56 protein-coding genes, 1 tRNA gene and 2 pseudogenes (1 of these 59 cut by a window edge) are annotated in these 55,375 nt (G+C 62.9%); 27 read left to right on the top strand and 32 right to left on the bottom strand.

The genetic code is table 11. The annotated features are described in order from the left end of the window. Nucleotides 1–115, bottom strand: the 5' portion of a protein-coding gene (locus tag AC04SH_RS25200; protein WP_488577179.1) for a GlxA family transcriptional regulator. 782 nt of this gene lie to the left of the window's left edge; the window shows 115 of its 897 coding nt (coding positions 1–115); its start codon is at nucleotides 113–115; its stop codon lies off the left edge, out of view. Between the two features lie 181 nt (nucleotides 116–296). Here AC04SH_RS25200 and AC04SH_RS25195 point away from each other — a divergent pair, with 181 nt between their 5' ends. Continuing rightward, entirely contained in the window at nucleotides 297–794 is a 498-nt protein-coding gene (locus AC04SH_RS25195) for a GAF domain-containing protein (RefSeq protein ID WP_192253067.1), read from the top strand. 33 nt (nucleotides 795–827) lie between these two features. Here the strand turns inward: AC04SH_RS25195 and AC04SH_RS25190 are convergent, their stop codons facing one another. Beyond that, entirely contained in the window at nucleotides 828–1,964 is a 1,137-nt protein-coding gene (locus AC04SH_RS25190; RefSeq protein ID WP_488577087.1) for an FAD-dependent oxidoreductase, read from the bottom strand. Nucleotides 1,965–2,050: 86 nt separating this feature from the next. Between AC04SH_RS25190 and AC04SH_RS25185 the strand changes: the two genes are divergently transcribed. After that, on the top strand, nucleotides 2,051–2,725 hold the full coding sequence (locus AC04SH_RS25185; RefSeq protein ID WP_488577086.1) for a TetR/AcrR family transcriptional regulator: 675 nt from the start codon (nucleotides 2,051–2,053) through the stop codon (nucleotides 2,723–2,725). A gap of 3 nt (nucleotides 2,726–2,728) precedes the next feature. Here AC04SH_RS25185 and AC04SH_RS25180 read toward each other — a convergent pair whose 3' ends face one another. Next, complete coding sequence (locus tag AC04SH_RS25180) at nucleotides 2,729–3,805, bottom strand: YeiH family protein (protein WP_488577085.1); 1,077 nt, start codon at nucleotides 3,803–3,805, stop codon at nucleotides 2,729–2,731. Nucleotides 3,806–4,157: 352 nt separating this feature from the next. On the opposite strand from AC04SH_RS25180, the gene AC04SH_RS25175 reads away from it, so the two are divergent. From AC04SH_RS25175 to AC04SH_RS25165, 3 genes are all read left to right on the top strand, one after another. After that, on the top strand, nucleotides 4,158–4,625 hold the full coding sequence (locus tag AC04SH_RS25175; RefSeq protein ID WP_488577178.1) for a GNAT family N-acetyltransferase: 468 nt from the start codon (nucleotides 4,158–4,160) through the stop codon (nucleotides 4,623–4,625). 27 nt (nucleotides 4,626–4,652) lie between these two features. Continuing rightward, nucleotides 4,653–5,036, top strand: a complete 384-nt coding sequence (locus AC04SH_RS25170; RefSeq protein WP_142869675.1) for an ACT domain-containing protein — start codon at nucleotides 4,653–4,655, stop codon at nucleotides 5,034–5,036. Between the two features lie 125 nt (nucleotides 5,037–5,161). Further along, nucleotides 5,162–6,595 (top strand): aldehyde dehydrogenase family protein, encoded by a 1,434-nt coding sequence (locus AC04SH_RS25165; RefSeq protein WP_488577084.1) that lies wholly within the window; start codon nucleotides 5,162–5,164, stop codon nucleotides 6,593–6,595. Between the two features lie 76 nt (nucleotides 6,596–6,671). Here the strand turns inward: AC04SH_RS25165 and AC04SH_RS25160 are convergent, their stop codons facing one another. Then, complete coding sequence (locus tag AC04SH_RS25160; RefSeq protein ID WP_488577083.1) at nucleotides 6,672–7,037, bottom strand: hypothetical protein; 366 nt, start codon at nucleotides 7,035–7,037, stop codon at nucleotides 6,672–6,674. Nucleotides 7,038–7,086: 49 nt separating this feature from the next. On the opposite strand from AC04SH_RS25160, the gene AC04SH_RS25155 reads away from it, so the two are divergent. Next, nucleotides 7,087–7,281: an aldehyde dehydrogenase family protein gene (locus tag AC04SH_RS25155; RefSeq protein ID WP_477236591.1), complete on the top strand. Its 195-nt coding sequence runs from the start codon at nucleotides 7,087–7,089 to the stop codon at nucleotides 7,279–7,281. 111 nt (nucleotides 7,282–7,392) lie between these two features. Here AC04SH_RS25155 and AC04SH_RS25150 read toward each other — a convergent pair whose 3' ends face one another. From AC04SH_RS25150 to AC04SH_RS25115, 8 genes are all read right to left on the bottom strand, one after another. After that, entirely contained in the window at nucleotides 7,393–8,703 is a 1,311-nt protein-coding gene (locus AC04SH_RS25150) for an HlyD family type I secretion periplasmic adaptor subunit (RefSeq protein WP_477236593.1), read from the bottom strand. Next, nucleotides 8,700–10,436 (bottom strand): type I secretion system permease/ATPase, encoded by a 1,737-nt coding sequence (locus tag AC04SH_RS25145; RefSeq protein ID WP_477236595.1) that lies wholly within the window; start codon nucleotides 10,434–10,436, stop codon nucleotides 8,700–8,702. The genes AC04SH_RS25150 and AC04SH_RS25145 overlap by 4 nt, the downstream gene beginning before the upstream one ends. 34 nt (nucleotides 10,437–10,470) lie before the next feature. Further along, nucleotides 10,471–10,872, bottom strand: a complete 402-nt coding sequence (locus AC04SH_RS25140) for a hypothetical protein (RefSeq protein WP_477236597.1) — start codon at nucleotides 10,870–10,872, stop codon at nucleotides 10,471–10,473. Between the two features lie 73 nt (nucleotides 10,873–10,945). Then, nucleotides 10,946–14,287 carry a M10 family metallopeptidase C-terminal domain-containing protein gene (locus AC04SH_RS25135; RefSeq protein WP_488577082.1) on the bottom strand — a complete coding sequence of 1,114 codons (3,342 nt, stop codon included), beginning with the start codon at nucleotides 14,285–14,287 and terminating at the stop codon, nucleotides 10,946–10,948. 342 nt (nucleotides 14,288–14,629) lie between these two features. Further along, nucleotides 14,630–14,968 (bottom strand): hypothetical protein, encoded by a 339-nt coding sequence (locus AC04SH_RS25130; RefSeq protein WP_488577081.1) that lies wholly within the window; start codon nucleotides 14,966–14,968, stop codon nucleotides 14,630–14,632. Then, the gene (locus tag AC04SH_RS25125; RefSeq protein WP_477236603.1) at nucleotides 14,969–15,133 is read right to left on the bottom strand and encodes a hypothetical protein; all 165 of its coding nucleotides are present in this window, start codon (nucleotides 15,131–15,133) and stop codon (nucleotides 14,969–14,971) included. Nucleotides 15,134–15,413: 280 nt separating this feature from the next. Beyond that, nucleotides 15,414–15,590 carry a hypothetical protein gene (locus AC04SH_RS25120; RefSeq protein ID WP_477236605.1) on the bottom strand — a complete coding sequence of 59 codons (177 nt, stop codon included), beginning with the start codon at nucleotides 15,588–15,590 and terminating at the stop codon, nucleotides 15,414–15,416. 193 nt (nucleotides 15,591–15,783) lie between these two features. Further along, nucleotides 15,784–16,434 carry a hypothetical protein gene (locus AC04SH_RS25115; RefSeq protein WP_477236607.1) on the bottom strand — a complete coding sequence of 217 codons (651 nt, stop codon included), beginning with the start codon at nucleotides 16,432–16,434 and terminating at the stop codon, nucleotides 15,784–15,786. A gap of 192 nt (nucleotides 16,435–16,626) precedes the next feature. Here AC04SH_RS25115 and AC04SH_RS25110 point away from each other — a divergent pair, with 192 nt between their 5' ends. Then, complete coding sequence (locus tag AC04SH_RS25110) at nucleotides 16,627–17,775, top strand: hypothetical protein (protein WP_488577080.1); 1,149 nt, start codon at nucleotides 16,627–16,629, stop codon at nucleotides 17,773–17,775. Between the two features lie 175 nt (nucleotides 17,776–17,950). Here AC04SH_RS25110 and AC04SH_RS25105 read toward each other — a convergent pair whose 3' ends face one another. The 4 genes from AC04SH_RS25105 to AC04SH_RS25090 all read right to left on the bottom strand — a co-directional run bounded on the left by AC04SH_RS25105 (nucleotide 17,951) and on the right by AC04SH_RS25090 (nucleotide 20,059). After that, nucleotides 17,951–18,481, bottom strand: a complete 531-nt coding sequence (locus AC04SH_RS25105; RefSeq protein ID WP_192253100.1) for a J domain-containing protein — start codon at nucleotides 18,479–18,481, stop codon at nucleotides 17,951–17,953. A gap of 119 nt (nucleotides 18,482–18,600) precedes the next feature. Continuing rightward, a complete protein-coding gene (locus AC04SH_RS25100; protein WP_477236611.1) occupies nucleotides 18,601–18,753 on the bottom strand; it encodes a hypothetical protein in 153 nt (50 codons plus the stop codon). Nucleotides 18,754–18,916: 163 nt separating this feature from the next. After that, nucleotides 18,917–18,990 (bottom strand) — tRNA-Gln (locus AC04SH_RS25095). A 136-nt stretch (nucleotides 18,991–19,126) separates the two neighbouring features. Further along, nucleotides 19,127–20,059, bottom strand: a complete 933-nt coding sequence (locus tag AC04SH_RS25090; protein ID WP_477236613.1) for a lysylphosphatidylglycerol synthase domain-containing protein — start codon at nucleotides 20,057–20,059, stop codon at nucleotides 19,127–19,129. 285 nt (nucleotides 20,060–20,344) lie between these two features. Here AC04SH_RS25090 and AC04SH_RS25085 point away from each other — a divergent pair, with 285 nt between their 5' ends. Next, entirely contained in the window at nucleotides 20,345–21,685 is a 1,341-nt protein-coding gene (locus tag AC04SH_RS25085) for a Ppx/GppA phosphatase family protein (RefSeq protein ID WP_477236615.1), read from the top strand. A gap of 229 nt (nucleotides 21,686–21,914) precedes the next feature. Next, a complete protein-coding gene (locus AC04SH_RS25080; protein ID WP_477236617.1) occupies nucleotides 21,915–22,712 on the top strand; it encodes an RlmE family RNA methyltransferase in 798 nt (265 codons plus the stop codon). Nucleotides 22,713–22,723: 11 nt separating this feature from the next. On the opposite strand, the gene AC04SH_RS25075 is transcribed toward AC04SH_RS25080, so the two are convergent. Then, the gene (locus AC04SH_RS25075) at nucleotides 22,724–24,145 is read right to left on the bottom strand and encodes an MFS transporter (RefSeq protein ID WP_488577079.1); all 1,422 of its coding nucleotides are present in this window, start codon (nucleotides 24,143–24,145) and stop codon (nucleotides 22,724–22,726) included. A gap of 229 nt (nucleotides 24,146–24,374) precedes the next feature. Between AC04SH_RS25075 and AC04SH_RS25070 the strand changes: the two genes are divergently transcribed. From AC04SH_RS25070 to AC04SH_RS25050, 5 genes are all read left to right on the top strand, one after another. Beyond that, nucleotides 24,375–24,620 carry a type II toxin-antitoxin system Phd/YefM family antitoxin gene (locus AC04SH_RS25070; protein WP_112563531.1) on the top strand — a complete coding sequence of 82 codons (246 nt, stop codon included), beginning with the start codon at nucleotides 24,375–24,377 and terminating at the stop codon, nucleotides 24,618–24,620. Beyond that, nucleotides 24,617–25,072, top strand: coding sequence for a PIN domain-containing protein (locus tag AC04SH_RS25065; RefSeq protein ID WP_477236621.1), 456 nt, complete (start codon nucleotides 24,617–24,619; stop codon nucleotides 25,070–25,072). Before AC04SH_RS25070 ends, AC04SH_RS25065 begins: the two co-directional genes overlap by 4 nt. A gap of 144 nt (nucleotides 25,073–25,216) precedes the next feature. Beyond that, on the top strand, nucleotides 25,217–26,719 hold the full coding sequence (gene guaB, locus AC04SH_RS25060) for an IMP dehydrogenase (protein ID WP_112563527.1): 1,503 nt from the start codon (nucleotides 25,217–25,219) through the stop codon (nucleotides 26,717–26,719). A gap of 43 nt (nucleotides 26,720–26,762) precedes the next feature. Beyond that, complete coding sequence (locus AC04SH_RS25055; RefSeq protein ID WP_488577177.1) at nucleotides 26,763–27,308, top strand: hypothetical protein; 546 nt, start codon at nucleotides 26,763–26,765, stop codon at nucleotides 27,306–27,308. A gap of 22 nt (nucleotides 27,309–27,330) precedes the next feature. After that, nucleotides 27,331–27,750 (top strand): MAPEG family protein, encoded by a 420-nt coding sequence (locus AC04SH_RS25050; protein ID WP_488577078.1) that lies wholly within the window; start codon nucleotides 27,331–27,333, stop codon nucleotides 27,748–27,750. Nucleotides 27,751–27,766: 16 nt separating this feature from the next. On the opposite strand, the gene rnd is transcribed toward AC04SH_RS25050, so the two are convergent. From rnd to AC04SH_RS25035, 3 genes are all read right to left on the bottom strand, one after another. Continuing rightward, nucleotides 27,767–28,918, bottom strand: a complete 1,152-nt coding sequence (rnd, locus tag AC04SH_RS25045; protein WP_488577077.1) for a ribonuclease D — start codon at nucleotides 28,916–28,918, stop codon at nucleotides 27,767–27,769. A 75-nt stretch (nucleotides 28,919–28,993) separates the two neighbouring features. Continuing rightward, on the bottom strand, nucleotides 28,994–30,238 hold the full coding sequence (locus AC04SH_RS25040) for an MFS transporter (RefSeq protein ID WP_488577076.1): 1,245 nt from the start codon (nucleotides 30,236–30,238) through the stop codon (nucleotides 28,994–28,996). Nucleotides 30,239–30,338: 100 nt separating this feature from the next. Next, nucleotides 30,339–31,541, bottom strand: coding sequence for an MFS transporter (locus AC04SH_RS25035; protein ID WP_488577075.1), 1,203 nt, complete (start codon nucleotides 31,539–31,541; stop codon nucleotides 30,339–30,341). 131 nt (nucleotides 31,542–31,672) lie between these two features. Here AC04SH_RS25035 and AC04SH_RS25030 point away from each other — a divergent pair, with 131 nt between their 5' ends. Together AC04SH_RS25030 and aspS are read left to right on the top strand one after the other, a co-directional pair. Next, nucleotides 31,673–32,431 (top strand): DeoR/GlpR family DNA-binding transcription regulator, encoded by a 759-nt coding sequence (locus AC04SH_RS25030; RefSeq protein WP_488577074.1) that lies wholly within the window; start codon nucleotides 31,673–31,675, stop codon nucleotides 32,429–32,431. Nucleotides 32,432–32,561: 130 nt separating this feature from the next. Next, complete coding sequence (aspS, locus tag AC04SH_RS25025) at nucleotides 32,562–34,352, top strand: aspartate--tRNA ligase (RefSeq protein ID WP_488577176.1); 1,791 nt, start codon at nucleotides 32,562–32,564, stop codon at nucleotides 34,350–34,352. Nucleotides 34,353–34,469: 117 nt separating this feature from the next. On the opposite strand, the gene AC04SH_RS25020 is transcribed toward aspS, so the two are convergent. Further along, nucleotides 34,470–35,660, bottom strand: coding sequence for a hypothetical protein (locus tag AC04SH_RS25020; RefSeq protein WP_477232937.1), 1,191 nt, complete (start codon nucleotides 35,658–35,660; stop codon nucleotides 34,470–34,472). Between the two features lie 403 nt (nucleotides 35,661–36,063). Here AC04SH_RS25020 and parC point away from each other — a divergent pair, with 403 nt between their 5' ends. Both parC and AC04SH_RS25010 read left to right on the top strand, forming a co-directional pair. Continuing rightward, nucleotides 36,064–38,316, top strand: coding sequence for a DNA topoisomerase IV subunit A (gene parC / locus AC04SH_RS25015; protein WP_477232936.1), 2,253 nt, complete (start codon nucleotides 36,064–36,066; stop codon nucleotides 38,314–38,316). A 236-nt stretch (nucleotides 38,317–38,552) separates the two neighbouring features. After that, complete coding sequence (locus AC04SH_RS25010; protein ID WP_488577073.1) at nucleotides 38,553–39,767, top strand: AI-2E family transporter; 1,215 nt, start codon at nucleotides 38,553–38,555, stop codon at nucleotides 39,765–39,767. Here AC04SH_RS25010 and AC04SH_RS25005 read toward each other — a convergent pair. From AC04SH_RS25005 to AC04SH_RS24995, 3 genes and pseudogenes are all read right to left on the bottom strand, one after another. Further along, nucleotides 39,755–40,650, bottom strand: a pseudogene (locus tag AC04SH_RS25005) (DMT family transporter). The gene AC04SH_RS25010 and the pseudogene AC04SH_RS25005 overlap by 13 nt on opposite strands. Before the next feature lie 131 nt (nucleotides 40,651–40,781). Beyond that, nucleotides 40,782–41,546, bottom strand: a complete 765-nt coding sequence (locus AC04SH_RS25000; protein WP_192253163.1) for an arginyltransferase — start codon at nucleotides 41,544–41,546, stop codon at nucleotides 40,782–40,784. 139 nt (nucleotides 41,547–41,685) lie between these two features. Next, nucleotides 41,686–42,156 (bottom strand): RDD family protein, encoded by a 471-nt coding sequence (locus AC04SH_RS24995; RefSeq protein ID WP_477232933.1) that lies wholly within the window; start codon nucleotides 42,154–42,156, stop codon nucleotides 41,686–41,688. 347 nt (nucleotides 42,157–42,503) lie between these two features. Here AC04SH_RS24995 and sthA point away from each other — a divergent pair, with 347 nt between their 5' ends. Next, nucleotides 42,504–43,892: a Si-specific NAD(P)(+) transhydrogenase gene (sthA, locus tag AC04SH_RS24990; RefSeq protein WP_477232932.1), complete on the top strand. Its 1,389-nt coding sequence runs from the start codon at nucleotides 42,504–42,506 to the stop codon at nucleotides 43,890–43,892. A gap of 11 nt (nucleotides 43,893–43,903) precedes the next feature. Here the strand turns inward: sthA and AC04SH_RS24985 are convergent. After that, nucleotides 43,904–44,107 (bottom strand): annotated as a pseudogene (locus AC04SH_RS24985) (hypothetical protein); the annotation flags it as partial. Between the two features lie 106 nt (nucleotides 44,108–44,213). Between AC04SH_RS24985 and AC04SH_RS24980 the strand changes: the two are divergent. Both AC04SH_RS24980 and AC04SH_RS24975 read left to right on the top strand, forming a co-directional pair. Further along, nucleotides 44,214–44,855, top strand: coding sequence for a DUF47 family protein (locus AC04SH_RS24980; protein ID WP_112563489.1), 642 nt, complete (start codon nucleotides 44,214–44,216; stop codon nucleotides 44,853–44,855). A 3-nt stretch (nucleotides 44,856–44,858) separates the two neighbouring features. Next, on the top strand, nucleotides 44,859–45,863 hold the full coding sequence (locus AC04SH_RS24975; RefSeq protein ID WP_488577072.1) for an inorganic phosphate transporter: 1,005 nt from the start codon (nucleotides 44,859–44,861) through the stop codon (nucleotides 45,861–45,863). A gap of 121 nt (nucleotides 45,864–45,984) precedes the next feature. Here AC04SH_RS24975 and AC04SH_RS24970 read toward each other — a convergent pair whose 3' ends face one another. After that, entirely contained in the window at nucleotides 45,985–46,170 is a 186-nt protein-coding gene (locus AC04SH_RS24970; RefSeq protein ID WP_488577071.1) for a hypothetical protein, read from the bottom strand. 188 nt (nucleotides 46,171–46,358) lie between these two features. Further along, nucleotides 46,359–47,015, bottom strand: a complete 657-nt coding sequence (locus tag AC04SH_RS24965; protein WP_488577070.1) for an alpha/beta hydrolase — start codon at nucleotides 47,013–47,015, stop codon at nucleotides 46,359–46,361. Between the two features lie 218 nt (nucleotides 47,016–47,233). Between AC04SH_RS24965 and AC04SH_RS24960 the strand changes: the two genes are divergently transcribed. Continuing rightward, a complete protein-coding gene (locus AC04SH_RS24960) occupies nucleotides 47,234–48,421 on the top strand; it encodes an OpgC family protein (protein ID WP_488577069.1) in 1,188 nt (395 codons plus the stop codon). A 3-nt stretch (nucleotides 48,422–48,424) separates the two neighbouring features. On the opposite strand, the gene AC04SH_RS24955 is transcribed toward AC04SH_RS24960, so the two are convergent. Continuing rightward, nucleotides 48,425–49,504 carry a LacI family DNA-binding transcriptional regulator gene (locus AC04SH_RS24955; protein WP_488577068.1) on the bottom strand — a complete coding sequence of 360 codons (1,080 nt, stop codon included), beginning with the start codon at nucleotides 49,502–49,504 and terminating at the stop codon, nucleotides 48,425–48,427. 146 nt (nucleotides 49,505–49,650) lie between these two features. Between AC04SH_RS24955 and AC04SH_RS24950 the strand changes: the two genes are divergently transcribed. Continuing rightward, nucleotides 49,651–49,794 (top strand): hypothetical protein, encoded by a 144-nt coding sequence (locus tag AC04SH_RS24950; protein ID WP_203280054.1) that lies wholly within the window; start codon nucleotides 49,651–49,653, stop codon nucleotides 49,792–49,794. Between the two features lie 63 nt (nucleotides 49,795–49,857). Beyond that, on the top strand, nucleotides 49,858–50,001 hold the full coding sequence (locus AC04SH_RS24945) for a hypothetical protein (protein WP_488577067.1): 144 nt from the start codon (nucleotides 49,858–49,860) through the stop codon (nucleotides 49,999–50,001). A gap of 49 nt (nucleotides 50,002–50,050) precedes the next feature. On the opposite strand, the gene AC04SH_RS24940 is transcribed toward AC04SH_RS24945, so the two are convergent. Together AC04SH_RS24940 and AC04SH_RS24935 are read right to left on the bottom strand one after the other, a co-directional pair. Next, a complete protein-coding gene (locus AC04SH_RS24940; RefSeq protein WP_203280052.1) occupies nucleotides 50,051–50,425 on the bottom strand; it encodes a DUF423 domain-containing protein in 375 nt (124 codons plus the stop codon). Nucleotides 50,426–50,465: 40 nt separating this feature from the next. After that, on the bottom strand, nucleotides 50,466–51,731 hold the full coding sequence (locus AC04SH_RS24935; RefSeq protein WP_488577066.1) for an MFS transporter: 1,266 nt from the start codon (nucleotides 51,729–51,731) through the stop codon (nucleotides 50,466–50,468). Nucleotides 51,732–51,882: 151 nt separating this feature from the next. Between AC04SH_RS24935 and AC04SH_RS24930 the strand changes: the two genes are divergently transcribed. Together AC04SH_RS24930 and AC04SH_RS24925 are read left to right on the top strand one after the other, a co-directional pair. After that, entirely contained in the window at nucleotides 51,883–52,548 is a 666-nt protein-coding gene (locus AC04SH_RS24930) for a GntR family transcriptional regulator (RefSeq protein ID WP_488577065.1), read from the top strand. A gap of 82 nt (nucleotides 52,549–52,630) precedes the next feature. Beyond that, a complete protein-coding gene (locus tag AC04SH_RS24925; protein ID WP_112563470.1) occupies nucleotides 52,631–52,891 on the top strand; it encodes a DUF982 domain-containing protein in 261 nt (86 codons plus the stop codon). A gap of 65 nt (nucleotides 52,892–52,956) precedes the next feature. Here the strand turns inward: AC04SH_RS24925 and AC04SH_RS24920 are convergent, their stop codons facing one another. Further along, complete coding sequence (locus tag AC04SH_RS24920) at nucleotides 52,957–53,115, bottom strand: hypothetical protein (protein WP_192253203.1); 159 nt, start codon at nucleotides 53,113–53,115, stop codon at nucleotides 52,957–52,959. Between the two features lie 178 nt (nucleotides 53,116–53,293). On the opposite strand from AC04SH_RS24920, the gene AC04SH_RS24915 reads away from it, so the two are divergent. After that, on the top strand, nucleotides 53,294–54,265 hold the full coding sequence (locus tag AC04SH_RS24915) for a glycosyl transferase family 90 (protein ID WP_203280049.1): 972 nt from the start codon (nucleotides 53,294–53,296) through the stop codon (nucleotides 54,263–54,265). An 18-nt stretch (nucleotides 54,266–54,283) separates the two neighbouring features. Here AC04SH_RS24915 and AC04SH_RS24910 read toward each other — a convergent pair whose 3' ends face one another. After that, nucleotides 54,284–55,327 carry an aldo/keto reductase gene (locus AC04SH_RS24910; protein ID WP_488577175.1) on the bottom strand — a complete coding sequence of 348 codons (1,044 nt, stop codon included), beginning with the start codon at nucleotides 55,325–55,327 and terminating at the stop codon, nucleotides 54,284–54,286. Nucleotides 55,328–55,375: the final 48 nt, after the last annotated feature.

The following is a 55,375-nucleotide window of genomic DNA, read 5'->3' as shown; positions in this document are numbered from 1 at the left end:
TGGACGCCTCGACCGTGCCCTTGTCGGCGCCGACGATCACCCAGCGATAGCACTCGCGCTTGGCCAGCACATTGGCGGCGCGCAGCGGCTCGATCACCGAACTGAACGCCATCATCGGAAAGCCGGGAAACACCAGCACGGCAAAGGTGAGAGGGCCTTCGCTCGCTGCGGGCTGCACCCGGTCCTGTCTTCTGCTGGCATGGACGGTATTCACAATTGTGTATTTCCCAGGCGCGTCATTGGTGGCAGACAGGGATATAGCGGGCATCCTGGTCCGCCGGCAACGGAGACGAACCATGTTTGCGGCCCAGACCATCGACAGCACCGACAAGCCAGCCTTCTACCGCGAACTGGCCACCCAGTTGAAGGCGCTGCTGGAGGGCGAGAGCGATTCGGTCGCCAATGCCGCCAACACATCGGCGCTGATTTTTCAGATGGTGCCCGACCTCAACTGGGCCGGCTTCTATTTCCTCGCCTCCGACGAGGAACTGGTGCTCGGGCCGTTCCAGGGCAAGCCGGCCTGCGTGCGCATCGCCGTCGGCAAGGGCGTGTGCGGCACCGCCGTCGATCTCGAAATGTCGATGCTGGTCAAGGATGTGCATGAGTTTGCCGGCCACATCGCCTGCGACGCCGCCTCGCGTTCGGAACTGGTCGTGCTGCTCAGGGACAATGACGGCGTCTTCGGCCTGATCGACCTCGACAGCCCGACGCCCGGCCGCTTCGACAAGGACGACCAGGCCGGCATCGAGGCGCTTGCCGCGATCTATGTCGCGGCAAGCTCTTTCGAGGACTGAGCTAATCCACCTTCGCCAGGATCGGGACTGCGGTCATCCGTGCTTCCCCTCGAGCACGCCGGTGAAGAAGCCGACGAGCCCGTACGGTGCGTTCTCGTCGAGCAAGAGCTGCAGCATCTGCTGTGCGTCGGCCGCGGCCGCTTGGCTGCGCGGGAACAGCGCCTGTTCGTAGACGGCGAGCGCCGTTTCGATGTCGCCGGGCTGCGCGGCGATCGCCTTGCCGAGCGCGGCGCCGTCGAACATCGCCAGGTTCGCGCCTTCGCCGGCCGGTGGCGCCAGATGGGCGGCATCGCCGAGCAGCGTCACACCGGGCACACGCTTCCATTGGTGATCGGTCGGGAGTGTGTTGATCGTGCGCAAAGTGGGGAGGGTTTCGCCGTCTGTTATCAGCGCAGTGAGCGCCGGCGCCCAGCCGTCGAACTCGGCGGCAACCCGAGCCTTTGTGGCGGCCGCGTCGCTGAAGTCGATGCCGGCGAACCATTCGGCGGGACGGGTGAGCGCTACATAGGTGTGAAGCACGGCTCCCGCCTCGCGGTGCCCGAAGATGCCTTGGCCAGGGGCAAGCGCGAACAATGTGCCGCCGCCCATCGCTTCGGCTGCCGCCGGGTGACGCTCGTCGGCGTCGTAGAGATAGGTCTCGACAAACGACGTGCCGGTATAGGCGGGCGTGGCATCCGACCACAGCGGCCGGACCTTCGACCAGGCGCCGTCCGCGCCGACGAGAAGGTCGGTGCTTTCGCCCGATCCGTCGGCGAACGTCAGTTGGTGCCGGCCGGAGACAAGCGACACGGCACTGGTGAGCTTCTTCCCCCACTGGATGGTCTGCGCCGGCAAGGAGTCGATGAGAATGCGCCTGAGATCGCTACGCAGCACTTCAGGACGCCCGCCGGTACCGTCATCCGGCTCCTCAAGTAGCACCGTGCCGTGCTTGTCGAGCACGCGCGACGCCTGGCCGCCTTCGTGGATGATGGCGCGGAATGCGTCGGTGAGGCCGGCCGCCGCGAGCGCAAGCTGTCCGCTGTCCGCGTGGATATCAAGCTGTCCGCCTTGCGTGCGGGCCTCGGCCGAGGGCTCCGCCTCATAGATCGTCGCTGCTATGCCGTGGACGTGGAGGACACGGGCGAGGGTGAGGCCACCCAGGCCGGCACCGATGATGGTGACTGGTGACATTGTCATCTTTCTCTGAAATACTCATTGGAACGATGTTCCATTCCTGTTAAATGGAACGCCGTTCCACTGATGTCAAGATGGTGCTCATGGCAAAAACCACTCAACGGGCAGAACGACGCACGGACGCGCTCTCGAAGGAGCGGATCGTCGAGGCTGCGATCGGGATCCTCGACAAGGACGGTGAGGGCGCGCTGACCTTCCGCGCGCTCGCGGCGCGCCTGGCAACCGGGGCCGGGGCAATCTACTGGCACGTCGCGGACAAGAACGAGCTGCTCGCGGTCGCCACCGACGATGTCATCGCCCGTGTCATGCGGGTTCGCGAGGCAAAGCCGCGGGAGGCGATCCGGGCCATTGCGCTGGGCTTGTTCGACGCGATCGACGCTCACCCCTGGGCGGGCGCGCAGCTGTCACGTGCGCCCTGGCAATCCTGCGTGGGGGAGATTTTTGAAAGCATCGGCGGCCAGCTCGATGCGCTCGGCGTAGCCGAACAGGCGCAGCTCGACGTCGCGTCCGCTCTGGTGCATTACATCCTGGGTTGCGCCGGGCAGAACGCCGCGAACGCTGCGAACGCCCGCCTCCTGCCGCCTGATACGGATCGTACGGCGTTCCTGGCGACGATCATTGCACGGTGGACGCAACGCGACCCCGCCGGCTTTCCGTTCCTGCACAAGATGGCGGCACGGTTTCGCGACCATGACGACCGCGAGCAATTCCTCGCCGGCATCGACCTGATCCTGGCAGGCGCCGAGACTGCCCGATAGGAATTAGGCGAACTTCACCAGCATCAGGCTGAAGCAGCCGATGAACAGGAAGGCCGAGAAGGCAAGCGCCAGCGGCCGCAGGCCGCGCGAGCGCAATTGCGAAATGTTGGCTTGCAGGCCCATGGCGGCGAGCCCCATGGTCAGCATGATGGTGGTGCCCAGCGCCATTGCCGACTTCACGTCGGCCGGCACGGTCACTAGGCTGTTCAGCGCCACGACTGCGACGAAAGCGGCGACGAACCACGGCATGGGCGGCCGCGCCGCCGATTGATCGCCTGACCGGTCGCTGCTCGTCTTGCGGCGCGCCATCAGGCCGAGCGCGATGACCATCGGGGCCAGCATGGAAACACGGGTCAGCTTGGCGACGGTGGCGATCTCGCCGGACTGTGCGCCGTTCTGGAAGCCGGCGCCGATGACCTGCGCCACCTCGTGGATCGAGGCTCCGGCCCACAGGCCGAACGCATGCTGGTCGAGCCCGAGCACAGGCGCCAGCAGCGGGAAGCCGAGCATGGCGACAGTGCCGAACAGCGTGATGGAGGCGACGGCGTAGGTGACGTCTTCGTCGTGCGCATCGGTGACGATGTTGGTGGCGACAATCGCCGAGGCGCCGCAGATCGAGGTGCCGGCGGCAATCAGTTGCGCCAGCTTGGCGTCGACGCCGAGCAGCCGGCCGAGCGTGATGGTGAAGACGAAGGTGGCGCCAAGGGTAGCTGCGACAATGCCGACGCCGCTGGCGCCGATGGAGACGACCTGGCCGAGCGTCAGCTGGAAGCCGAGCAGCACGATGGCAAAGCGCAGCAGGCGCTTTTGCGAGAAGCCGATGCCGGCCTTGGCATGGGCGGGGGTGCCGAGCACGTTGGAATAAATCATGCCGGCGACGACGGCGAGGATCATCGGGCTGAACAAGGCAAAGCCTGAGACATTGTGGGCCGAGAAGGCCACTGCGGTGATCATCGCCACCAGCACTACACCGGGGATAACGCCGTTCCACGCCAAATCGAGCCGCTTGCGGCCCGCGGTCAGATCGGTCGGTATCAGGCTTTTCGGAATTTCGTTCGCGATGTTGGTGACGGAAGACAATGCGATTCTCCAGGCGACTACACCGGAGGAATGCCATTCCCGAACCGATCTTTCCAACGAATTGTTCTGGTTAGAATAATCGATTTTTACGAACGATTGCTGACGATGGAACACCTCCCGAATTCGACAGGCTGGGCCAATCTCAAAATCTTGACGGGCCGCGGTGCTTGCTCCAGCGTGGCCTCATGTTCGTTTTCTCGCTCGCCATCGCCAAGCGACGTCGCCTCTGCACGATGCGGAGCGGCAAGCCGATTGCGCGACGACAAAGACCGGCACGATAGATCCGATCCGGTTCGTTCGTTTCCCGCCCCGCCGCGACATCCGCCGGCGGGGTTTTCATGTCTGGAGCCTTATCATGACCAATTCTTCCATCCGGTTTCGGCCGGCCGAGCGCGCTGATGCCGCCGCGATCAGGGATATCGTGCGCGCCTCCTATGCCAAATGGGTGCCGGTGATCGGCCGCGAGCCGCTGCCGATGCGCGCCGACTATGACAAGGCGGTTGCCGAACATCCGTTCGATCTCGCCGTCGAGGGCGACCGCATCGTCGGCATGATCGAGACCATGCTGGAGGACGATCACCTCTGGATCGAGAATGTCTGCGTCGCGCCGCAGGCGCAGGGCAGGGGGATCGGCCGGCTGTTGCTGGAACGCGCCGAGCAGAAGGCGCATAAGGCCGGCCGCCGCGAATTGCGCCTGCTGACAAACGGCGCCTTCGAGGCCAATGTATCGCTTTACAGGAAGCACGGTTACGCGATCGACCGCGAAGAGCCGTTCATGAACGGCACGACGGTCTATATGAGCAAGAGATTGACGCGATAGCGGGCAATCGGAGGCATGGATACGACGATGGCAGTCAGGGTCCGGTTGAAGCCACTCTCGGGGCGGTATGCGGTTTCGCGCCTCGAAGCAAAAGAGAGCATTCCTGGCTGGGCCGACGGACCGGGCTTCGTCAGCATCACCAGGACCGAGGACGAGCTTTCGATCACCTGCCTGCAGGATCGCGTTCCGGGCACGGTCAAGCACGACGGCGACTGGGTCGCCTTCAAACTGCAGGGTCCCTTTGCCTTCGACGAAACAGGCATCGTGCTGTCGGTAATAAAGCCATTATCGGAAAACGAACTCGGCATTTTTCTGGTATCCACCTTCGATGGCGACCATCTGCTTGTCAAAGTGAAGGATGAAGCTGCGGCAAGGGGCCTTCTGGTCGCGGCGGGGCACACGCTCCTGTAGCCGCCTGGCTCAATCGCCCACCCTTGCGTTTGACATCGCTCTTGCCGCGTCGTTATCTCTGACGCGATACGACGATCCGGCGATCGCCCCCCAATCACATCAGATATCCCGCCCAAGGAGAAACCATGTCACACAATCTGCAGTTCTATATCGATGGCGTGTGGGTCGATCCTGTTGTGCCCAACACACTCGACGTCATCGACCCCTCGAACGAAGATGCCTTCGCGCAGATTTCGCTCGGCTCCAAGGCCGATGTCGACAAGGCGGTTGCCGCCGCCAAACGCGCCTTCGACACATTCGGCTTCACTTCGGTCGAAGAGCGGCTCGACATCCTCAACCGCGTCATCGACATCTACAAGAAACGCAGCCCCGATCTGGCGCTGGCCGTGTCGCGCGAGATGGGTGCGCCGCGCCGGATGGCGCTCGACAGCCAGGTCGGCGTTGGGCTGGCGCATCTGCAGAAGATGGCCGAAGTGCTGAAGTCGTTCGAATTCCGCCACATCAAGGGCTCGTCCCTGATCGTCAAGGAACCGATCGGCGTCGTCGGCCTGATCACGCCGTGGAACTGGCCGCTGAACCAGATCACCTGCAAGGTCGGTCCCGCGCTCGCCGCCGGCTGCACCATGGTGCTGAAGCCCAGTGAAATCGCCCCGCTCGACGCCATCATCTTCGCCGAGATCATCGACGAGGCCGGCGTGCCGAAGGGCGTCTTCAACCTCGTCAATGGCGACGGCCCCGGCGTCGGCCGGGCGCTGTCCAGCCACCCCGACATCGACATGATGTCGTTCACCGGTTCGACCCGCGCCGGCATACTGGTGGCCAAGGCGGCCGCCGACACGGTCAAGCGCGTGCATCAGGAACTCGGCGGCAAGTCGGCCAACATCCTGTTCCCCGATGTCGACCTGGAAAAGGCCGTCGCCAAGGGCGTCGCCGGCTGCTTCAGCAACTCAGGTCAGTCCTGCAATGCGCCGACCCGCATGTTCGTGCCGCGCGACCGCCACGACGAGGCTGCCGGCTATGCCAAGACGGCGGCGGAAAAGTTCACCGTCGGCCCGGCCGATGCGGCCGGCACCAAGCTCGGCCCGGTGGTCAGCCAGACCCAGTTCGACAAGATCCAGGACCTGATCCAGGCCGGTATAGGCGAGGGTGCGACGCTGGTCGCGGGAGGCCCCGGCCGTCCGGCCGAACTCAACCGCGGCTACTATGTCAGGCCGACTGTCTTCGCCGACGTCACGCCGGACATGCGCATCGCCAGGGAAGAAATCTTCGGGCCGGTGCTGGCGATCATGCCTTATGACACCGTGGAGGAAGCCATCGGCACTGCCAACGACACTGTCTATGGGCTGGCCTCGTACATTCAGGCCAAGGACATCCAGAAAGCCCGCGAAGTCGCCGCCCGCATGCGCACCGGCAATGTCTACATCAACTATCCCCAGTGGGACGCCGGCCTGCCCTTCGGCGGCTACAAGCAATCCGGCAACGGCCGCGAATACGCCGAATACGGGCTCGAGGATTTCCTCGAGATCAAGGGCATCGCGGGCTACGAGGCGGCAGAGTAGGGCAGGGAGACAAGGCCCTCGCTAGCTCCAATGCAATCGAAGGGGCGCGGTCTCGGCCGCGCCCTCGCTAGTCTCGTCAACCGGGTCGCCGCCCGGAGATGGACCGCCGCTTGTCATAGCCGCGGTTTGTCTCGATGATTCCAACCATGGCGCGGGTGAATTCGACCATGCTGTTTGCTGTGATGGCTGCATCGTCGGGACTCTGGCCGACATGCTCGGCGGCTCCGCAACATGATCGGCGGATGCTGTCGTAGTGCGTAACTCTTTCATCGTCAGGCAACGCCGCCAGATTGAGGGCGCGACCGTGGATCATGCGCAATAGCTGCGCCAGTGCGGTTTCGACACTCATGCGTTTTACTCCGCATCGGTCGAGCGTCGCGGCACACAAATAGTGCCGGATCGTCGATCGGAAATTGGTCCCGATACGCAAAGGCTCGATCATACTTATTAATATATCGTTGAATGCTAATATGCGTGGCCGTACCGATTGAGTGCGGAGACGTTGCGAGCAGATCGGCGCCGCCAACGACACCGTCTATGGGCTGGCCTCCTACATCCAGACCAAGGACATGAACAAGGCCCACGAAATCGCCGCGCGCATGCGCACCGACAACGCCTACATCAACTTCCCCACCCCGGGACGCTGGCCTGCCGTTCGGCGGCTACAATGCCGAATACGGGCTTGAGGATTTCCTCGAGATCAAGGGCATCGCCGGCTACGAGGCGGCGGAGCTGGAGCTACCCCTTCGGGTCGGCAACCAGCCGGTCCCGATGCTTCAGCTCTCAAAAGTCCGCCGTCATTCTTCCCGGAAAGCTTTTTGGATCTGATCCGACAGCGGCTTCACCAGATAGGAAAGCATCGTCCGATCGCCCGTCGGGAAGAACACTTCGGCCGGCATGCCGGGCGCCAGCGCCAGCCCGCGCAGCTTGGCGACCTCCGTTTTCGGCAGCGTCACCCGCGCAACGTAGAAGGCTGCTCCGGTGCGCTCTTCGGTGGTGAGATCCGCCGAGATCCGCGACAGCGTCCCGGTCAGTTCCGGCGTGGTTTGCCGATTGAAGGCCGACAGGCGCAAAATCGCACTCTGGCCCATCGTCACCTGGTCGATATCCTGCGGTGCAATATGCGCTTCAACGGTCAGGTCGTCCGTTACCGGCACGATCTGCATCACCTGTTCGCCGGGCGTGATGACCCCGCCGATCGTATGCACGGCCAACTGCAGCACCACGCCATCCTGCGGGCTGCGCAGATCGATGCGCTTCAACTGGTCCTCGGCCGCTACCTTGCGTTCGACGAACTCGGAGATCTTCCCTTGCGTTTCGCGTAAATCGGTCGCGACCTCGCTGCGAAGATCCTGGTCGATCTGGATGATCTGCAGTTCGATCTCGGCCGCCTTGCCTTTCACCTGGGCTATTCCCGCGGTCAACTGCCCATGCTCGCCTTCGAGCCGCACCGCGTCCCGTTCCAGCGCCGTCATGCGCTCGATTCCTATCAGCTTGCGACGCCACAGGGACCGCACGCCTTCCAGCTCGATCTGGATCAGCTCGATCTCGCGGCGTTTCGCCTGCAACTGCTCGGTCAGACCGGCGGTCTCCTGCGTCAACTGGGCGATCCGTTCGCGCAATTGCGATCGCTGGCCGGACCGCGCCTGGCGCCGGAAATCGAACAGCGATTGTTCTCCGGCCATCGATGCGGCGACACCGGCTTCGTCGCGCCGCGATGTCAATACTTCCGGAAAGCTGATCGTGTCCTTGCCGTCACGCTCTGCCTCCAGGCGCGCCAACCGTGCATAAAACTCATCCAGACCTTTTGAGACGATCGCCAGGTTGGCGCGCGTTGTCGTCTCATCCAGGCGCACCAGAATATCGCCCGCTTTGACCCGGTCGCCTTCACGCACCCTGATCTCGCCGACCACGCCACCCGTCGGATGCTGAACCTTCTTTACATTGGAATCGACCACCAGCCGGCCAGCTGCGATCACCGCACCCGACATTTTGGTCACTGCCGCCAGGCCGCCAACACCGCCGACGAGCAGCAGACAGGTAGCAACCCCAGCCACGAGATAGCGGTGGACCTGCCTATGATGCAAAGCGGCTCTGTCCTCGCTCATGCCGGAACGCCTCGCTCGGTGGCGGCAACGACCTTGAGCGGTGCTGCCGATCGGAACACCTTGTTCAGCACCTCATCCTTCTGACCGAAGGCCTGCACATGCCCATTGGCCATCACCAGCACGGTATCGACATTGGCCAGGACAGTGGACCGGTGCGCGACGACGATGACGATGCCGCCGCGGTCCCTGATGCCTTGGATGGCGGCGGACAAGGCGACTTCACCCTCTGAATCGAGATTGGAATTCGGCTCGTCCAGGATGACCATGAACGGATCGCCATAGAGAGAGCGCGCAAGGGCGATGCGCTGCCGTTGCCCCGCCGACAACGACGCGCCGGCTTCGCCAACCCGTGTGTCGTAACCGTCGGCCAGATGCACGACGAGATCATGCACGCCGGCGGCCTTGGCCGCCGCAAGCACCATATCGGATGACGTATCCGGGTCGAAGCGGGCGATGTTCTGCGCAATCGTTCCGTCGAACAACTGCACATCCTGCGGCAGATAGCCGATATGTTTGCCCAGCTCGTCGGTCGGCCACTGGTCAAGCGTCGCGCCGTCCAGCCGCACGGCGCCCCGCGCCGGCAACCAGACACCGGCAAGCGCACGCACCAGCGACGATTTACCGGAAGCGCTCGGGCCGATGACTCCCAGACCCGCTCCCTTGGCCAGTGAAAAATTGGCGTCCCACACCACCGGCGTCCGTTCGCCCGGTGGCGCGACACTGACATTCTCAACCGCCAACGCGCTGACAGGCGCAGGCAGGGTTACGCCGGTTGCGCCTTCGGGCAGCGCAGCCAACAGCTGCTTCAGGCGTGCCCAGCTTTGCCGCGCCGCAATGAAGCCCTTCCAATGCGCTATCGCCAGTTCGATCGGAGCCAGTGCTCTTCCCATCATGATCGAGCTTGCAATCATGATGCCGCCGGTCGCCTCTTGCTGGATGACCAGATAAGCGCCAATCGCCAGCATGGCCGATTGCAGCATCAATCGCAGGATCTTGGAAATCGTGCCAAGCGTTCCCGCCACATCGCTGGCTGCCGCATGGGCGTTCAGGTACTCGGCATTGACGGCATGCCATCGCTCGGCGATACGCCCGCCAAAACCCATGGCTTGCATGGCCTCGGCATTGCGCCTTGTCGCCTCGGCCAATGTGCTGCGGACGGCTGCGTGCTGTCCGGCGATCCTTGTCGGGCCGCGGGTCCGGAATTCGGCCAGAAGCGTCAGTGCAAACAGGACAACGGCGCCAGCAAGCGCGGTGACGCCGATCCAGAAATGAAAAATGAAACAGATGCCGATATAGAGCGGCATCCATGGCAGGTCGAACAGCGCGGTCGGCCCGGGACTGCCGATAAAGGCGCGAACCTGATCCAGATCCCGCAAGGGCTGCAGTCCGTCACCGGAAGGCTTGGCGCGCAGCGGCAGGCGCATCAGCGCCGAATAGACCGACGGGCTCAGCTTTGCGTCCAACCCCTGTCCCAGCCGCACCATGAGGCGAGAGCGGATCAGCTCCAGCACCCCTTGAAACACGAACAGTGTTCCCGCCAGCACCGCCAGGCCGACCAGTGTCGGCACGCTGCGACCCGGAACGACCCGGTCATAGACTTGCAGCATGAAGAACGAGCCGGTCAGGGTCAGCACGTTCACGACCCCGCTCATCAGGACAATGCCTGAAAAAGCACGTCGAAACGACGCCAGAATTCCGACCAGCGTAAGCGGCGGCGATGGCGTCAGCTGCATGCGAGCTCGCAATCAGGATATGGCATCTCGCCCCTCAATACGTAACTGCCTTGAGTGTGACATGGACGGGTAAGCCCGCCTCGAACTGGGCGCTGCCCCGCGCCACCAGCCAGCCGTCCGCACGCTCCAGGCGGGCAACGACCTGCAGCGTCGGTGAAGCCGTCGAGTTTGCGGGCAGGGGCAACGAAAATTCTATCGTCTTTGACCCGCCCTCGCTTTTGAGACTGGTTTTCGCGGCCCGACGTCGCGCACTGTCCTGAATGGCGAGGTCCTCGAGATAGATCTCGAGACGACCTTCCGGGATAGCCTTGCCGCCCACGAACGTGACTGCGCCGCGAATATCTGTCGACTGCGCAGCGGCTGCTCCGGCTGCCCCGGCGGCCGCGGCGACAGCCGCAACTCCTGCGGCCATCAATACTGTGCGGCGGTCGGTCATTGCGTCCTCTCCCTTTTCGCTGCGGCGACGCGCTTCAGGAGGGAAGCCTGAAAGCCCCCCTCCTGGTAACGCGTTAGATGACAATGAAGTCCGCAGCCGAAAGATCCAGATTTGTGTTCAGGTGCGCAAATTGAATGGCTGCTTCCTGTCCAGAACCATCGGCGTCGTAAGACAATATTCCATTGTCGGTATCGTAGATGATGCGGTCGTCGGCATCATGAGCAGCACCGGCTGCACTCTTGTAGAATGAGCCCAGGGCGAGGGCGCCGTCGCCGCCAACGCTGGCAAAGATCAGGTTGTCCAGCAGGATCGTATCGTCGGCGACCTTGAAGTCCTTGATCCAGTCGATATTGCCGTTCCCGAGTTCTGTCGAGAAGCGGAAATAGTCCTGGCCCGCGCCGCCGGTCAGCGTGTCGGCAGCCAGCCCGCCATCCAAAAGGTCGTTGCCGCCGCCGCCGTTGAGCGTATCGGCGCCCGCAACCCCCGGCTGAGCCGGCGCGGGCGGGAATTCGACCGATACGTTCAGCTTGTATGTCGAGCCGTCCGGCACCTCTTCCACCCAGCCATCGCCCGGAGCCGTGTCCGACCAGCGGCCTTCCAGAATATAGTAGGTTCCGGTTTCCTGAACGATGAAGCTCGTGCTCGAATCCCGGCCGTTGTTGGAGCCCGGGTCGTTGCCGCCATCGTCGTTCTGGGCGACGACATTGCCGTCGCTGTCCAGTAGCCTGACGATGCTGTCATGGACATTGGGGTCGGCAATTCCATCGATGTCGATGGTGATGATCGTGCCGGCAGCCAGGTTGATGCTGTAATATCCGCCCAGGCCGTTCCCGGTGGCGTCGACGGTGGTGTGAAGGGTGGTCGTCGAATCGAAGATGTCGGGGTCGGCGGCCAGCGAGAAGTTGTTCGAGATGTCGAAGGCGGTTGAGGTCGAATTGTTCGTCGCATCGGGTCCGAGCGTGGCGTAGCCGGTGCCCATGCCCGGGCGGGGCGGAGCATCGCCCTGATAGGCGAAATCGCCGAGCAGTGTGTCATCGCCGCCGCCGCCGTCGATCTTGTCCACGCCGCCCTGGCCGGTCAGCACATTGGCCGAACCGTCGCCCGTCAGGCGATCGTTGAAGCCCGAACCGGCCAGATTTTCGATCGAGATATAGGTGTCGCCGCCGGATTTGCCGCCACCCAGCTTAAGGCTGAGCCCGCTGGTCGCGTCGGCGTAGTCCGCCGTGTCGCTGCCGGCGCCGCCATTCAATGTGTCGGCGCCGCCACCGCCGGTCAGCGTGTCGTTGCCGGCGCCGCCGGAAAGTTTGTTGGCCTGGGCGTTGCCGATGAGATGGTCGTCGAAGAAGGAACCGACGGCGTTTTCGAAGCCGGCGAGGATGTCGTGCCGGATAACGGTGCCGCGCCCGACGATCTGCACCGGGCCATCGCCGTCGCCGCCGCTGGCCGTGCCATTGGCGAGGTCGATCGTGACACCCGAGGAACTGCCTTCGTAGACGACCGTATCGATACCGGCGCCCCCATCCAGATAGTCCTGGCCGGCGCCGCCGATGATCGTGTCGTTGCCGGCCTCACCGTACAGGATGTCGCCGTCATTGCCGCCATCCAGTATGTCGTTGCCGCCGCCGCCGTTGAAATAGTCGCCACCGCCCCGGCCCCAGAAATGATTTGCCGCCGACGTACCGATGAAGCGGTCGATGCGGTCATCGGAGCCGATCAGGTTCTCGATGCTGTAGAAGGTGTCGCCCGTGGCGGTGCCGCCATTGGCAACATTCGTCTCGAGGTTGACGAGCAGCTGGAAGGGGCTCTCCTTGCTGAAGTCGACCGTGTCGACGCCTGCGCCGCCCCTGAATATGTCGATGCCGTCCTGGCCGCTCAGCGTATCGTCGCCGGCGCCGCCGTCGAGGATGTCGTTGCCCTGGCCGCCGAGGATCGTATCGTTGCCGCCGCCGCCATAGAGCGTGTCATTGCCGTCGTCGCTCTCGGTCTGGTCTTCAAGGTCGGCGACGTCGATGGTGTTGTTGATGTCGCGGCTGGCGAGCGAGTCGCGGCCGCCGATGATGAGGTCATCGCCGCCCTGACCGAAGATCGTGTCGTTGCCGGCGCCGCCGTCGAGCGTATTATTCCCATTGTCGCCGAAGATGACACTGGTCATCGTGTTGTCGCCGATGATGGGAGGCGTTTCGCTGCCGCCATCTCCCGGTTGGAGTGTCGACTCGTCGGCGTAGATGATGTGTTCGACGTTGGCGATTTTCCGGATATTCAAGTTCCGGGACAGCAGAACGACCGTGTCATTGCCACCATTGGCTTCCTCGCGCACGATGTCGTCGAGGGAGTCGACGAAATAGATATCGTCGCCGCCATTGCCGGCCATGCGGTCGCCGCCGCCGCGGCCATCCAGCACGTTGTTTCCGTCATTGCCGATCAGGACGTCGTCATGACTGCTGCCGATGCCGTTCTCGATGTAATAGTCGGTCCCATCGGCGTTGTGCCCGGCAAAGATCGACACATTGTTGCTGTGGCCGTTGACGCTGGAGAATTGTCCGGCGCGCAGGTCAAGGATCGTGCCCGCTGTCGAGCCGGAGAAGTCGATCGTGTCGGTTCCGCCGGTGTCATGGATGACAAAACCGATATCGTGTTGCATGCCCGAGGCGCTGAGCCGGTAACCATCCACGGTACTGCCGAAGCCGTAGACATTGTCGCCCGTGTTGAGGTCGATATGCTGATAGGTGCGCACCCCGTTCTCGTCGACGGTCGAGAAAAAGCGGCGGATGACAGCCTCGATGTCGGCCATCATCGGCGTTGACGCCGACCAACGGGTGGTTTCACCGACATCGATCCCGTCGAAATAGGACATGACGCTGTATTGCTGACGGTCGTAGGTCCAGGTCGCGTTGTTCAGATAGTTGATCTGGACGCCGCCGGGACCGCTGTAATTGTAGAGGCCGGGATGGTTCAGGCCGAACTCATGACCGAATTCATGGATGAAGGAATCGAAGACATAGCCCCCAATGGCCGTCTTGTTTTGCTCGGTGTCATGGAAACGCTGACCTATGCTGACATAGCGGTCGTTGGAATAGGCGCTGCCGTCGTCTTCCTCGCCCAGTTCGGGGCTGACAACCTGCATCCAGTCCGTTGCGCTGTTGTAGGGCGCATCGTCGACGATTTCGAACTTCAAAGGCGTGACAAGCGCCCACATCTGCAAGGCGCCGATCGCGGCGGCCTTGTACTCGGGATGATCATTGAGCTCGGTGACATTGATCCTAAGCGTTCCCGCCGCGATCGCCGGCGTCAGCGACCGGTCCAGCGCTCCAAGGTAGTCGAGGTAGGACTCGTAATCTTCGCTTTTGCCATACGGGTTATCCGGCGTCTGGTCGTTGACCCACCATTGATCGCTGGTCTGGCTCGGGTTCGGCATCCTTGGGACTCCTTGTCTTACAACCGTGGCAATTGCGGCTGTACGGTTTAGCTGTTGCCAACCACCGACAAGCATCGTTAGCGCTTGCCAGTCGAGCCCCGTCCCAATGCCAACAATGCTATTGGAATCTTCGCTTGTCTACCCGCTATTCGCGCTCAATACATAAGAGATTATTGGCGCGCTTGTCTCGGCGGATTTTGAGATACTGGCTTGGCGTTGGTTAAGCTCGCGCTAATCTATGTTGGCACCTGCCCGACCTTAGCCAGCCTGCAAGGCCAAGGTGCTGGGACACTAGATGCCCGGCTGCTGCCAGAAGCTGGCAGCAAAAAGCGCAGGCGTGCTTCAGGAACCCGTCCGGCGTGCGAAATGTTCATACGTTACGCGCCAGGGGTCGCTCTCGGCGGATCTCTCCTCGCCGATCCAGTGAAAGCTGTCGGCGGTGATCTCGGTGAACCGCCACCGGGCCTGCAGACCGCGCGAGTCATCGCCGATCTGGACAATGTCCTTGCCCTCGGCCCGCCCGATCTGGCGCGAATAGTCCTGGTTGAGCGGATCGCTCCAGATGATGTGCCAGCCACCGATCCCGGGATCGAAGACGCGCAAGGTCGTGCCATACATGGTGGACTGGGAAGGGCGCCTGGGCCTGATCCAGATGTCCTGAATGGCGCGGCCTTCCAGCACTCAGCCAAAGTGACATTCGCCGTCCATTTTCTCAGCTGTGCCGTCGTTGCGGTGGTGGATCGTCTCCATGTCCCAGCTGCCAACCAACCATCCATAGAGGTTCATCTCTTTCGCCCGGTCGGCCGGGGGACCTTCAGATCCGAGAGCGGTGAGAAACGTCATCATGCTGGTCTCCGGGGCAAGCCGCGCCAAGACGCCGGGTCACAACCATTGCAGCGTTGAGGGTTCCCTCGTCTTGGGAAAAATTGCTGTAGTGCCGCGGCTGCCAACCTTCCGCGTTCGCGCCATTCCAGGTCAATGCGCGAATGCTAATGTAGCGATGGCGGGTACCCCAATGCCCGCCTGGCCGGCGCCTCCTCGGGCAATCTCTTGGATGAGCGGCGCCGGCCGCCGGCTTGGGCGGCGACCATATTCCTGCCGCAGGAATGTCAGACCTGGTAGGTGGTTATTGCTGGGCAGTTTTGGCAGGCATTCCGATATCGGTCTGTATTCCCAGAACGTCCGCAGCCCAATCGCGCAGTTCCGGAGAAGCATCGCCCGATTTCATGATCGACACGGCCAGTGCTGCCATGTCTGCGGGCGGCTTTTTGCTGGAGGTCGCAAAGGCGAAATAGCCGGCCATGATGGCGCATCCTACCGAAATGACCGGTGGGACGATCTGGAGTGTCGTCAAAGCTATTACGCGCCAGCGTCCGGATCGGCCGGGTGCTGGAACCTCATCCTCATCCACAAGGTCGACCATGCTGCTCTGTCCAAAAGCCGCGAGAACACAATCCGTAAGGATGATCTACATTAGTTAAAATGCGGATAAATCTTTATTGGCTGTCGTCGCCCTGGTCGGTCCGTTTTGGCGGGGCTTCACCTTGCCATCCGGCCAGCTCCGGCAGGTCGTCAAGCCAGCTCTTCTCTGTCAACGTGGATTCGCCGGCCACAGGAACAGCCTCGGTGGCGTTTTGAATGAGCCAGTCCATCCACTTGCGATAGGCAATCGGGGTCAATTCGGGCGGCAGCACCTTGGCCTTGGCCAGCATGCGTTTGCGGAAACTGAGCTGCCGGCGCAGTTTGGTCGTCGTGAATTTTATCGCCTTGCCCTGGTATTCAACCGTCCAGCGCCCATCGCCGTGGCTGGTGAGCCTGTCGATGGCGAAACCGGCATCGACCGGCCTGTCGCGCCAGGGAAGCTCGACGGCATTCCGCCTCAGATCGAGTGCCCATCGCCTGTAGTCGGCCCCTGCGCGCTGGGGCGGCAGCACACCGGCCTGTTCGAGGATTTTCCTGCGGAAAGTAGGCTGCTTCTTGATCTGCCCGGTGGTCAGCTCGATGCGATGCCCACACAATTCGACATGCCAGCGGATCCTGCCATTGCCGACATACTTCACCAGCCTGTCGATGACGAACTCCTCATCGGAAAGCGTCACGCAGCCTTGGCGCATGCTTTCGAGAATGTACTGGCTATCGGTGGGCATGACGCGGCCTTGGGGAGGAACCTTTGACGAAGCTTAGCCAGTACCACAAACCAGCCGCCACCAATCTTTTTCGCTCCGGGAATCTCGCCCCGAGCGGCCGGTTTGCGGCTGGCCATCTGTGATACACTTCATTGACGCAGCGTGTCGCCCGGTGCTGTAGTATTGGGCACGAAGAGCCTTGATGGCGACCCCATGAGCGACACCAGCGCGAACAGCAAAGAGGTCGACGCCACCGCGACGCGGGCCTTCGGCATCGAAAAATATCTGTTCAAGAAGATCCCCTGGGCGCTGGGTTTCATGGCTCTTGCCATCCTGGTCCTGTTTCTCGCGCGCGGCGGCGACAGCAGCGACGATAGCGAGGCGAGGGTGGTCGCATTGTTCATCATCTTTGCCAGCCTCGTCTACATCGGCTTTGCCTTTCATCGTCGCAACAGCCCTCGAAAGCCGATGCTCGAGCTGTCTCCCGCCGGTATCCTGTTCCGTATCGCAAAGAACAAGGAACTCCGCATTCCGTGGACCGAGATCCACGGTCTCGAACTGATCGACATCAGGGGGGCGAAGGGTCATATCTTCCGCGACGTGACGGCCGCGCTTGTGTCGCGGGAATTTTTCGACGCCAACAATCCGGTCAAATCGTGGTGGGGGCGGGGTCCCGGTTGGGACGTCCACTTCGTTCCCAGGGACGAGATGGTGCAAGTCGCCTTCCACCACGACCTGCTGACCGTAACGGCCGACGAGTTGTGGCAGGAAATAGAGACGCGCTGGCGCGTATTCAGCGGCAGCCCGTCTGCGCCGCTGCTGGCGACGCCGCGCGTGGTCAGGGAGCGCGGCTGGATTTTCGGCTGGAAGCCGACACCGCCGCAGCAGCGCGCCGGTGCCGCCATGCTGGCCGTCGCAGCTGTGGTCCTGATCTATTTCTGGCAATATCTGCACGCCTGGATCACCTTTCCCGATTTCAACGGGGATACCGGCACGTATTATCTGAGCCAGGCATTCGACCAGACCGGCGTTTATGCACGCCTCCCCGGCAAGGGCGTGGTTATCCTGCGCCGTAGCGATTTTTCCGGGATCGGCGTGACGCGCTGCCGCAGCGACGTCGAGCGCGATGCGGCCCGCAGCGGGCTGACCCCAGCCTACACCGCTTTCGCCATCTGCTCGACGGAAATGCCGCACGTGTCAGGCGTAGCGGTTCGAGCCATCTTCAAGCTCGCCGGGCGGACGTTCACTTCGAAGGACTGGCAGGACAAGCCGGTCGAATACAGGGCGATCTCGCCGGTGGAAATGAGCGTCGAGGAGGCCAACGCCAGGCTTTGCGAGCTCGGCGTCTGCGCGGACGCATAGCAGCCGAAAAACTCCCTCGCGTTAGGGTTTTGACCGCCGGACCTGCCAGTAGCCCAGAGCGTTTCACCGTTTAACGAAAACGGCGAAAAGCTCTATCTCTTTGTTTTGACGCAATTCCCGACGGAAAACCGCTCACACTTTTCCTGGAATTGCTCTAGGTCAACGGTTCAGTGTTCTACGATCCCAGGAGCCGAACGCTGCTATCGCGACGCAGTTCGGAATCGGCGCGGTCGACGCCTTCAACCGTGATCGCGATTGTCCCGTTCTCAATTCTTGCGATCCATCCCTTCGCCTTCATGTACCAGAGATGGAACTCGAGATGCTCTCGCGGACAGCCCAATAAGCGTTCGATTTCGACGTCGCCAATGCCGGGATTGCTGACATCCTGGCGGCGCTTCACATAGAGCAGAGAAAGCAGTTTGGCCTGGACCACAGCGTCCTTCTGAATGCCTTTGCCGTCGCTTGCTTCCTCGGCCAATTGAAGGCGCAGACCGGCATGCTCTCGATAGGAGATGTCGTATTGAGCGCGCTTGACCGGATCTTTCAGGACGTTGTGTGCTTCAACTATTTCACTGAAGCGGGCTTCATTTCCGGTTTGCTGATTGTCGGGATGATAGCGCATCGCAAAATAGCGAAATATTCGCTCAAGCGTCTCCGAGTTGGCGTTCGGGCTGATCTCCAAGAGTTCGTAGTAATCGACGAACAATGCGCTGCTCCCTCAAACATCGCCCCCGAAAAGCCAGGAGCCTGGGCCGCCTTATCTGTTGTGATCCAGGCCCTCAACCGTCGGGTTTTCTCGGCGATGTTGCACTTGCTTAAGGCGGGTCACAAGCCGGACTTTGGTCCCGGCCTGGTGCCAGATACCGGCAAGGCAATAAACGCGCTCGCCTTGTCCTGATAATCAGCGGCAGGCGGCCAATCCGGCCCGGTGGTGTTCCACAGGATGAGCTCTGCCTTCTTGCCGGTGATTTTCCCCATCGATTTTCAACAGTGGCTCATGGACGTCAACTGCAAGGCGGTAAAGAAGCAGCTGAAGAATGACTCGTCCGGCGATGCCTACGCAAAACATCAACATATGCCGAGCAGTTAAACAAAGGGCCGCTATACGGGGCTCTCTATCTTTGCCTCTGGGGAAGCGACTTGGCTGGGGAACCTGGATTCGAACCAGGACTAACGGAGTCAGAGTCCGTGGGTCTACCGTTAACCTATTCCCCAGCAGGCGCTGTCGCGCTGGTGGGCCGCCGATGCAGCCGCGCGTGCCTTGTAGCCGCCGCCGGAAAATAGTCAAGCCTGCGTTGCGTTTCAATCATGGGCTTTTGGTTTGCTCCGTCGATGCGCGGCGGGCAGGGCGCTACGTCTCGCCGCGGCTGTATTGCGAATGCTCGAAGAACAGCACCACGCCAAGCGCGATCAGCAGCGGGATGATCAGGTAGAACAGGCGGAACACCAGAAGTGCGGCCAGCACGCCGACCGGGTCCATCTGCGACAGGCCGGCCAGGAACACGACCTCGAACACGCCGAGTCCGCCCGGCGCGTGCGAGATCTGTGCCACCGAGAACGACACCAGGAACACGCCGAGGATGACGAAATAGCCGGGATTGCCGGCCACGGGCAGGGCAAAGAAGATGATCGCCGCCGCCGCCAGAAGTTCGATCGGCCCGATCAGCAATTGCCGCACCACGATCGGCAGCGCCGGGTAATGCAGCTGGAAGCCGGCGATTTTCAACGGCTTCAGGTGCAGCCAGCTGCCGAAGATGTAGGCGCCGACCAGAATGAGCAAAGCGATGCCGGCGACGATCGCCAGCCCGCGGTGGGGCGCGCCGGAAAAGCGGCCGATGATTGCAGGCTCGAACACCAGCACCAGGCCGCCGACCAGCAGGCTGGAGAGCACGAAGGTGATCCAGCAGATCGCCACCAATATGCCGACATCCTGGCCGGTCAGCCCCCTGGTGCCATAGGCGCGGTAGCGGATCACCGCGCCCGATAACACCGAGCCGCCAATATTGTGCGACAGCGCGTAGGTGGTGAAGGAGCAGAAGGTGACGAACAGCCACGATACCTTTTTGCCGATGTGCAGCAGTGCAATGTGGTCGTAACCGGCAAGCGAGGCATAGGCGACCACCGAACTCAGCGCCGCCAGCACCCAGCCGCGGGTGGGGATGGCGACAATGCCATCCCAGACATCGTCGAGCGAGATACCGCGTAGCTCATGCCACAGCAACAGCAGCGAGAAGATCACCGCTGCAATGCCGATGACCGGCCACAGATAGCGCCTCCAGTTCATGGAGTTCTCGTCATGCGTTGCTGCCCATCGCCCAGGCGGGCGTGAAAAAATCCGCGATTCACCAATATTGCCCCTCATTTCAGAAATGCCTCATTGAAGCCGGCTATTCAACCGGACGGGCCCGCTATTCAACGCCGCAGGCATTGCCGCTGCATGATGCCGGCAAAATTTGCCCCGCTGCTCTTGGTGATCCGGTCCCGCACTGCTACTCTGGCGGCAACTTAAAACATTTAGGTGCCTGCTGCGTCCGGTTTCCCGGTTCGCGCGGCGCCGGAAGGACCCGAAGTGGAAGACCACGACACCGGCGCAGGCGCGCCGGAAGTGGGCGTGTCCAGGGCTTCGCCGCCGTCAGGCGGGCCAAGCCCATCCGCCGGGCGGCCCCGCCAGGCGGGGCCCCAGTCTGGTAACGGACAGGCCGGTGACGCCCAGCCTCAACGAGGCAAAACGAGAAAGCGGCGCAAGCGCCGGCGTGGACGCAAGGTTTTTGCACGCGATGAGCTGGCGGTATCAGCCCATCTCGTTGCGGCCGGCCCGCCGGCCGTCAGCATCGCCCCGACCCCTGTGGCCGCGCCTCCGGCTCCGCAGCCCAAGCCCGAACAGCCAATGCATCGGCCACCGATGCAGGAACTGCCGGTGTTTGCCGCGCTCGATCTCGGAACCAACAATTGCCGTCTTTTGGTCGCGGTGCCGCAGCGGCACGGCCAGTTCCGTGTCATCGACGCCTTTTCGCGCATCGTCAGGCTGGGCGAGGGGCTGACCGCCAACGGGCACCTGAGCCAGGCGGCGATGGACCGCGCCGTCGAGGCGCTGAAAATCTGCGGCGACAAACTGCGCAACCGCAAGATCAAGAAGGCGCGGCTGATCGCCACCGAAGCCTGCCGCACCGCCGACAATGGCGTCGAGTTCCTGCAGCGCGTCGAGCGCGAGGCCGGCTTGAAACTCGAGATCATCGACCGCCAGACCGAGGCCCGCCTTGCGGTGTCGGGCTGCGGCTCGCTGGTCGAGCGCGACACACAAGGCGTAGTGCTGTTCGACATTGGCGGCGGCTCGTCCGAAATCGCGCTGATCGACCTCACCGGCCAGCGTTCGCCGCGGCTTGCCAACCACATCGTGTCATGGACGTCGCTGCCGGTCGGCGTCGTCTCGCTGGCCGAGCGTTTTGGCGGCCGCACGGTGACGCGCGAAATCTTTGCCGCCATGGTCGAGGACGTCGCCGTGCGGCTGAGGTCCTTCGACGGCCGCGACCGGCTGAGCCATGTGCTTGCCAGCCCAAAATTCCATCTGCTGGGCACATCCGGAACGGTGACGACGCTGGCTGGGGTCCATCTCGACCTCGAACGCTACGACCGCCGCCGGGTCGACGGGTTGTGGATGGACCGTGACAGCGTCGATCGCATGGTCGAAAGACTGGTCGGCTGGGATTTCCAGCAGCGCTGCGCCAACCCGTGCATCGGCGCCGACCGCGCCGACCTCGTGCTGGCCGGCTGTGCTATCCTCGAAGCCATCCGCGCGGTATGGCCGTCGGAACGACTGCGCGTTGCGGACCGCGGTCTGCGCGAAGGCATTTTGAGCGAGCTGATGGCCGATGACGGCGTCTGGCGCAACAGTGGGCGTGGCCGAGCATGAACAGTCGACCCCCACTCCGTCGAGCTTCGCTCGACACCTCTCCCCCGATCGACGGGGGAGAGGAAAGGCGCGAGCTTAGGCTGGCCGGCTCCCTTCCTCTCCCTCCGGAGGGGGGAGAGGTGGCGCCGCGAAGCGGCGACGGAGTGGGGGAAGCCCTTCGCGAAACGCGAAGCCGCCGAAAAACTGCCGCAACGCGGCGAGTAAGAAATGTCAAACAAGAAATAGCGTTATGACCAAGAAGCCAGAAAAGCCGGGCTCGGCCAGCATCCGCGTGTTGAAGACGCGGATCAAGAAAAAGAGCGGCCTGAAGGAATCGTCGCGCCGCTGGCTGCAGCGCCACATCAATGATCCCTATGTCCAGAGGTCGAAGGCAGATGGCTACCGCTCGCGCGCGGCCTACAAGTTGATCGAGATCGACGACAAGCATCATCTCTTGAAGCCCGGCATGAAGGTCATCGACCTCGGGGCCGCGCCCGGCGGCTGGTGCCAGGTGGCGGCCGCGAGGACGAAATCGACGGCGGAGAATCCACATGTCATCGGCATCGACTATCTCGAAATGGATGCCGTGCCCGGCGCTCCCGTGCTGCTGATGGATTTCCTCGACCCTGAAGCACCGCAAAAACTGGCCGAAGCGCTGGGCGGCGACCCTGATGTCGTGTTGTCGGACATGGCAGCACCCACCACCGGCCACAAGCGAACCGACCACATCCGCACCATGCATCTGTGCGAGGTGGCAGCCGATTTCGCGCTGGCGGTGCTGAAGCCGGGCGGGCACTTTTTGGCCAAGACCTTTCAGGGCGGCGCCGAAAACGAGCTGCTTTCGATGCTCAAGAAGAACTTTCGCTCGGTCCACCACGTCAAACCGCCGGCGTCGCGCGATGAGTCGGTGGAGCTGTATTTGCTGGCGAAGGATTTTAAGGGGCGAGAGGCCGGTCCGCCGTCAGGTGGATCGGAACGTCCAGTGGACGTTCCGAAGGACTCGAGCGCCCGGAGCCATGGCGGAGGGCCGGGGGACGCCGACGCCTGATCGGGCCGCCGCTACTTCCCAGCCGTGCTCACCGACTCCAGCGTCTTCGGCCTCGTCAGCCGGCCATGCCCAGACACCCCGTTGCCGGCGTCCGGCGCCAGCCGCATGAACGATATTGACGCCGCCGCCGACACCGCCGCCACCATGAAAAACGCGATGTGGAAATCGCCAAGCGTCAGCGGGCCGCCATGGATCGAGGTCGACACTTCCAGTATGCCGCCGGCCAGTGCCACGCCGAGCGCGATCGACAGCTGCTGGAACACCGCCGTGATCGGCGTTGCCTTGCTGGTGTCCTCGGCCGACACCTCGGCATAGGACAGCGCGTTGACGCCGGTGAAGAACATCGAGCGGATGAAGCCGCCGACGAGCAATATGGCCAGCATCAGCGCGTAGGGCGTTTCGGGCGTGAACAGGCCGTAGATGGCGATCGATGCGGCGGCGATCAGCGAGCCCCAGATCAAAACGCGGCGGAAGCCGGCTAGCCGGAAGATCAGCGCTGTTACGAACTTCATGCCGATGGCGCCGATGGCCGAGACGAAGGTGATCATGCCCGACTGGAACGGCGTCAGCCCGAAGCCGATCTGGAACATCAGCGGCAACAGGAACGGCACCGCGCCGATGCCGATGCGAAACAGCGAACCGCCGAGCACGGAAGAGCGGAACACCTGGTTGCGGAACAGTTCCAGCGCCAGCAGCGGGTTTTTGGCGCGCCGCGCATGCAGGAGGTAGAGTGCGCCGGAAATCAGCCCGACCGCCACGGTGATAAAGCCGATCGCCGGCGGCAGGTAGGGCAGGCTGACCACCGACAGGCCGAAAACGACGCCGGAGGCCGCCAACCCGCTCAGCACGAAACCGACGAAATCAAGCGGCGGCGTCTCCATCGATTCCGTCTGCGGCAGGAAGCGCGTCGCCAGCCAGATGCCGATCAGCCCGATAGGCACGTTGATCAGGAAAATCCAGTGCCAGGTGAAATAGGTGGTGATGAAGCCGCCGATCGGTGGTCCCACAAGCGGGCCGACCAGCGCCGGCACCGTCAGCCATGACATGGCGGCGACCAGTTCGCTTTTCGGCGTCGCGCGCACCAGCACCAGGCGGCCGACCGGCGTCATCATGGCGCCGCCTATGCCTTGCAGGAAGCGCGAGACGACAAAGGCCGGCAGCGAATTGGAGATGGCGCAGGCGACCGAGCCCAGGATGAACACACCGATCGCTGCCCGAAACACGTTCTTGGCGCCAAACCGGTCGGCCATCCAGCCGCTGATCGGAATGAAGATCGCCAGCGACACCAGATAGGCGGTCAGCGCCAGCTTGAGCGCGATCGGGCTGGTGTGGATGTCGACGGCGATCGCCGGCAGCGATGTCGCGATGACGGTCGAATCCATGTTTTCCATGAAAAGAGCGACCGCCAGTATGAGCGGAATGATGCGGTTCAACGAACGCGTCCGAACTGGGCAAAAGGTGCGTGCCGACCGGGGCAAGCCGACACGAAAAGGCGGTTATCACGCCTTTACCCGTATGTCGCATGAATTTGCTGTCACTTTTGTGCGACCGCCTGCTCACGCGGGCATGGCAGCGTTCCAAGGCAAGCAGAGAGGAATAGCTCTTGCGAAAGGCGACGCGGCGCATTATTGTAGTGAATATAACTACTATATGGGCTTTATCATGGAAGAGGCCGTTTCGGCAGCCGATGCCAACCGCAAATTCTCGCTCCTCCTGCGCGGTGTTCGGGAAGGGCAAAGCTATGTCGTGACCAGCCATGGACGACCCGTTGCGCGGATCGTGCCCGCAGGGCAGCCCGACGCCGTGGCTTCCCGCTCGCGCACCGCGCTGCTGTCGCGCCTCGAACGCCAGCCTGTATTAGAGGCCGGGCGCTGGACCCGCGACGAGCTTTACGAGGACGAGCGGTGAAGGTCGCGCTTGATACCAACATCCTTGTCTATGCGGAGGGGATCAACGGAGCCGAGAAGCGTGACATCGTTTTCGATCTGCTGCGCGACATGGCGCAGGAGGCCGCCATCATTCCGGTCCAGGTGCTCGGCGAGCTGTTCACCGTTCTGACACGTAAGGCCGGACGGTCGCGCACGGAAGCCCGTGACGCCTTGTTGAGCTGGCGCGACGCGTTTCCGGTTGTCGGCACCACACCGGAGGTGATGACGGTGGCGGCCGATCTCGCGACCGATCACCATTTCGGCATCTGGGACGCAACTATCCTGTCCGTTGCCTCGCAAACCGGTTGCCGGCTGCTGCTGTCGGAAGACCTGCAGGACGGCTTCACCTGGGGCGGCGTAACGGTTGTCAATCCTTTCGCATCGCCGCGCCATGCCTTGCTCGATGCTCTGCTGGGCAAGTCCGCCGAATAGGCAATCACCCGCTTTTCATCGGCGCCGCGACGTGTTACCAGCCAGCGCCAATCCTGAAAGGGAAGAAACGAGTCGGCGCTGTCCATTGCGGTCCAGCGCTTTTTTGTATTCTCCCAGCGCTTTTTCGTATTCGAAGGACTGGCCATGGCAAAAATCATCGAAACGTCCACCGGCGCGCTGGCGCTGACCTTTGACGATGTGCTGTTGCAGCCCGGCCATTCCGAGGTCATGCCCGGCGAGACCGATATCCGCACCCGCATCGCCACCGACATCGACCTCAATGTGCCGATCCTTTCGGCCGCCATGGACACCGTCACCGAGGCGAGGCTTGCCATCGCCATGGCGCAGGCCGGTGGCATCGGCGTCATCCACCGCAATTTTTCGCCGGCCGAACAGGCCGAGCAGGTGCGCCAGGTCAAGAAATTCGAATCCGGCATGGTCATCAACCCTGTCACCATCGGCCCCGACGCGACGCTCGCCGATGCGCTGGCCCTGATGCGCACCTATTCCATCTCGGGCATTCCGGTGGTTGAGAATGGCGGCACCGGTGGCCAGAAGATCGGCCGCCTGGTCGGCATCCTGACCAACCGCGACGTGCGCTTCGCCTCGGATCCGGGGCAAAAAGTCTACGAATTGATGACCCGTGAGAACCTGATCACGGTCAAGGAGAATGTCGACCAGGACGAAGCCAAGCGGCTGCTGCACCAGCACCGCATCGAAAAGCTCGTCGTCGTCGACAAAAAGGGCAATTGCGTCGGCCTGATCACCGTCAAGGACATCGAGAAGTCCCAGCTCAACCCGCACGCCACCAAGGACGCGCAGGGACGGCTGCGCGCCGCCGCCGCCACCAGCGTCGGCGATGACGGCTTCGAGCGCGCCGAGCGGTTGATCGACGCTGGCGTCGACCTGCTGGTCATCGACACCGCGCATGGCCATTCGCAGCGCGTGCTGGATGCCGTGACCCGGGCCAAGAAGCTTTCCAATTCCGTGCGCATCCTGGCCGGCAATGTCGCTACCGCCGAAGGCACGCAGGCACTGATCGATGCCGGCGCCGACGCCGTCAAGGTCGGCATCGGCCCGGGTTCGATCTGCACCACCCGCATCGTCGCCGGCGTCGGCGTGCCGCAGCTTTCGGCGATCATGTCGGCGGTCGAGACGGCGCACAAATCCGGTGTGTCGGTCATCGCCGATGGCGGCATCAAATATTCGGGCGACCTGGCCAAGGCGCTCGCCGCCGGCGCCAGTGCGGCCATGATCGGCTCGCTGCTCGCCGGCACGGACGAAAGCCCGGGCGAGGTCTATTTGCACCAGGGCCGCTCCTTCAAGGCCTATCGCGGCATGGGGTCGGTCGGCGCCATGGCGCGCGGCTCGGCCGATCGCTACTTCCAGGCCGAGGTGCGCGACACGCTGAAACTGGTCCCGGAAGGCATTGAAGGGCAGGTGCCTTACAAAGGACCTGTGTCTGGCGTGCTGCACCAGCTTGCAGGCGGGCTAAAAGCCGCTATGGGTTATGTCGGCGGCCGCGATCTTGCCGATTTCCGCGAGCGCGCCACCTTTGTGCGCATATCCAACGCCGGACTTCGTGAAAGCCACGCCCATGACGTCACGATTACCCGCGAAAGCCCGAACTATCCCGGCGGAGCCTGAACAGCAGCCGGAGCGGCACTTGCTCTGGCGCAACCAGGCGGCAATCGTGCTGCGGCTGTCGCGTCATGCCGGCGCGCTATGCGTTGCCTCCGCGGCGGTTTTCATCGCCATGACGCTGCTGGAGTTCTTCTATTTCCGCCAGTTGAGCGGCGGCCTGCCGTCGCTCGACGTGCGCTTTGGCGGTTTTACGCCGGATGAGGGCATGGCCTGGCTGACCGCACTCGGCCGGCGCGGCAGCGAGATCATCCTCGTCTGGCACTATCTGACCTTCGACCTTCTGTTCCCGGCGCTGCTGTCATTGACCATGGTCAGCCTGATCCTTGCCACCGGGCGGCGGGTGAAGCTCTTTCGCACCCTGCCGGTACAGTTTCAGTCGCTGTTGGCGCTGGCTGTGGTGCTTCCATACACCTGCGCCGACTATGCCCAGAACATTGCGGTGGCGCGGCTTTTGTCCGATGCGCTGTCGGCCAATCCGGATTCACTGTCCTTCGCCTCGTCTCTGATCGTCACCAAATTCGCGCTTCTGGCGATACCTGTCGCCGTCATCGCGGCTTTCATCGTCGCCAGCCAGCGGCGTCCACAGGCATGAACAACAAAGTACGGGCAACGCCATGAGCCAGACGGCAATCTTCTGGCCGATGCTGGCGCAGGTGCTGCTGGTCTATATCGTCTATGTGGTAATGGGCCGGCGCCGCTACGGTGCGGTCAAATCAGGCGAGGCCAAGGTCGGTCAATACAAGATGCGCACGACCGAGCCTGGGTCCAGCGTCACGGTCGCCAACAATCTCATCAACCAGTTCGAACTGCCGGTGCTTTTCTACGTGCTGTGCCTGGCGCTGCACGCGACCAATGGCGTCAATTATCTGACCTTGGCCCTGATGTGGATTTTCGTGATTTCCCGCTATGCCCACGCCTGGGTCCACCTGACCAGCAACAATCTGCGGTTTCGCAGCCGCGCCTTCTACCTGGGCGCGATCATTCTCTTGCTGGCATGGATCTGGTTCGCGCTGCATCTGCTCGGCCTGGTTTGAGCAGGCCGGCAAGTCTCTACATATCGAAAACCGCGATTTTGCGCTTGTCGAACTTGATGCCGATTTCGCCGCGCACCAGCTTCAGTGCAGTCTCGCCGAACACGGCGCGCCGCCACCCCTGCAGCGCCGGCACGTCGGCGGCTTCGCCTTCGGCAGCGATGCGGTCGATGTCGTCGCTTGACGCCAGCACTTTCGAGGCGACGCCTTCCTTCTCGGCGACGATCCGCAACAGCACTTTTAGCAGCTCTGCAGCCGCACTCGAACCCTCGGGCGGCTGAAAGCTCTTGGGCAGCTTCGGCATCTCTTCCCGGGGCAGAGCGAGCGCCGTGTTGACCGCGCCGAGCAATGCGGTTGCCGTCGATGACCGTTCCCAACCTTTCGGCGTGGTGCGCAGCTTGCTCAACGCGGCCGCATCGCGCGGCGCCTGCTGGGCGACCTCGTATATGGCGTCATCCTTGAGCACCCTGCCGCGCGGCACGTCGCGCTCGCGCGCCTCGCGCTCACGCCATGCCGCCACGGTCTGCACGATCGCCAGCTCCTGCGGCTTGCGCAGCCGCATCTTCAACCGCTTCCAGGCATCCTCGGGGTGTGGATCGTAGGTCTCGCGCGAGGTCAGCACCTCCATTTCCTCGTTCAGCCAATGGGCGCGGTTTTCCCGCTCCAGTTCGGCGCTGAGGTGCTTGTAGACATCGATCAGATGGGTGACGTCGGCCAGCGCATAATCGAGCTGCTTGTCGGATAGCGGCCGGTGGCGCCAGTCGGTGAAACGCGATGATTTGTCGAGCCGGGCGCCGGTGATGCGCTGCACCAGCTGGTCGTAGGAGACGCTGTCGCCGAAGCCGCAGACCATGGCCGCGACCTGGGTGTCGAACACCGGATGCGGCACCAGATCGCCGAGATGGACGATGATTTCGATGTCCTGGCGCGCGGCGTGGAACACCTTGACCACCGCCTCGTTGGCCATCAGCCGGAAGAACGGGGCGAGGTTGATATCGGGCGATAGCGGGTCGATCAGCGCGGTGACGCCGGGCGCCGCCATCTGGATCAGGCACAGAATCGGCCAGAACGTCGTTTCGCGGATGAATTCGGTGTCGACGGTGACGAAATCCGACTTTTCAAAAGCGGCGAGAACGGACTCGAGCTCATTTTGGGTGGTGATGACGTGCATCAAATCGCTTTTTAGTAACGGGTAAGGTTCTCTTTCAATTTCAGCCGTGGGCGCTTTCGTCAAGCCGCCCTTCGGTCAAGTATCCGTCGATCCGTCGGAATCGCCATTCCTGCGCGCCAGCCGCGCGAAGACAGTCGATGTGCGCAGCAGCGCCGTGAAGCGACTGCGCTTGCCCGCCGGCACGCTGCCACGCACCTGCATGCGGTAGAGGATGACGGCGATGAGGATGGCATAGACCGCAGCAATGAATACAAACAGGGCGCCTGGTCCGAAATACTGCATCACCGTCGACGCCGCGAAGGGGCCGCCAATGGCGCCGAACGAATAGAATAGCATCAAAGCGGCGTTGATCAGCACGAACTCGCCCTTGTCGGCGCGGTCGTTGGAATGCGCCGCCGACAACGAATAGAGCGGCATGGCGAAGCTGCCGAAGATGAAGACGATGACCAAGTTGAGGGTCGGATTGGCGACTGCGACGAAGGCCAGCGCCAGCGCCGCCAGCAGGGCGCCGCATGTGGTTGCCAACAGCACCGCGCGCCGGTCCCAGCGGTCGGAGAGATAGCCCAGCGGATACTGGATGAGGGCGCCGCCAAAAATGCCGACGCTGACGAAGGTGACGACGTCGGCCACCGACATGCCGATCTGCTCGGCATAGACCGGCGACAGTGTGCGGAAGGCGCTGTTGGTGACGCCGACGCAGATGCAGCCGAAGCAGCCGAGCGGCGAGATCCGCCAGACGCGCGCCAGATCCAGCTTGACGTCTTCCGGCGGCGTCGGGTTGGAACGGTCGCCAAGCGACACCGGCACCAGCGACAGCGTGATCATCATCGACATGATGGCGAAAATGGCAAAGCCGCCGGGGCCGAAGATCGGGATCAGGAACTGCGCGCCGGTCACCGAGCCTATATCGACCATGCGGTAGATGGCGAGCACCCGCGCGCGATCCTTGTTTTCGACGCCGGAATTCAGCCAGGCTTCCATGACGGTGAACAGGCCGGCAAAGCAGAAGCCGCCGGCAAAACGGATGGCGCACCACATCACCGGATCGATGACCAGCACCAGGAGCAGCGTGCCGGCCGAGGCGGTTGCGGCCAGCGCCGAAAAGGTTCTGACATGGCCGACCGCCTTCAGGATGCGGGTGACGGCGAGGCAGCCGAGCAGGAAGCCGGCGAAATAGAACGTGCCCATCAAGCCGATGTCGGAGGCCGAAAATCCCTCCTGCGCGCCGCGCAACGCAATCAGCGTGCCCTGCAGCCCGTTGCCGCCAAGCAGGATGCCGGCGGCGATGAGGAGCGGGATCAGCGGGCGGATGGAGGACATGAAGGAAATCGCTTGGTCGGCTTCCTTCTTGAACCATCATATCAGCCAATGCCAGCGGCAATTCTGCTAGCCAACAGGCGCGTGCCTACAAGATCGCCGTTCAAGCTTCGTGAGCCCTCGCCAAAGCTTCACCCGGCTGCGCGGCAGGGCTGGCCGCCCTTCGGCCAAGCGAGCCGGCGGTCAGCAGGCTGAGGATGATAAACGGGATGCCGATGCCGAAGGCCGAACGGATGCCCCAATGGTCGGAGACGAAGCCGAGCAGCGGCGGGCCGAGCAGGAAAGCGACGAAGGAGATCTGCGACAGCGCCGCGACATTGATTGCCGCCGAGCGGTCCGTTCGCTGGGCGGCCGCCGAGATCGCCAGCGGAAAGATCGCACTGCTGCCGATGCCCAGCAGGGCAAAGCCCAGCATCGATACAAGCGGGGCAGGCGAGAAGAAGACGAGCAGCACGCCTACCGCCATCGTCGCCAGCAGCACCTGCGCCACGCCGCTTGGCGAGTGGCGCTCGACAAAACTGTCGGCGAAGAAGCGCGTGCTCGCTTGCGAGAATGCAAACAGCGCCACCGTGAAGCCGGCGACGAACGGGCCTGCATCGAAGACTGTGCGCATGTAGATCGCCGACCAGTCGATGCTGGCGCCTTCCATCAGCATCGCCGACAGTGTCACCGCGACGAGGACGAGGATCGGCAGCGTCGGCCGCGCCAGCCTTGGCGCCGTCTCGTCATTGCCGGCAAAGCGGCTCGGCGCCGGTTCGTAGCCGCCGAGAAACAGCGCTATTCCTATCGCCACCATCGGTACGACGATCGCCAGGTGCAGTTGCGGCGATATGCCGAGATGCGCAAGTGCCGCGCCGAACAGGCCGGCGCCGAAAAAGCCTATGCTCCAGAACGAATGCGCGCGGTTCATGATCCGGCGCTTGAGCAGGAATTCGGTCCTGTCGGCCTCGACATTGAGGATGATCTCGACGCTGCCGATCATCAGGCCGACTGGAATGAGCATCAGGAACAGCGCCAGCGGCCCAGGCGCGTGCACGGCAAGGGCATAGGCTACCGACAAAAGCGGGACTAGCCCGAGCAAGGCGCGGCGAAAGCCGACGCGCTCCAGGATCGGCGCCGCCAGCGTCAGCGCGGTCAAGGTGCCGATCGGCGTCCCGATCAGGCTGAGCCCGAGCGTGCCGTCCTCGATGCCCATGGCATGCTTGATATCAGGCAGCCGCGGAAAGATGTTGCCCATGCCGAACGAGTAGATCGCAAAACCGGCATAGACCCGGTGTTGCGGAGCGAGGCGGAGGCCGAAGGTCATGACGATGCTTTCAAGACAGGGGAGGCTTTCAAGAGAGGAGAGCAGGGGTTGCCACCGCCTGGATGTGCCCCACATCTTGCACAAACGTGCAAATCATGCAAGAACGTGCACAAAGAAAACAGGATCATGCAATGCTGACCGACGAGCGGCATCAAATTATCCGCGATCGCCTGGCCGTCGAGGGAAGGGTGCTGGCCGGCGAACTGGCGAGCCGCTTCGGCGTTTCGGAAGACACGGTTCGCCGCGATCTCAGGGAGCTCGCTAAGGCTGGGCAATGCCGCCGCGTCTATGGCGGCGCGGTCGCAGCCGCACCGTTCGCCGCCACGCCTGTCGGCCTGCGCGCCGGCCATGCGGTCGAAGAGAAGACGCGGCTGGCCCGCGCGACCGTGGCATTGCTGTCGCGTGGACAGACCCTGTTCATCGACAGCGGCTCGACCAATGCCGCGATTGCCCGGGCTATCCCGCGCGACCTCGATCTGACCGTCGCCACCAATTCGCTCGAAGTTGCCACGGCGCTGTCAGAGCACGCTTTGATCGAGCTGATTGTGCTGGGCGGCCGGTTCGACCGCCACCTCGGCGCCTGCGTCGGCGCCGACACGCTTGCCGCCGTCGCGCAGCTTGGCGCGGACCTGTTTGTTCTGGGATCCTGCGGTCTCGATGCCTCGCGCGGCGTGACGGCCTTCGATTCGGCGGAGGCCGAGGTGAAGCGGGCCATGGCCAAGAACAGCGCCGGTATCGTCATCGCCGTCACCAATGACAAGCTGGCCACCGCCGCACCCTTCAGGGTCGCCAGCCCCGAAGCGATCCGCCATCTTGTGGTCGAAAAGACCGCGCCGGCCGCGATCCTCGCCGATTTCGAGCGTCAGGGCGCTGAGATCCATTTGGCCTGAACAACCGGCCTGCGCCCGATCACCCCGCTTGCCTTGACAAATCCGGCCTCCCATGCGCTTTTCGCGCAAATTTTGGACCGAGCTTTTACGCTCGGGCCACAACCCAGCACCCCGGACTTTTGACATGACAATGCATCGTTACCGCAGCCACACCTGTGCCCAGTTGAGAAAGAGCGATGTCGGCTCTTCCGTTCGCCTGTCGGGCTGGGTGCATCGCGTGCGCGACCATGGCGGCCTGCTGTTTATCGATCTGCGTGACCACTACGGCCTGACCCAGATCGTCGCCGATCCGGATTCGCCCGCCTTCAAGGTCGCCGAGACGGTGCGCGGCGAATGGGTGATCCGTGTCGACGGCGAAGTCAAGGCGCGCCTGCCGGACACCACAAATGCCAACCTGCCGACCGGCGAGATCGAGATTTTTGCCCGCGAGATCGAAGTGCTGTCGGCGGCCAAGGAATTGCCGCTACCGGTGTTCGGCGAGCCGGACTATCCCGAGGATATCCGCCTGAAATACCGCTTCCTCGACCTGCGTCGCGAGACGCTGCACCGGAACATCGTGGCGCGCACCAAGATCATCGCCGAGATGCGCAAGCGCATGACCGATGTCGGCTTCACCGAATTCTCGACGCCGATCCTGACGGCCTCGTCGCCGGAAGGCGCGCGCGACTTCCTGGTGCCGTCGCGCATCCATCCCGGCACCTTCTACGCGCTGCCGCAGGCGCCGCAGCAGTACAAGCAGCTGATCATGGTCTCCGGCTTCGACCGCTATTTCCAGATCGCGCCCTGCTTCCGCGACGAGGATCCGCGCGCCGACCGGCTACCCGGCGAATTCTACCAGCTCGACCTCGAAATGAGCTTCGTCGAGCAGGACGACGTGCTGTCGACCATGGAACCGGTGATGCGCGGCGTCTTCGAGACCTTCGCCAACGGCAAGCCTGTGACGCAGAAATTCCAGCGCATTCCCTATGATGTCGCGATGCGCAAATACGGTTCCGACAAGCCGGACCTGCGCAACCCGATCGAGATGCAGGCCGTCTCCGATCATTTCCGCGATTCCGGCTTCAAGGTCTTCGCCAACATCCTGGCCAACGATCCGAAGGCCGAAGTGTGGGGCATTCCGGCCAAGACCGGCGGCAGCCGCGCGTTCTGCGACCGCATGAACTCCTGGGCGCAAGGCGAGGGCCAGCCGGGGCTGGGCTACATCTTCTGGCGCAAGGAAGGCGACAAGCTAGAAGGCGCCGGTCCGCTGGCCAAGAACATTGGTGAGGAGCGCACCGAGGCGATCCGCCAGCAGCTTGGCCTTGCCGATGGCGACGCCGCCTTCTTCGTTGCCGGCGATCCGAAGAAGTTCGTCACCTTCGCAGGTGCCGCACGCACGCGTGCCGGCGAGGAGCTGAACCTCGTCGACCGCGAGCGCTTCGAACTGTGCTGGATCGTCGACTTCCCGTTCTTCGAATGGAACGAGGAGGAAAAGAAGATCGATTTCGCCCACAACCCGTTCTCGATGCCGCAGGGTGGTATCGAGGCGCTGAATGGCAAGGATCTGCTCGGCATCAAGGCTTTCCAGTACGACATGGTCTGCAACGGCTTCGAGATCGCTTCCGGCGGTATCCGCAACCATCTGCCGGAAACCATGGTCAAGGCGTTCGAGACGGTCGGGCTGGATCGCGCCACGGTCGAGCAACGTTTCGGCGGCCTCTACCGCGCCTTCCAGTATGGCGCCCCGCCGCATGGCGGCATGGCGGCCGGCGTCGACCGTGTCGTCATGCTTCTGGTCGGCGCCAAGAACCTGCGCGAGATCACCATGTTCCCGATGAACCAGCAGGCCTACGACCTGTTGATGAACGCACCTTCGGAAGCCAGTCCCCAGCAGCTGCGCGAGCTCTCTCTGCGCGTCGCGGCGGTGAAGAAGGACGTCTGATCGCGAAGTTCCCGCGGTTCTTTAACAAACCGCGGGAACCGATTCTTTCGGATAGACAATCCAACAAAAAAGCCCGGCATCGCTGCCGGGCTTTTCGCTTTTGAGCGTTTCGCTCGATCAGTCTTCGTTGGCCTTCACGTGGACGCCGAGCGTCTTCGGCAGGTCGAGCGGGTTGGACATCGCACCCGCCATGATCAGCGCGAACGGCACCGCTGCCGGCGGCTCGGCCGAAATCTCCAGGCTCTTCGGGTCGTCGAGGTATTTGCTCACAGCGGCCGTCACCTCGGCGGTCAATTCGGGATTGTTGAGCTGTGCCATGCCGAACGGCACGATCGCCTTGGCCTGGTTGGCGATGTCCTTGCCCGACATGCCCTGCTGCTTGCCGACATACTCAAGCACCTTGCCGGTCAGCGAATCGTCGTCGAAGCGGACCGAGGCGCCGTTGAAGGAAAGCTGCTGCAACAGGCCGAGCAACGCCATGCCTTGCGCCGAGTTGTCGGCCCCTTCGGGCTGCGCCGCCATCTTCTTCTGCATCTCCTGCATCGACTTGACGAAGTCGACAGTGTAGCCGCCGAGGCCGAAGGTCATGCCGAGCGTGCCGGCATTCTCGACCGAGATGTCGTATTTCGACAGGTCCATCTTGCCGTCGCTCGGCTGCCAGGTGCCGCCGATTTCGATGTTGCCCGATATGTTCTGGTAGCCCAAGGCGTTGATTGCTTCCTTGGACTTCGCATCGTCAACCAGGGTCAGGTCGGCGTTGAACTTTTCCGTGGTGGCGGAAAATTCCATCGCCTTGCCGTCGGCCGGGGGCGTGATCTGGACAGCAACGCCATCCACCGAGAAGGCGGTCTTGTCGGCAACCTTGACCGTCAGGTTTTCGAGTTCGGCCGACTTGTAGATCATCATCGAGCCGAGCGGGCCCGTAGCGCCCTCGGCCGGGATGTTGGCGTCATGAATGACGAAGGGGGTGAGGTTGAGCGTGACGCCGTCCTTGCTGTGCTCGAACGCGGACGTCGAGATGGTCGCGATATCGAATCCGCCATTGGCCTCGGTCACGCCTTCAAGCTTGACGTCGCCGATCGGCAGCGCTTCCTTTTCGGCCGCCGGTTTGACCGACACGCCCTGCAGCACCATGCTGGAATTGTCGCCGGTAACCCCGGTCCAGGTGATATCGACGCCCTGGACGGCAAGTGCGGCCTTCAGCCGGTCGGCAACCGCCGCGTCCTGCGCAAAGGCGGCATTGAGCGGCAGAGTCAGCAAGAAGGTCGAAAAAGCGAGTTTCTTGAGTGTCGAGCGTTGGATTGTCATCGCGAGTTCCCTGAGAGAGTCCTGAAAATGTTTTCTTGAGTTCTGCGCCATCACCATTCCGTGACGAACTGGACGGGAAAAAGGCGCTTTCCCGCAGATTTGTCGAAAATCACGGCGAAAGGCAAACCGGAGCGGGAGCCTTCGCTCAATGCGGTGAATATGTCATGAAGGTCGGGCTCCCCTGAATACCGTCTCCTGCCTTAGAGAGGGCGTGTAACAGATTGATGTTGGTTGGCAACAGCACTGCTGCCGGTGCTGTTGCACAGGGAACGGCACGTGGAACATGAAGTCCGTCACATCCGTCGTCGGATACTGAGCCGCCTTTCACAGCCCGGAGGCCGCAAATTGCGGATTTCCGCAGCTCCGCCTTGCCGCGAATCACCCGCTCGGCTAGTCCACCCGCATGGGAAAAAGGCTTTTGCCGCCTGAAGATGGCGGCGGTGACCATATCGAACCGGTCGATCTGAAGAAAGCGCTGGAAGAGCGTTATCTCGCCTATGCGCTGTCGACCATCATGCACCGGGCGCTGCCGGATGTGCGCGACGGACTGAAGCCCGTGCATCGCCGCATCATGCACGCCATGCGGCTGCTGAGGCTCAACCCCGACCAGGGCTTTGCCAAATGCGCCCGCATCGTCGGCGAGGTGATGGGCAAGTTCCACCCGCATGGCGACCAATCGATCTACGACGCGCTGGTGCGCCTGGCGCAGGACTTTTCCATGCGCTATCCGCTGGTCGACGGGCAGGGCAATTTCGGCAATATCGACGGCGATAACGCCGCCGCCATGCGCTACACCGAGGCGCGCATGACCGACGTGGCGACGGAACTGCTTTCCGGCATCACCGAGGACGCGGTCGACTATCGGCCGACCTACAATGAGGAGGACGAGGAGCCGGTCGTGCTGCCCGGCGCCTTCCCGAACCTGCTCGCCAATGGCTCGTCCGGCATTGCGGTCGGCATGGCCACCTCGATCCCGCCGCACAATGCCGCCGAGCTTTGCGATGCGGCCCTGCACCTGATAGAGGATCCGAGCGCGCCGGTGGCGAAGCTGATGGACTTCGTCCAGGGTCCGGATTTCCCGACCGGAGGCATCATCGTCGACAGCCGCGCCTCGATCCTCGAAGCCTACGAGACGGGCCGCGGCGGTTTCCGCGTCCGGGCCAAATGGGGCCAGGAAGACCAGGGCAGGGGCACCTGGAGCATCGTCGTCACCGAAATCCCCTATGGCGTGCAGAAGGCGCGGTTGATCGAGAAGATCGCCGAGCTTCTGATCGCGCGCAAATTGCCGTTGCTCGAAGATATCAGGGACGAAAGCGCCGAGGACATCCGCGTCGTGCTGGTGCCGAAGAGCCGTTCGGTCGATCCCGGCATCCTGATGGAATCGCTGTTCAAACTGACCGAGCTCGAAAGCCGATTTCCCCTCAACATGAACGTGCTGTCGCGCGGCAAGGTGCCCAACGTGCTGTCGCTGAAAGGCGTGCTGCAGGAGTGGCTGGAGCACCGGCGCGATGTGCTGATCCGCCGCTCGAAGCATCGCCTCGGCGAGATCGAAAGGCGCCTCGAGATCCTTGCCGGCTACCTGATCGCCTACCTCAACATAGACGAGGTGATCAAGATCATCCGGGAGGAGGACGAGCCCAAGCAGGTGATGATGGCCCGCTGGTCGCTCACCGACACCCAGGCCGAAGCCATCCTCAACATGCGGCTGCGCGCCTTGCGCAAGCTGGAAGAGTTCGAGATCCGCAAGGAGTTCGACGGCCTCACCACCGAGAAGAAGCAGATCGAGGCGCTGCTGGCGTCGAATGCCAAGCAATGGTCGACGATCAAGTGGGAAGTCGCCAGTATCCGCGACAAGTTCGGCCCCGAGACCGAACTCGGCAAGCGCCGCACCCAGTTCGCCGACGCGCCGGAACACGATCTGACTGACATTGCCCATGCCATGATCGAGCGCGAGCCAGTCACCGTGGTGGTCTCGGAAAAGGGCTGGCTGCGGGCCATGAAAGGCCATCTGGCCGATCATTCGACCTTGACCTTCAAGGAAGGCGACAGCCTCAAGCTCGCCTTCCATGCCCAGACCACCGACAAGATCCTGGTCTTCACCACCGGCGGAAAATTCTACACCATCGGGGCCGATCGGTTGCCCGGCGGCCGCGGCCATGGCGAACCGATCCGCATCATCGTCGACATGGACAACGACCAGGACATCGTCACCGCCTTCGTCCACGACCCCAAGCGCAAGCTGCTGCTCGCCTCCTATGATGCCAACGGCTTCATCGTGCCGGAGGAAGAGGTCGTCGCCAACACCCGCAAGGGCAAGCAGGTGATGAACGTCAAGGCGCCCGACGAGGCCAAGGCCTGTGTCCCGCTTTCAGGCGATCACCTCGCCATTGTCGGCGAGAACCGCAAGATGCTGGTCTTCGCGCTGTCCGAAATCCCCGAAATGGGCCGCGGCAAGGGCGTTCGCCTGCAGAAATACAAGGATGGCGGTCTGCTCGACCTGAAACCCTTCACGCTGGCGAGCGGCCTGTCATGGCAGGATTCGGCCGACCGTACGTTTACCCGGTCGCGCGAGGAGTTGGCGGAGTGGATTGGCGCCAGGGCATCGGCCGGACGGATGGTGCCGAAGGGTTTCCCGCGGACGGGGAAATTTGGGTAGTGCGGCTTTCCCTTCTTCCCTTGTGGGAGAAGGTGTCGCCGGATCAGGGGTGTTCCAGGGAATGCCAACGCCTCACTCCGCTGGAACACCCCTCATCCGTCTCGGCGCTGCGCGCCGATCCACCTTCTCCCACAAGGGGAGAAGGAAGAGGCGCCACCCAACCATTTGGACTATCGTCACGATTGCGGCACTATAACAGTGCATAAACGCTGGGTAGGCCGGGGAGAGATGGGCGTTTGAAGGAAGCGAAGATCCAGAAGCCGGAGCGTCAGCAGCGCCTGTTCGGCCTGTCGACGCCGTTGAGGGCCGCCGTCATTCCGCCGCTGTCGGCGGCGCGCTGGCTGCTGGTGCTGATCGTCGCCGCCGGTGTCTATTTCTTCCACGGCTTTCTGTTTCCGGTGCTGGCAGCGCTTGTCATCGCTTTCGCCAGTTGGCCGCTCTATCGCCGGCTGCTTGCCGGCGTCGGCGGCAACCGCACGATTGCCGCGACCTTTGCCATCCTGTTCATCCTCACCTTCCTGGTGGTGCCGATCGCGCTGGCCGGCACCTACGCCATCAACGAAGTCCGCGAATGGGTCGGCTGGGCGATCGAGACCAACCGGCATGGCGCCGTCACACCGCACTGGATCACGACGCTGCCGGTGATCGGCGAGTGGCTGAACGAACAGTGGGTCGACAATTTCGGCCACCCCGGCGGCATCGGCGAGCTCATCCAGCTGGTCAGCGGCGCCAATATAGGCAGCATCTATCGCGGCGTGCTGGCGGCTGGTGGCAGCGCCTTCGGCCTGCTTTTGACGCTGCTGTTTATGATGATCGCCCTGTTCTTCGCCTACCGCGACGGCGAGCAGTTCGCGGCCCAGATCGACCGTCTCGGCGAACGCATCCTGCCGACGCGCTGGGAGCGGATTTCGCGAGTCGTGCCGGCAACCATCTCATCCACCGTCACCGGCATGACCGTGATCGCCATCGGCGAGGGGCTGGTGCTGGGCGTCGCCTACTGGCTGGCCGGCGTGCCGTCGCCGGTGACGCTCGGCGCATTGACTGGCGTGATGGCGTTGATCCCCGGCGGCGCGCCGCTGTCCTTTACCCTGGTGTCGATCTACCTCGCCGCCAGCGGCTCGCCGATGGCGGGGCTGGCGCTGTTCGTCTGGGGCGCGGTGGAACTCTTCATCGTCGACAAGACCTTGCGCCCGAAACTGGTTGGCGGGCCGATCAAATTGCCTTTCCTGCCGACCTTTTTCGGCCTGATCGGCGGCGTCAAGACCATGGGCTTTCTCGGCCTGTTCATCGGCCCGGTGCTAATGGCGCTGCTTGTGGCGATCTGGCGCGAATGGCTGCGCGAGGTGGAACTGGCCGAGGATACCGTTCCCGAGGCCGTGACAGAGCTCGAAGGCGGACCGCCACAGATCGAGATTGTCGCCGGCCCGGCGAAGAAAAGTCAGACCGGGTAAGCGACCGCAAGCGCCGCCCGACGCTTGCGCCCCTCATGCAACTGCCACAGCGAATGCGCGACCAGCGTGACGATGAGGATGGCGCCGCCGATCAGGCTGTTGCGCGACGGCGTCTCGGCAAAGATCATCCACACCCAGACCGGCGCCGCACTGTTTCCAGGAGATAGAACATCGCCACTTCCGGGCCTGAAATGTATTTCGGCCCGTTGGCGAGGCAGAAGAAGGCGAACGGCATGACGACAGCGCCGTTGAGGACGATCCACCATGGCGCCTCCACTTGAAAACCGGTCCTGGAGACCATGAACACCGCCAACGCAAAAGGCAGGAGGACACCGGTCAATGCGGTGAAACCCATATCCTTGCCGCTGGCGCGCGAGATGGTGATGGCGCAGGCAATCGCGAAGGCCGAACACAACGCCATCACGTCGCCGAACAGGTGTCCGGTGCCGATGGAATCGCCGACGATGATGGCGATGCCGACGATCATCAACGCCATTGCCGCAAGCGTCAGCGGCCGCGGCCGCTCGTTCAAAAAGAGCCATGACAGCAGCGCCGAAAACATGGTGGAGAAGGCCAGGATGAAAACCAGATTGGCGGTCGAGGTGTTGTAGACGCCGGTGATGAAGGCGACCGCGCCGAGCCCGTAGATCACGGCGACAATCAGCCCCGACCAGCCGGGTATGAGCTGCGGCGCATTCCTGCTGAACGAGCGCCAGACGGCCCATACGATCAGCGCCGCCACGAAGGTGCAGCCGGTGCGCAGCAAAAGGATCGTCCACGCTTCGCCATGAGCGAGCCGGATCAGCGGGATGTCGACGGTCAGTATCAGCCCGCCAAGCGCGGTGAGCAGAAGTCCTTTGGTGTGAGCGTTGTGAGATAACATGCAATGACTTTCGCAATGGACGAGAGGCAGGATGACCGGCCGGCGCAATCGCGCACTCTCCGCCAACAGCGGAAAGACCGGCATCATCCCCGTTGAAAATGTTCAGGCCCGGATTTGGGAAAGAAGAAAGATCAGCGCGTGACCGCTTCGTGGTCGTAGCGTTCCCAGCCCTTCGGGCCGAGATGCTCCTGCGGCATGAAGCGCATCTTATAGTTCATCTTGCGTGAGCCGTTGACCCAGTAGCCGAGATAGACATGGGGCAGGCCCATGGCTCTGGCGCGGGCGATATGGTCGAGGATCATGAAGGTCCCAAGCGAACGGTCCTCGAACTCAGGATTGAAGTAGGAATAGACCATCGACAGGCCGTCGGCCATCTTGTCGGTCAGCGCCACGGCGATCAACTCGCCCTGGCCCTTGCCGGTGATGAAAGTGTCGGGGCCGCGGCGCCGGTACTCGATGACCTTGGTGTCGACATGGGTGTCCTCGACCATCATGGCGTAGTCGAGCACCGTCATGTCGGACATGCCGCCGCGACGGTGGCGGGCGTCGAGATAGCCGCGGAAGAGCGAATATTGCTCGGTTGACGGCTGCGCGTCGTGCATGGCGCCGATGAGATCGGAATTACGCTGGATCACCCGCTTCATGTTGCGGCTGGCGGTGAATTCCTGCGCCAGGATGCGCACCGAGACGCAGGCGCGGCAGGTCTCGCAGGCCGGCCGGTAGGCGATGTTCTGCGAGCGCCGGAAGCCGCCTTGCGTCAACAGGTCGTTCATCTCCGGCGCCTTGTCGCCGACAAGATGCGTAAACACCTTGCGTTCGAACTGGCCCTCAAGATACGGGCACGGCGATGGCGCGGTCAAAAAGAACTGCGGTGACTGGGTCGGATGCTGCGTCATCGAACCTTGGGAACACTCCTGCGAATCGCTCTACCTTTGGCTCGGCTGGCGAAAAATTCAACAGGATTGTGAAGGCACCGTTGAACGAACGCCTTCAAATTTGCGCACAAATGCTTGTTGGGGTCGTTTGAACGCCGGTTCAACGGTCGCTGCGGCTGACAACAGTGCCAAGCAGCAGGTCGTGCAGCGTGCGCTTGCGATCGGAAAACAGCGTCACCAGGAGGATGAGCGGCGTCAGGATGACAGTGCTCGCCCAAAACAGCACCGAATGGACAACAGCGGTGAGCCCGTCGATCCGGCTGCCGTCGAGACGATCGAGCCGAATGCCCATCATCCTCATGCCTGAAGTGGCCTGGTTGCGACCGCCCAGCGTGTTCCAGATGTAGAGAATGGCGACCGCCGGTACGAGGATGGAATACAGCGCCCAGCCAAGACCGAAGGTCAAAAGGCCAAGCACGGCCACCAGGATCGCGAACGGAATGGTGAGCAGCGCCACGATGCAATAGTCGATGATGAAGGCGAAGATGCGCCGCGTGCGCACACCGTCATAAGCCCTGACGTCGTCGAGCCTACTGGTGATGATTTCGCCGTCAAGTACGCGCGCGTTCATGTCATGTCCTCGCCATGGCATTCCAATGGGAATGTCTGTCGCCCTTTCAAATGGTGAGGGCGGCAGCGAATTCAAGAAACGGACACTGCGGCGTTGAGCTGACCGTTCCTGGAAGATGCCGCGGAAAAGGCGATAGCGGACCCTGTCCACCCCGGCGATCCGTCGAGAGGGACCATTGCACGCGTTGCCGTCGGGTTAAGCTTTCTCGCGCACTTCTCACATTACGCTGGTAGATTAATCACAGTTGCGCCGAACCGCACGAGTTTGCGGTCTGGGCAGTTGAACATGACGCTCGTCCCAGTTTAGCTTGCTGCGGCGCAGCAAAGACGCCGAGGGGACGGGGAAATATGGATTACGACATGCTGGTCATCGGCAGCGGCCCTTCCGGCCGCCGCGCCGCGGTGCAATCGGCCAAGCTCGGCAAATCGGTGCTGGTGGTCGACAGAGGCCGGCGCCTCGGCGGGGTCTCGGTGCACACCGGCACCATCCCGTCCAAGACGCTGCGCGAGACGGTGCTCAACCTCTCCGGCTGGCGCGAGCGCGGCTTTTACGGCCGCGGCTACCGGGTCAAGCAGGATATTTCGATCGGCGATCTGGTCGATCGCCTGCACAAGACGCTCGACCACGAGGTCGAGGTGCTGCAGCACCAGTTCATGCGCAATGCGGTCAAGAGCGCACGTGCCACGGCGAAATTCCTCGGCCCCAACAAGATCAGCCTGACGGCGGACAATGGCGACTACTCGGAAGTCGGTTTTGCCAATGCGCTGATTGCGGTCGGCACCAGGCCGCACCGGCCGCGCGACGTACCCTTCGACAAGGTCCGCGTCTTCGACAGCGACGAGATGCTGGAACTCGACCGCCTGCCGCGCACGCTGACGGTCATCGGCGCCGGCGTCATCGGCGTCGAATATGCCACCATCTTTTCGGCTCTCGACGTGCCGGTGACGTTGGTCGAGCCGCGCAACACCATTCTCGATTTCGTCGACCGCGAGATCGTCGACGACTTCATCCACCAGATGCGCGACCGCGGCATGACCATTCGGCTCGGCAGCACGGTCAAGGAAATCGTCTCAAAACCCGACTATGCCGAAGTGACGCTCGCCGATGGCCGCACCATCCGTTCCGAGGTCGTGCTTTATGCCGCCGGGCGCAGCGGCAATCTCGGCAGCCTCGGCCTTGATGTGGTCGGCATCGATGCCGACTCCAGGGGCCGCATCAAGGTCGATCCGCAGACGTTCCAGACCGCCGTGCCCAACATCTATGCCACCGGCGACGTCATCGGCTTTCCGAGCCTTGCCTCGACTTCGATGGAGCAGGGAAGGGTGGCCGCCTGTCACGCCTTCGGCGTGCATTTGCCGCCGCCGCCGGAAACCTTCCCCTATGGCATCTACGCCGTTCCGGAAATCTCCACCGTCGGCCAGTCGGAGGAACAGGTGCGCGAGAGCGGCGCCGCCTATGAGGTCGGCGTGGCGCGCTTCCGCGAAACCTCGCGCGGCCACATTATGGGCGTCAACACCGGCTTCCTGAAGCTGCTGTTCTCGGTCGAAACCCGCCGCCTGCTCGGCGCCCACATTGTCGGCGAGGGCGCCACCGAACTGATCCATATCGGCCAGGCGGTGATCAATCTCGGCGGCACCGTCGACTTCTTCGTCAACAACACCTTCAACTACCCGACGCTGGCCGAAGCCTATAAGATCGCCGGGCTCGATGCCTGGAACCGGATGGGGCAGGGGTAACGCCCCTCAGCTCAGCCTTCCATCTGGGCGAGCAGCGACAGCATGACGTCGGCAGAAGGCATCGGCAGCACCGCCTCGATTTCCGCCGGGCGCACGCCGGCGATCGCGTCGGCGCCGGCGGCGACGGTGCCCAGCGGTCCGCGGAACCCATGTTTGGACCAGGCGAGTTCCTGCAGCTTCGGGCTGGTCAGCGCGTCGAGCCGTCTAGCCGCATCTGCGATAGTCCGCATCCACATCTTTCAGCCGGCTTACTGTTTTCAGTGGCTCGCTGGGGCGCTATGTGAATTGATGGGTGGTGGACGGACGCGACGGGAGATCGAGATGCTGGGCTGGTTCCGCAAGCTGCTGCCGCGCGAAGATCGCTTCTTCGATCTGTTTGAACGGCATTCCCGTACCGTAGTCGGTGGCGCCGAGGCGCTGCAGCAGCTTCTCCAGGGCAAGGATATCGAGCGCTGGTGCCAGGAAATCATCGATCTCGAGGACGAGGCCGATCACATCACCGCCGAAGTCCTGCTGGCGGTGCGGCGCTCCTTCATCACGCCCTTCGATCGCGGCGACATCAAGGATCTTATTCAGTCGATGGATGATGCCATCGACATGATGCACAAGACCGTCAAGACGGTGAAGCTGTTCGAAAAGAAGGAATTTGACCCGCTGATGCAGGAAATGGGTGGCGTCATCGTTGCCGCTTCCAGGCTGGTGGCCGAGGCGATCCCGCTGCTCAGCAAAGTCGGGACGCACACTGTGCGCCTCAACGCCATCGCAGAAGAAGTCATGCGCGTCGAAAGCCGCGCCGACGATCTGCATGAGCAAGGGTTGAAGGACCTGTTCAAGCGACATGGCCGCAGCGATCCGATGGCCTACCTGATCGGCAGCGAGATCTATGGCCAGCTGGAGAAAGTGGTCGACCGCTTCGAGGACGTCGCCAACGAGATCAGCGGCATCGTCATCGAGAACGTTTAGGCAATGGAAGCCACCATCGCCTTTCCCGTGCTGGCCGGCCTTGTCGCCGTCGCGCTGTTCTTCGATTTTCTCAATGGCCTGCATGACGCCGCCAACTCCATTGCCACCATCGTCTCCACCCGCGTGCTGAGGCCTCAATATGCGGTGCTATGGGCGGCTTTCTTCAATTTCATCGCCTTCATGTTCTTCGGCCTCCATGTCGCCGAGACCGTGGGAAAAGGCATAGTCGACGTCACCATTGTCACGCCGGCGGTGATCTTTTCGGCGCTTGTCGGCGCCATTGTCTGGAACATTGTCACCTGGATTGCCGGCATCCCTTCCAGCAGTTCGCATGCGCTGATCGGCGGGCTGGTCGGCGCCGGCGTTGCAAAGGCTGGGCTCGGGGCCATCGTCTGGACGGGGCTCGGCAAGACGGTCGCCGCAATCGTCGTGTCGCCGGCGACCGGTTTTGTTCTGGCCCTGGTCCTGATCCTGGTCGTTTCCTGGCTGTTCGTGCGCCAGACACCGTTTGCCGTCGACAGCACCTTCCGCGTCATGCAGTTCTTTTCTGCCTCGCTTTATTCGCTCGGACACGGCGGCAACGACGCCCAGAAAACCATGGGCATCATCGCCGTACTGCTCTATTCACAAGGCATGCTCGGCGCCAATTTCTACGTGCCGCTATGGGTCGTCCTCACCTGTCAGTCGGCGCTGGCTCTGGGCACGTTGCTCGGCGGCTGGCGCATCGTTCACACAATGGGCTCGAAAATCACCCGACTGAACCCGATGCAGGGGTTCTGCGCCGAAACCGGCGGCGCCATCACTCTGTTCGCGGCGACTTGGCTCGGCGTCCCCGTGTCGACCACCCACACGATCACCGGGGCCATCATCGGTGTTGGCGCTGCCCGCCGCGTCTCGGCCGTGCGCTGGGGCATTGCCGGCAACATCGTCATCGCCTGGATTGTCACCTTGCCGGCCACGGCCGCAATTTCGGCACTCACCTATTTTGTCACGCGCCTTGGCGGCTGACGCGGAGCGGGCGCCAAAATCTGATTATGGGCGATGAAACGTCCATACAGATCTGACGCAAAGCCTAGCCCTGAAGTTCGTTTGATTTTCTGGCCAAAAACCGTGTCGCCCAAGCCAGCCCCTATCGGGTTTTTGCCAGATTTCTGCCAGGCAACAGTTTCACGACACTGGCCTCTTGGAGGGTTTTGAGCGCTTCCTCTTTGGTGAGGCCGAACTTGCGGGCAAAGTAGGCGGCTTCGATCGCCATTTCGCGATCTGCCTGCGGTTCGATTTTCTGCTTTGCCTTCTTGCCCACGACAAGAATCATAGCACATTCCACTAGATAGATCCAAAGAAGCTCGTCCGCCGCGCTTTTTACACGGGCAGCGGCCAGTGGGCTCCCGGCTTACTTAGCCTAGATCGCGGCGCGGTCGCGAACGTCGATAGCTCTCTCAATCCTGGCCACTTTCGGAGGGATGGCCACGATTGCCGGCACGACCCGGTAGTGATGATTTGCTATGCAGCAATCGGCGCAGCAAGCCACTGCCGAACGATCGCGGCATCAGGGTCGCCTATGTCATGACCTGAGGCGACGATCCGGGCATCGACCTCGGCGCCGCGTTTGGTGAGCAGCGTCACCAGCGCCGGCGCAAATGGACCGTAGGTCTCGTCGGCGGCGCCGGCAATAATCAGAACCCGCGTTCCGCTGAGGTCGGTTGACGGCATATCGTCAAGCACCGGCATCGCTCTCAGCAGCGCCGCTTTGCGCACGAGGCCGGGGTTCAGCAGTATCAGGCTGGACACCAGATTGGCGCCGTTGGAATAGCCGAGGAATGTCGCGCGAGCGAGATCGAGCCGGTGCCGCCTTGCGGCCTCGCTTGCAAACGCGGCGAAGGTCGATGTCTCGGTGCGGATGCTTGCCTGCTCGAAGCGGGTCGGGTTGATCCGCTCGAACCAGCGGAAGCCGTCCTCCTGCGGGATGCGGCCCCGCACCGCGACCAGCGTGGCGTCGGGTGCGATCTGCCTTGCAATCGGCAGCATCGTCGTTTCGTCGACGCCCGATCCGTGCAGCAAAAACAGGCATTCGCCGCTTGCACTTACCGGCTCGAGGAACCGGTAAGGGAAGGCCAGATCCTGGTGCAGAACGTCATGCTTTTCGGTATATTCAGGCACGCTCATATCTCTTTGATTTCGTGATTGTTTTGTTCGTTTGCCGGCTTCAAAACGGAATATTTTCACACTCCGCGAAATGTGATTGAACCAGGCTCATTTCAGACCGTTTCTGCGCCGATATGCTTCCCGCGGGAGGAATCGAAGCGGTGTGCGCCGATGGTCGCATCCCGGCATGAACAACACGAGCACCCTTGCTCTCGCTTTGAGGCCTTTTGTCGATGACTACGCAACTCCCGCCGGATCGCGCCGAACGCGACACCCGCATTGACGTGTTCCGCGCGCTCGCTCTGTTGACCATCTATATCGACCATGTGCCGGGTACCGTCTTCGAAACGCTGACCTACAAGAATTTCGGATTCTCGGACGCGGCGGAAGCCTTTGTGCTGATCTCCGGCATGTCCGTGGCGCTCGCCTATGGCAGCAAGTTCCAGACCGGTGGTCGGCTATTGGCGACGTTGAAGATGTGGCGCCGCGCCGGCGTCCTCTACACCGCCCACGTTGTCACCACCATGGTGGTGATGGCGATGTTCTGCGCGGCGGCGGTCCTCGCCCACCGGCCTGAGCTGCTGAAGCTGATCAACATCGAACCGTTGATGAAGAACACGCCCGAGGTGATGGTCGGCATCGTCACGCTTGGCCACCAGCTTGGCTACAACAACATCCTGCCGGTCTATGCGGCGCTGCTGTTGATGGCGCCGGTCTTCCTGCTCTTCATCAGCTACAGGCCGCTGCCGGCACTTGTTTTCTCTGGAGCGCTGTGGCTCGTCGCCGGCATCTGGCAGATCGCGCCGCCGAACTATCCCGAGCCGGGCTTCTGGTTCCTCAACCCGCTGTCCTGGCAGTTCTTGTTCAACATCGGTCTCGCCGGCATGCTGCATGTCCGGCGCGGCGGCACGATTCCCGTCAATCGTTGGCTGGTGGGCGCCGCCGCGACCTATGTCGCGGCAGCCCTGGTCTGGGTGCACAGCCCGCTCTGGGGCCAGATCACCTGGTTCGATCTGCCTGTGGTGATCGGCGGCTTCGACAAGACCTTCCTGTCGCTGCCGCGGTTGCTGCACATTCTGGCGGTGAGCTACCTGGTTGTCGCCTTGCCGGCCGTGTCGAACCTGTTCCGCCTCAGTCGCGACCATCCGCTCGCTCTGCTCGGCAAGCGCTCGCTGCCGGTGTTCCTTGCCGGCACAGTGATCGCCATGGTGGCGCAGGTGATGAGGCTGATCAATCCGGGCGGCTTTGCCTATGACGCCCTGCTGATATCGGCCGGCATCGCCATGCAGTTCGCGCTCGCCTTCTATCTCGAATGGCTGTCCGGGATCGGCTGGTCGGGCAAGAAGCCGGTTCGCACCGAAGCCCCGGCCGCTCGCCAACCTTTCGGAATGTCGCCCGTGGTGGCAAGGCTGAGCCGATGAAGGCTAGGCAGGAGCGGGGCCTGATGAGGCTCTGATCACCAGATCGACCGGCAGCAACAGCCGTTGGTGCGAGCCGTCGTTCTCCAGGATCGCCTTGACGGCGAGCCGGCCCATCTCGGCAATCGGCTGGGCGACGGTGGTCAGCGGCGGCTTGGAAACGGCACCCTCCGGCACGCCGTCGAAGCCGACGATGGACACGTCGCCCGGCACGGCGATGTCGCGCTCGCGCAGCCAGTCGAGCGCATGGAGCGCCATCCTGTCCGACATGGCCAGGATTGCCGTCGGCCGCTGCGGCAGCGCGAAAATATGCTCGAGACCGGCCCGCACGGTCTCTTCGTCATTCAGGGTTTCGTAGATAGGCACCAGCGACACATCGATGCCGAAGCGGGAGAGCTCGGCGAAGTAGCCGCGCAGACGGTCGCGCGTGCCGGAATAGAGGGACGACGTCTCGACCTGCTCTTGCGTGACCGGACCAAAGCCGGCGTTGGCAGATTCCAGGGCCAGAACGGCAAAGCGGCGATGGCCGAGCTCTGCCAGATGGCGCGCGGCAAGGCTGGCGCCGGCTATGTTGTCGATGCCGATCGCCGCGACCCCCTCATTCTCCGAATCGAGGTCGAGCGCCACGAAAGGCAGTTTGCGTTCGCGCGCCAGTTCGACCAGTCGCGAACCGCCCTCGATGCAGAACACGATGAAGCCGTCGACAAGCGCGCTCTGGATGTTCCAGGCGAGCTGTTCATTGTTGGCGGCGGAGACCAGTGAAATCCCCGCGCCCGTGGCGTCGCAGGCTTGCGAGATGCTGGCCATCATGACGCGGGCAAAAGGATCGTCGAAGAAATAGGAGAGGGGCTCTGCCGTCGCCACACCGATGGCATTGACCTTGCCGGCGCGCAGCAGCCGGCCCTTGGGGTCGGGGCCGGCATAGCCCATTGCCTCCGCTGCTGCCTTGACCCGCTCGCGCACCTCTTCGCGCACGATCTCGGGCCGGGCGAAGACGTTGGACGCGGTGCCGTGCGAGACGCCGGCTGCCTTGGCAATGTCGGCCAGCCGCACTGGTCTCGTCTTCCCGGAGGTCAATACCGTCATCTTCGTCTCCTGAACCGGGCCTATCTAACACTTTCGTTGGATCGGTTCAAATTTTCTCTTGATCGGAAGCGGAGGAAGGTCTATATTTGAATCGATCCAAGGCGATTTACTGCGATGCGATTGGATCGGTTCAAGAGGAGGGTGCCATGCATCCCATGAATTATCTGTTCGAAGACATCTACGGCAATGACTGGGGCATCGCCTCGGATGCCGCCACCCGCAAGCGCCGTGGCCGGACTGGCCCGTGGAAGCGCGACCTGCATTTCCTCGTGGAACGCAAGCGGAGCTGATCGGCAAGGCATTTTCGTGCCGGCTGATTGGATCGATTCAATTCTCTAAGAGGAGACTGAACCATGCATCCCGTGAAGCATCTGTTCGAAGACATCTATCGCAACTACTGGGGCATCTCGCCGGCTACCGAGCGCCCGGAGCGGCACCGGCTGACCAAGCCTGCCAAGCGCAAGCGCGACCTGCTGCCGGAACGCCGGCAGGATTGAGCCTCGGGTGAAAAATATCGGCCGGGGCAGGGTCTCTTGCCCCGCCGATTCAAGAACGCTGGCGCACCAGGGCCGAGGCCGCGATCGCGAGCCAGCCGGCGATCAGCAAGCTGCCACCGATCGGCGCCGACATCGGGAAAAGCCGCGATCCCACGAAATCGCGCGCCAGCAGATCGCCACAGAACAGCACCAGCCCGATGAGGAGCACCAGGCTGCCGATCCGCAGGATCCGGTTTGCGCGGGCGAGGCCAACGGCCAGAAACACCGGCGCATGCATGATCAGGAAGGATGCGGCGGTGCCGACAAAGGCACCGCCCAGATGCGCCGATGCCGCCGACAGCGCCACGCCGGCTGCGCCGCACAGGCCGCCGGCGAAGACCAGGATGCGGGCGCTGCCTTCTGCCGGATGGTCGGCGATGCTCATGTCTCGGGCTCCTGTGATTGGCGGTAAGCGGCGCAACCTGTCAGGATTTGCCTGAGACCGCCAGCATGTCACGCGTGCGGCGTGACTGGACCAGCCAGTTGTAGACAGCGCCGCCGGCCATCAGCACGGATGTGCCGAGAAACACCGCGCGCATGCCGAAATGACCACCGACGAAGCCGCCGAGCAGCGGGCCTGCGACCTGGCCGACATATTGCGCCGAGATCGCCAGGCCGAGCACATTGCCGCCGACGCCATCGGGAACATTGTGGCGGATGACGCTGGTGATGCAGGGCAAGAGCCCGCCCAACACCAGACCCATCAGGAACCGCAGGCCGACCAGTTGCCAGCTTTCGGTGACGAAGGCTTGCGGTATCAGCAGCATTGCCGAAACGGCAAGCGATACGACGATGACATTCCAGTGGCCGATGCGGTCGGCAAGCTTGCCCAGCCGTGACGCCGACAGGATGGCGCCGAGTGCGGCCGCCGACATGACGACGCCCGAGATCAGCGTCACCCGACTGGCGTCCGCGACCAGTTGCTGAACATAGACAGTGATGATCGGCTCGATCGACATGTTGGCGAAGGTGAACAGCATGCCGGTCGCCAGCATGGCGACGACAGGCCGCTTGTCAGGGATCTGCGCCCAGCCGCCCTTCGGCTTCTCCTTGGGTTTGGTCAGTGCTGTCGGGCGAGGCATCTCCTTGATCAGGAAGGTCGTCGCCAGCGCCGCCAGGAAAATGACGCCGCCGGCGATCAGGAAGGTGGCGCGGATGCCGATCAGCGGCGGCAGCGCGCCGCCGAGCAGCGGCCCGACCAGCGAGCCTGCGGTGATGCCGGCCGACAGCACGCCGAGCGCCCAACCGGAGCGTTCCTTCGGCGTCTGCATGGCGACCAGTATGGTCGAGCCCGAGGAATAGCCGCCGGCAAAACCGATCAGCAGGCGCAGCAGCACCAACTGCCAGACGGTCTGCACCATGCCGGTCAGCGACATGCAGATCGCCATGCCGAAACTGGCGCGCACCAGCATCACCTTGCGGCCGTAGCGGTCGCCCAGCCGCCCCCACAGCGGCGCGACGAGGGCCGCGGCAAAGAAGGTTGCGCCGAAAGCGATGCCCGACCATTGCACGATCGCTGCGTGGCCCACGGCGCCCAGCTGCTCGACATAGAGCGGCAGGAACGGCAAGAGCAGCGTCATCGCCACAAGCGTGCTGAACGATCCGGCAAAACACACGAACAGGTTGCGCCGCCAGTGCACGTTGTAGGTCGAGGGCGCTTGCGTCGCTTGCGCTGCACTGTCCTGCGGCATGTCATGTCCTGTCCGCTTGCTGCGGATACCATTTTGGGATACCAAGTTGGTATCCGTCTTGAACGCAAGCTTTGCCGCTGTCAATGCAGCGCTCTCAAACGTGATCGGCCAGACCTCAATGCGAGGCCGATCGCCAGCACCGGAACCAAAGATGTCGCAGATGCAGACCGTCGAAAAAGCGCTTCGCGAGATGATCCTCGGCCTCGAGGTCGGTCCCGGCGAAAGGTTGACGGAACGCTGGATCGAGAGCCGCTTCGGGGCCTCTCGCACGCCGGTCAGGGCAGCGCTACTGCGGCTTGAGACGGAAGGCTTGATCTGCCGCGACGGGCGCGGCTGGACGGTATCGCCGATCAACCTTGCCGAACTGGAACAGATCGCGGTCTATCGCGAGGCGGTCGAGGTTGCGGCCGTCAGGCTGACTTCGGCGCTGGCCGAGAGGAGCGCCGTCGATGTCATCGAGGCGATGCTGGACTCCTGCGACACCACCACGCCGCGCGAGGAATGGCACCGCGTCGGCATGGATTTCCACATCGAACTGGCACGGCTCTCCGGCAACGAGTTCCTGTTCCGGGCGGTGCGCGATGCCATGACGCGGCTGTCGCGGGCGCGCTGGCTGGAGGTGCGCGACGAGGCAGCACTCGGCCGCGCCTGGAGCGAGCATCACGCCATCCTGGCGGCGGTGCGGGCGGGCGACGCCGACGCGGCGGCAGCGCGGCTTTCGGCCCATATTGTCGGCAGCCGCGACCGCCTGGTGACGTCGCTGCACAATGACCGGCGCGGTCTGCGCGCCAGGGGATTTGCCGTCGTCGCCGCTTGATATCGGTCACGAAGGTGACAGAACGCCGGCGCCATCCGCTTTCGGCCTCGCTTCATGAGCGCCGATGGCGTAAGGAGCGGCCATGGAAAACAACCGATTTGAAACACCCGTGACCGTCAAGGCAGCCGCGGGGGGAGAAAACCAGCTCCTGCGCACGGCCCGCGAGGCCTCCGATTACCTGCTCAACAGCTGGCCCGGCAAGCGCAGCCCCAAGCATCGCGAAGCGCTGCAGGCCTGTCATGATGCGCTGGCCGGCGACAAGCCGGCGATGATTGCAAGGCGTGCCTTCATTGCCGCGGCGCGCGAAGTCAACGTCTTCGTCAGCGACAAAGCGACGGCCTGATTCACAACAGTATCGCTGGAATCCGGCCCGTGAAGCGGGCCGGACATCGTGCAATCCTGTCTTGCCTATTTTGCCGTCTCGGTCTCGGTTTCGGAACCGGCCTCGTTTTCAGGCTCGGAGCGCTCCTTGGCCGCAACCTTGGCGGCCAGCTTCTCCGCCTTCTTGGCGGCCTTCTGCCGGTCGCGCTCCTTGCGTTCCTGACCGTAGTTCGGTGGTCGCGCCATATCGTTTCCTTTCGCTGTGCCTGATCCTGCCTAGAAGCATTGGCCGGCAAACACAACAGCGCGGGGAGGGCAGATGCCAGCGGTTCGGGACTTGCGTGATGGCTAACACAATGGTTTAGAAAAGGCTGCGGGACAGTTACTGGAGCCGCCGCCGACCGACTTCGAATCAAAACGACCGATGGCCACGCTTCAAAGAAACGCACAGAAGCTCGTCTATTATGCGCGCAACGCCATGCGCGACATCGCGCCGCCGGCCCTTTTCCGGCGCCAGCTCGGCCGTCTGCTCGCTCAGGCCAGGCTTTCCGATGCATCGGTCCGTGAGCGGCTCAATTATTACAACACGCTGCGGGAGCCCTTTACACCAAGCCCCGAGGCCGTGCCGGCCAGCCGGCTGCCGACGGACCGCAGCATGTACTATTACGATCTGAAGGAGTTCACCCGCTATTTCGATCCGGGTCTGCGCATCGACCTGGAATTCGGCGACGTCGTCGAGGTGCCGAAGATGCCGTCGATCGTCAAGGACCGGCCGATCGCCGGCGACAACGGCAACGGCGTCCTGTTCAAGCTGAACAAGTTCCGTCATTTCCACATGCCGGCCGACGATGTTGCCTTCGCCGACAAGCATCCGCTCGTCGTCTGGCGCGGCGAGCTCAACAATCCGATCCGCACCTTGCTGCTGGAGGCCGCCCGCGACCTGCCTATCTGCGATGTCGGCACGCCAAGGGCAACGGCGCCGGCGGAATATCGAAAACCCTATCTCACCATCGATCAGCAGCGGCGCTACCGCTACATCATTTCCCTCGAAGGCAATGATGTCGCAACCAATCTGAAATGGATCATGAGCTCGAATTCGCTCTGCCTCATGCCGCCGCCGACTTACGAGACATGGTTCGCCGAGGGGCAGCTGGAGCCCGATGTCCATTATGTGCCGCTGGCGCCCGATTTCAGCGATCTTGCGGACCGGGTGCACCATCTCGAGCGGCATCCGGCTGAGGCCCAGCGCATCGTCGCGGCGGCCAACGCCTATTGCCGCAAATTCGCCGACGAGCGGGCCGAGCAGGCGATCAGCCTGCTCGTGCTCTACAAATATTTCGTGCTCAGCGGCCAGATCGAGCCCGATCCGGAGGTCTGGCGGTTTATCGCGGGCTAGCCGGCTTTCGACAGTCTTTCAGATGACGCTGCGGTCGAGAACCAGATCGGCCGGGCCGAACCGGTCCTTCGCCGTGAACTGCTGGTGCCAGTAGGGGTAGAGCACCGGCGGCCGGCTGACGGCATCGAGACGGTCGCGTTCCTCAGCGGTGAGGGCGAGCGCCGCGGCGGCAAGATTGTCCTTAAGCTGGGTCTCGTTGCGCGCGCCGATCACCAGCGAGCTGACGGCCGGCCTGCCGAGCAGCCAGGCAAGCGCCACCTGCGCCGCCGAGACGCCGCGTGCCGCTCCGATGTCGACCAGCACATCGACGATCCGCCACAGCCGGTCTTCATCGCGGATCGGCGGTTCCGACCAGCCGGCAAGCTGGCGCGCGGTCGGGCTGTCGCGGCGGTATTTGCCCGACAAGAGGCCGCCGGCAAGCGGGCTCCACACCAGCACGCCAAGGCCCTGGTCGACCGAGATCGGCAAGAGTTCGTATTCAGCCTCCCGCGCTTCCAGCGTGTAATGGATCTGCTGGGTGATGAAGCGCGGCTGGTGCTGGCTGTCGCTGATGCCGAGCGCCTTCATCACCTGCCAGCCGGAGTAATTGGAGCAGCCGACATAGCGGATCTTGCCCTGGGCAACCAGCGTGTCGAGCACGGCCATGGTCTCCTCGAGCGGCGTCGTGCCATCCCATTCGTGCAGGAAATAGATGTCGATGACATCGGTCCTGAGACGCTTCAGGCTCTTCTCGCATTCGCGGATCAGATGATGGCGCGACAGGCCTTCGTCATTGGGACCTTTGCCGATCCGCATGCGCGCCTTGGAGGCGATCAGCACATCGTTCTTGCGCTTGCCGCCGAGCGCCTCACCGATGATCTCTTCCGACAGGCCGTTCGAATAGACATTGGCGGTGTCGATGAGATTGATGCCGGCATCGATGCAGGTGTCGATGATGCGGGAGGCCTCAGCGACATCGGAATTTCCGACGGCGGCGAAAGGTCCGCTGCCGCCGAAGGTCATGGTGCCCAGCGTCAGCGTCGAAACTTTCAAGCCGGAACGGCCAAGCGTGCGGTATTCCATGTCAGATCCTCGCAATTTTGGTGGGGTGGGGCGGTTTTGGTCGAGAAG

The organism is Mesorhizobium sp. CNPSo 4688 (assembly GCF_057784295.1).
This window is presented reverse-complemented; position numbering and strand designations above follow the sequence as displayed.

Coding starts and splice junctions, on each gene's coding strand:
- AC04SH_RS25195 (WP_192253067.1), top strand. CDS start 297: ATGTTTGCGGCCCAGACCATCGACAGCACCGACAAGCCAGCCTTCTAC.
- AC04SH_RS25190 (WP_488577087.1), bottom strand. CDS start 1,964: ATGTCACCAGTCACCATCATCGGTGCCGGCCTGGGTGGCCTCACCCTC.
- AC04SH_RS25185 (WP_488577086.1), top strand. CDS start 2,051: ATGGCAAAAACCACTCAACGGGCAGAACGACGCACGGACGCGCTCTCG.
- AC04SH_RS25170 (WP_142869675.1), top strand. CDS start 4,653: ATGGCAGTCAGGGTCCGGTTGAAGCCACTCTCGGGGCGGTATGCGGTT.
- AC04SH_RS25165 (WP_488577084.1), top strand. CDS start 5,162: ATGTCACACAATCTGCAGTTCTATATCGATGGCGTGTGGGTCGATCCT.
- AC04SH_RS25160 (WP_488577083.1), bottom strand. CDS start 7,037: ATGATCGAGCCTTTGCGTATCGGGACCAATTTCCGATCGACGATCCGG.
- AC04SH_RS25150 (WP_477236593.1), bottom strand. CDS start 8,703: ATGAGCGAGGACAGAGCCGCTTTGCATCATAGGCAGGTCCACCGCTAT.
- AC04SH_RS25145 (WP_477236595.1), bottom strand. CDS start 10,436: ATGCAGCTGACGCCATCGCCGCCGCTTACGCTGGTCGGAATTCTGGCG.
- AC04SH_RS25140 (WP_477236597.1), bottom strand. CDS start 10,872: ATGACCGACCGCCGCACAGTATTGATGGCCGCAGGAGTTGCGGCTGTC.
- AC04SH_RS25135 (WP_488577082.1), bottom strand. CDS start 14,287: ATGCCGAACCCGAGCCAGACCAGCGATCAATGGTGGGTCAACGACCAG.
- AC04SH_RS25125 (WP_477236603.1), bottom strand. CDS start 15,133: ATGATGACGTTTCTCACCGCTCTCGGATCTGAAGGTCCCCCGGCCGAC.
- AC04SH_RS25120 (WP_477236605.1), bottom strand. CDS start 15,590: ATGGCCGGCTATTTCGCCTTTGCGACCTCCAGCAAAAAGCCGCCCGCA.
- AC04SH_RS25115 (WP_477236607.1), bottom strand. CDS start 16,434: ATGCCCACCGATAGCCAGTACATTCTCGAAAGCATGCGCCAAGGCTGC.
- AC04SH_RS25110 (WP_488577080.1), top strand. CDS start 16,627: ATGAGCGACACCAGCGCGAACAGCAAAGAGGTCGACGCCACCGCGACG.
- AC04SH_RS25100 (WP_477236611.1), bottom strand. CDS start 18,753: ATGGGGAAAATCACCGGCAAGAAGGCAGAGCTCATCCTGTGGAACACC.
- AC04SH_RS25090 (WP_477236613.1), bottom strand. CDS start 20,059: ATGAACTGGAGGCGCTATCTGTGGCCGGTCATCGGCATTGCAGCGGTG.
- AC04SH_RS25080 (WP_477236617.1), top strand. CDS start 21,915: ATGACCAAGAAGCCAGAAAAGCCGGGCTCGGCCAGCATCCGCGTGTTG.
- AC04SH_RS25070 (WP_112563531.1), top strand. CDS start 24,375: ATGGAAGAGGCCGTTTCGGCAGCCGATGCCAACCGCAAATTCTCGCTC.
- guaB (WP_112563527.1), top strand. CDS start 25,217: ATGGCAAAAATCATCGAAACGTCCACCGGCGCGCTGGCGCTGACCTTT.
- AC04SH_RS25050 (WP_488577078.1), top strand. CDS start 27,331: ATGAGCCAGACGGCAATCTTCTGGCCGATGCTGGCGCAGGTGCTGCTG.
- rnd (WP_488577077.1), bottom strand. CDS start 28,918: ATGCACGTCATCACCACCCAAAATGAGCTCGAGTCCGTTCTCGCCGCT.
- AC04SH_RS25040 (WP_488577076.1), bottom strand. CDS start 30,238: ATGTCCTCCATCCGCCCGCTGATCCCGCTCCTCATCGCCGCCGGCATC.
- AC04SH_RS25035 (WP_488577075.1), bottom strand. CDS start 31,541: ATGACCTTCGGCCTCCGCCTCGCTCCGCAACACCGGGTCTATGCCGGT.
- AC04SH_RS25030 (WP_488577074.1), top strand. CDS start 31,673: ATGCTGACCGACGAGCGGCATCAAATTATCCGCGATCGCCTGGCCGTC.
- aspS (WP_488577176.1), top strand. CDS start 32,562: ATGCATCGTTACCGCAGCCACACCTGTGCCCAGTTGAGAAAGAGCGAT.
- AC04SH_RS25020 (WP_477232937.1), bottom strand. CDS start 35,660: ATGACAATCCAACGCTCGACACTCAAGAAACTCGCTTTTTCGACCTTC.
- parC (WP_477232936.1), top strand. CDS start 36,064: ATGGGAAAAAGGCTTTTGCCGCCTGAAGATGGCGGCGGTGACCATATC.
- AC04SH_RS25000 (WP_192253163.1), bottom strand. CDS start 41,546: ATGACGCAGCATCCGACCCAGTCACCGCAGTTCTTTTTGACCGCGCCA.
- AC04SH_RS24995 (WP_477232933.1), bottom strand. CDS start 42,156: ATGAACGCGCGCGTACTTGACGGCGAAATCATCACCAGTAGGCTCGAC.
- sthA (WP_477232932.1), top strand. CDS start 42,504: ATGGATTACGACATGCTGGTCATCGGCAGCGGCCCTTCCGGCCGCCGC.
- AC04SH_RS24980 (WP_112563489.1), top strand. CDS start 44,214: ATGCTGGGCTGGTTCCGCAAGCTGCTGCCGCGCGAAGATCGCTTCTTC.
- AC04SH_RS24975 (WP_488577072.1), top strand. CDS start 44,859: ATGGAAGCCACCATCGCCTTTCCCGTGCTGGCCGGCCTTGTCGCCGTC.
- AC04SH_RS24970 (WP_488577071.1), bottom strand. CDS start 46,170: ATGATTCTTGTCGTGGGCAAGAAGGCAAAGCAGAAAATCGAACCGCAG.
- AC04SH_RS24960 (WP_488577069.1), top strand. CDS start 47,234: ATGACTACGCAACTCCCGCCGGATCGCGCCGAACGCGACACCCGCATT.
- AC04SH_RS24955 (WP_488577068.1), bottom strand. CDS start 49,504: ATGACGGTATTGACCTCCGGGAAGACGAGACCAGTGCGGCTGGCCGAC.
- AC04SH_RS24950 (WP_203280054.1), top strand. CDS start 49,651: ATGCATCCCATGAATTATCTGTTCGAAGACATCTACGGCAATGACTGG.
- AC04SH_RS24945 (WP_488577067.1), top strand. CDS start 49,858: ATGCATCCCGTGAAGCATCTGTTCGAAGACATCTATCGCAACTACTGG.
- AC04SH_RS24940 (WP_203280052.1), bottom strand. CDS start 50,425: ATGAGCATCGCCGACCATCCGGCAGAAGGCAGCGCCCGCATCCTGGTC.
- AC04SH_RS24935 (WP_488577066.1), bottom strand. CDS start 51,731: ATGCCGCAGGACAGTGCAGCGCAAGCGACGCAAGCGCCCTCGACCTAC.
- AC04SH_RS24930 (WP_488577065.1), top strand. CDS start 51,883: ATGTCGCAGATGCAGACCGTCGAAAAAGCGCTTCGCGAGATGATCCTC.
- AC04SH_RS24925 (WP_112563470.1), top strand. CDS start 52,631: ATGGAAAACAACCGATTTGAAACACCCGTGACCGTCAAGGCAGCCGCG.
- AC04SH_RS24920 (WP_192253203.1), bottom strand. CDS start 53,115: ATGGCGCGACCACCGAACTACGGTCAGGAACGCAAGGAGCGCGACCGG.
- AC04SH_RS24915 (WP_203280049.1), top strand. CDS start 53,294: ATGGCCACGCTTCAAAGAAACGCACAGAAGCTCGTCTATTATGCGCGC.
- AC04SH_RS24910 (WP_488577175.1), bottom strand. CDS start 55,327: ATGGAATACCGCACGCTTGGCCGTTCCGGCTTGAAAGTTTCGACGCTG.